General features: G+C 69.3%; 55 protein-coding genes and 1 pseudogene (1 of these 56 only partly in view). 30 read left to right on the forward strand and 26 right to left on the reverse strand.

Annotated elements, in window-relative coordinates; all coding sequences use genetic code 11:
- From acs to ASG60_RS12260, 3 genes are all read right to left on the reverse strand, one after another.
- Positions 1-174: the 5' end (the start) of an acetate--CoA ligase gene (gene acs / locus ASG60_RS12250; RefSeq protein ID WP_056173597.1), read on the reverse strand. 1,776 nt of this gene lie to the left of the window's left edge; 174 of the gene's 1,950 nt are visible here — the first part of the coding sequence; its start codon is at positions 172-174; the stop codon falls past the left edge of the window.
- Between the two features lie 152 nt (positions 175-326).
- The gene (locus ASG60_RS12255; protein ID WP_082531735.1) at positions 327-596 is read right to left on the reverse strand and encodes a hypothetical protein; all 270 of its coding nucleotides are present in this window, start codon (positions 594-596) and stop codon (positions 327-329) included.
- A gap of 47 nt (positions 597-643) precedes the next feature.
- Positions 644-3,376, reverse strand: coding sequence for a HAMP domain-containing sensor histidine kinase (locus ASG60_RS12260; RefSeq protein WP_056385798.1), 2,733 nt, complete (start codon positions 3,374-3,376; stop codon positions 644-646).
- Positions 3,377-3,582: 206 nt separating this feature from the next.
- Here ASG60_RS12260 and ASG60_RS12265 point away from each other — a divergent pair, with 206 nt between their 5' ends.
- Both ASG60_RS12265 and ASG60_RS12270 read left to right on the forward strand, forming a co-directional pair.
- Positions 3,583-4,074: a phasin gene (locus tag ASG60_RS12265; protein WP_056174137.1), complete on the forward strand. Its 492-nt coding sequence runs from the start codon at positions 3,583-3,585 to the stop codon at positions 4,072-4,074.
- Between the two features lie 247 nt (positions 4,075-4,321).
- On the forward strand, positions 4,322-4,651 hold the full coding sequence (locus ASG60_RS12270; RefSeq protein WP_244473075.1) for a hypothetical protein: 330 nt from the start codon (positions 4,322-4,324) through the stop codon (positions 4,649-4,651).
- Positions 4,652-4,768: 117 nt separating this feature from the next.
- Here the strand turns inward: ASG60_RS12270 and ASG60_RS12275 are convergent, their stop codons facing one another.
- The 7 genes from ASG60_RS12275 to ASG60_RS12305 form a co-directional block, all read right to left on the reverse strand.
- Complete coding sequence (locus ASG60_RS12275; protein WP_056385800.1) at positions 4,769-5,422, reverse strand: L,D-transpeptidase; 654 nt, start codon at positions 5,420-5,422, stop codon at positions 4,769-4,771.
- A 105-nt stretch (positions 5,423-5,527) separates the two neighbouring features.
- Positions 5,528-6,334, reverse strand: a complete 807-nt coding sequence (locus ASG60_RS12280) for a transglutaminase family protein (protein WP_056385802.1) — start codon at positions 6,332-6,334, stop codon at positions 5,528-5,530.
- Between the two features lie 74 nt (positions 6,335-6,408).
- Positions 6,409-7,329 carry a transglutaminase family protein gene (locus ASG60_RS12285; protein WP_056262094.1) on the reverse strand — a complete coding sequence of 307 codons (921 nt, stop codon included), beginning with the start codon at positions 7,327-7,329 and terminating at the stop codon, positions 6,409-6,411.
- Positions 7,330-7,427: 98 nt separating this feature from the next.
- Positions 7,428-7,967: a response regulator gene (locus tag ASG60_RS12290; RefSeq protein ID WP_056386083.1), complete on the reverse strand. Its 540-nt coding sequence runs from the start codon at positions 7,965-7,967 to the stop codon at positions 7,428-7,430.
- 213 nt (positions 7,968-8,180) lie between these two features.
- A complete protein-coding gene (locus ASG60_RS12295) occupies positions 8,181-9,353 on the reverse strand; it encodes a transglycosylase SLT domain-containing protein (RefSeq protein ID WP_056173621.1) in 1,173 nt (390 codons plus the stop codon).
- 107 nt (positions 9,354-9,460) lie between these two features.
- On the reverse strand, positions 9,461-10,567 hold the full coding sequence (gene leuB, locus ASG60_RS12300) for a 3-isopropylmalate dehydrogenase (RefSeq protein ID WP_056173624.1): 1,107 nt from the start codon (positions 10,565-10,567) through the stop codon (positions 9,461-9,463).
- Positions 10,568-10,652: 85 nt separating this feature from the next.
- A complete protein-coding gene (locus ASG60_RS12305; RefSeq protein ID WP_056173627.1) occupies positions 10,653-11,615 on the reverse strand; it encodes a polyprenyl synthetase family protein in 963 nt (320 codons plus the stop codon).
- A gap of 85 nt (positions 11,616-11,700) precedes the next feature.
- Between ASG60_RS12305 and mtgA the strand changes: the two genes are divergently transcribed.
- The 3 genes from mtgA (at position 11,701) to ASG60_RS12320 (ending at position 14,205) form a co-directional block, all read left to right on the forward strand.
- Positions 11,701-12,414, forward strand: coding sequence for a monofunctional biosynthetic peptidoglycan transglycosylase (mtgA, locus tag ASG60_RS12310; protein WP_244473074.1), 714 nt, complete (start codon positions 11,701-11,703; stop codon positions 12,412-12,414).
- 151 nt (positions 12,415-12,565) lie between these two features.
- Positions 12,566-13,606: a DUF4424 family protein gene (locus tag ASG60_RS12315; protein ID WP_244476650.1), complete on the forward strand. Its 1,041-nt coding sequence runs from the start codon at positions 12,566-12,568 to the stop codon at positions 13,604-13,606.
- A 32-nt stretch (positions 13,607-13,638) separates the two neighbouring features.
- Complete coding sequence (locus ASG60_RS12320; RefSeq protein WP_056173633.1) at positions 13,639-14,205, forward strand: hypothetical protein; 567 nt, start codon at positions 13,639-13,641, stop codon at positions 14,203-14,205.
- A 48-nt stretch (positions 14,206-14,253) separates the two neighbouring features.
- Here the strand turns inward: ASG60_RS12320 and ASG60_RS12325 are convergent, their stop codons facing one another.
- On the reverse strand, positions 14,254-15,495 hold the full coding sequence (locus ASG60_RS12325) for an argininosuccinate synthase (protein WP_056174143.1): 1,242 nt from the start codon (positions 15,493-15,495) through the stop codon (positions 14,254-14,256).
- 178 nt (positions 15,496-15,673) lie between these two features.
- On the opposite strand from ASG60_RS12325, the gene ASG60_RS12330 reads away from it, so the two are divergent.
- From ASG60_RS12330 to atpC, 8 genes are all read left to right on the forward strand, one after another.
- Positions 15,674-16,303: a 2-hydroxychromene-2-carboxylate isomerase gene (locus ASG60_RS12330; RefSeq protein ID WP_056262085.1), complete on the forward strand. Its 630-nt coding sequence runs from the start codon at positions 15,674-15,676 to the stop codon at positions 16,301-16,303.
- A gap of 66 nt (positions 16,304-16,369) precedes the next feature.
- Positions 16,370-17,059 carry a DsbA family protein gene (locus ASG60_RS12335; protein ID WP_056385804.1) on the forward strand — a complete coding sequence of 230 codons (690 nt, stop codon included), beginning with the start codon at positions 16,370-16,372 and terminating at the stop codon, positions 17,057-17,059.
- Between the two features lie 301 nt (positions 17,060-17,360).
- Positions 17,361-17,933, forward strand: coding sequence for a F0F1 ATP synthase subunit delta (locus ASG60_RS12340; RefSeq protein WP_056385806.1), 573 nt, complete (start codon positions 17,361-17,363; stop codon positions 17,931-17,933).
- A gap of 69 nt (positions 17,934-18,002) precedes the next feature.
- Entirely contained in the window at positions 18,003-19,532 is a 1,530-nt protein-coding gene (gene atpA / locus ASG60_RS12345; protein ID WP_056173645.1) for a F0F1 ATP synthase subunit alpha, read from the forward strand.
- Positions 19,533-19,643: 111 nt separating this feature from the next.
- Positions 19,644-20,519, forward strand: coding sequence for a F0F1 ATP synthase subunit gamma (locus ASG60_RS12350; protein ID WP_056173650.1), 876 nt, complete (start codon positions 19,644-19,646; stop codon positions 20,517-20,519).
- Between the two features lie 45 nt (positions 20,520-20,564).
- Positions 20,565-22,025 (forward strand): F0F1 ATP synthase subunit beta, encoded by a 1,461-nt coding sequence (atpD, locus tag ASG60_RS12355; protein WP_056173653.1) that lies wholly within the window; start codon positions 20,565-20,567, stop codon positions 22,023-22,025.
- Positions 22,026-22,027: 2 nt separating this feature from the next.
- Positions 22,028-22,276 carry a hypothetical protein gene (locus ASG60_RS12360; protein ID WP_056305893.1) on the forward strand — a complete coding sequence of 83 codons (249 nt, stop codon included), beginning with the start codon at positions 22,028-22,030 and terminating at the stop codon, positions 22,274-22,276.
- Between the two features lie 77 nt (positions 22,277-22,353).
- Complete coding sequence (gene atpC, locus ASG60_RS12365) at positions 22,354-22,755, forward strand: ATP synthase F1 subunit epsilon (protein WP_056173659.1); 402 nt, start codon at positions 22,354-22,356, stop codon at positions 22,753-22,755.
- A gap of 19 nt (positions 22,756-22,774) precedes the next feature.
- Here the strand turns inward: atpC and ASG60_RS12370 are convergent, their stop codons facing one another.
- Genes ASG60_RS12370 through ASG60_RS12385 form a run of 4 tightly spaced genes read right to left on the reverse strand, consistent with a single transcriptional unit; the run spans position 22,775 to position 25,486 of the window.
- Positions 22,775-24,004: a CCA tRNA nucleotidyltransferase gene (locus ASG60_RS12370; protein ID WP_056385808.1), complete on the reverse strand. Its 1,230-nt coding sequence runs from the start codon at positions 24,002-24,004 to the stop codon at positions 22,775-22,777.
- Positions 24,001-24,258: a DUF6111 family protein gene (locus ASG60_RS12375; RefSeq protein ID WP_056173665.1), complete on the reverse strand. Its 258-nt coding sequence runs from the start codon at positions 24,256-24,258 to the stop codon at positions 24,001-24,003. The genes ASG60_RS12370 and ASG60_RS12375 overlap by 4 nt, the downstream gene beginning before the upstream one ends.
- The gene (locus ASG60_RS12380) at positions 24,255-24,920 is read right to left on the reverse strand and encodes a CoA pyrophosphatase (RefSeq protein ID WP_056385810.1); all 666 of its coding nucleotides are present in this window, start codon (positions 24,918-24,920) and stop codon (positions 24,255-24,257) included. The genes ASG60_RS12375 and ASG60_RS12380 overlap by 4 nt, the downstream gene beginning before the upstream one ends.
- On the reverse strand, positions 24,917-25,486 hold the full coding sequence (locus tag ASG60_RS12385) for a DUF1285 domain-containing protein (protein ID WP_056173671.1): 570 nt from the start codon (positions 25,484-25,486) through the stop codon (positions 24,917-24,919). The genes ASG60_RS12380 and ASG60_RS12385 overlap by 4 nt, the downstream gene beginning before the upstream one ends.
- Before the next feature lie 250 nt (positions 25,487-25,736).
- Between ASG60_RS12385 and ASG60_RS12390 the strand changes: the two genes are divergently transcribed.
- Genes ASG60_RS12390 through ASG60_RS12405 form a run of 4 tightly spaced genes read left to right on the forward strand, consistent with a single transcriptional unit; the run spans position 25,737 to position 32,621 of the window.
- Positions 25,737-26,741, forward strand: a complete 1,005-nt coding sequence (locus tag ASG60_RS12390; protein ID WP_056385812.1) for a MoxR family ATPase — start codon at positions 25,737-25,739, stop codon at positions 26,739-26,741.
- A 3-nt stretch (positions 26,742-26,744) separates the two neighbouring features.
- Complete coding sequence (locus tag ASG60_RS12395; protein WP_056385815.1) at positions 26,745-27,680, forward strand: DUF58 domain-containing protein; 936 nt, start codon at positions 26,745-26,747, stop codon at positions 27,678-27,680.
- An 11-nt stretch (positions 27,681-27,691) separates the two neighbouring features.
- Complete coding sequence (locus ASG60_RS12400) at positions 27,692-30,502, forward strand: DUF4159 domain-containing protein (protein WP_056385817.1); 2,811 nt, start codon at positions 27,692-27,694, stop codon at positions 30,500-30,502.
- A 37-nt stretch (positions 30,503-30,539) separates the two neighbouring features.
- Positions 30,540-32,621 (forward strand): hypothetical protein, encoded by a 2,082-nt coding sequence (locus tag ASG60_RS12405; RefSeq protein ID WP_056385819.1) that lies wholly within the window; start codon positions 30,540-30,542, stop codon positions 32,619-32,621.
- Between the two features lie 7 nt (positions 32,622-32,628).
- On the opposite strand, the gene ASG60_RS12410 is transcribed toward ASG60_RS12405, so the two are convergent.
- The 6 genes from ASG60_RS12410 to ASG60_RS12435 form a co-directional block, all read right to left on the reverse strand.
- On the reverse strand, positions 32,629-33,513 hold the full coding sequence (locus ASG60_RS12410; protein ID WP_056385821.1) for an alpha/beta hydrolase: 885 nt from the start codon (positions 33,511-33,513) through the stop codon (positions 32,629-32,631).
- Between the two features lie 32 nt (positions 33,514-33,545).
- On the reverse strand, positions 33,546-34,049 hold the full coding sequence (locus ASG60_RS12415; protein WP_056385822.1) for an N-acetyltransferase: 504 nt from the start codon (positions 34,047-34,049) through the stop codon (positions 33,546-33,548).
- Positions 34,046-35,152: a microcin C ABC transporter permease YejB gene (locus ASG60_RS12420; protein ID WP_056262237.1), complete on the reverse strand. Its 1,107-nt coding sequence runs from the start codon at positions 35,150-35,152 to the stop codon at positions 34,046-34,048. Before ASG60_RS12420 ends, ASG60_RS12415 begins: the two co-directional genes overlap by 4 nt.
- 10 nt (positions 35,153-35,162) lie before the next feature.
- Positions 35,163-37,019, reverse strand: coding sequence for an extracellular solute-binding protein (locus ASG60_RS12425; RefSeq protein WP_056385825.1), 1,857 nt, complete (start codon positions 37,017-37,019; stop codon positions 35,163-35,165).
- Positions 37,016-38,929, reverse strand: a complete 1,914-nt coding sequence (locus ASG60_RS12430) for an extracellular solute-binding protein (protein WP_056385827.1) — start codon at positions 38,927-38,929, stop codon at positions 37,016-37,018. The genes ASG60_RS12425 and ASG60_RS12430 overlap by 4 nt, the downstream gene beginning before the upstream one ends.
- Positions 38,930-39,171: 242 nt before the next feature.
- Complete coding sequence (locus ASG60_RS12435) at positions 39,172-39,972, reverse strand: cytochrome c family protein (RefSeq protein WP_056385829.1); 801 nt, start codon at positions 39,970-39,972, stop codon at positions 39,172-39,174.
- A gap of 301 nt (positions 39,973-40,273) precedes the next feature.
- Between ASG60_RS12435 and ASG60_RS12440 the strand changes: the two genes are divergently transcribed.
- Genes ASG60_RS12440 through ASG60_RS12450 form a run of 3 tightly spaced genes read left to right on the forward strand, consistent with a single transcriptional unit; the run spans position 40,274 to position 42,290 of the window.
- Positions 40,274-41,017, forward strand: coding sequence for a 3-deoxy-manno-octulosonate cytidylyltransferase (locus ASG60_RS12440; RefSeq protein WP_056173705.1), 744 nt, complete (start codon positions 40,274-40,276; stop codon positions 41,015-41,017).
- 24 nt (positions 41,018-41,041) lie between these two features.
- On the forward strand, positions 41,042-41,899 hold the full coding sequence (locus tag ASG60_RS12445; protein ID WP_056385831.1) for a prephenate dehydratase: 858 nt from the start codon (positions 41,042-41,044) through the stop codon (positions 41,897-41,899).
- 4 nt (positions 41,900-41,903) lie between these two features.
- Positions 41,904-42,290: a hypothetical protein gene (locus ASG60_RS12450; RefSeq protein WP_156398887.1), complete on the forward strand. Its 387-nt coding sequence runs from the start codon at positions 41,904-41,906 to the stop codon at positions 42,288-42,290.
- A gap of 27 nt (positions 42,291-42,317) precedes the next feature.
- Here ASG60_RS12450 and ASG60_RS12455 read toward each other — a convergent pair whose 3' ends face one another.
- From ASG60_RS12455 to ASG60_RS12465, 3 genes are all read right to left on the reverse strand, one after another.
- A complete protein-coding gene (locus ASG60_RS12455) occupies positions 42,318-43,028 on the reverse strand; it encodes a cell wall hydrolase (protein WP_056386086.1) in 711 nt (236 codons plus the stop codon).
- Between the two features lie 106 nt (positions 43,029-43,134).
- Complete coding sequence (locus ASG60_RS23480; RefSeq protein ID WP_244476651.1) at positions 43,135-43,623, reverse strand: hypothetical protein; 489 nt, start codon at positions 43,621-43,623, stop codon at positions 43,135-43,137.
- A 73-nt stretch (positions 43,624-43,696) separates the two neighbouring features.
- Positions 43,697-44,422, reverse strand: a complete 726-nt coding sequence (locus ASG60_RS12465; RefSeq protein WP_056385834.1) for a tyrosine-protein phosphatase — start codon at positions 44,420-44,422, stop codon at positions 43,697-43,699.
- 194 nt (positions 44,423-44,616) lie between these two features.
- On the opposite strand from ASG60_RS12465, the gene ASG60_RS12470 reads away from it, so the two are divergent.
- From ASG60_RS12470 to ppa, 3 genes are all read left to right on the forward strand, one after another.
- Positions 44,617-45,123, forward strand: coding sequence for a GNAT family N-acetyltransferase (locus ASG60_RS12470; protein WP_056361967.1), 507 nt, complete (start codon positions 44,617-44,619; stop codon positions 45,121-45,123).
- A 69-nt stretch (positions 45,124-45,192) separates the two neighbouring features.
- Positions 45,193-45,516 carry a DUF2892 domain-containing protein gene (locus tag ASG60_RS12475; RefSeq protein ID WP_056173718.1) on the forward strand — a complete coding sequence of 108 codons (324 nt, stop codon included), beginning with the start codon at positions 45,193-45,195 and terminating at the stop codon, positions 45,514-45,516.
- Positions 45,517-45,658: 142 nt separating this feature from the next.
- Positions 45,659-46,198 (forward strand): inorganic diphosphatase, encoded by a 540-nt coding sequence (gene ppa, locus ASG60_RS12480; protein WP_056173721.1) that lies wholly within the window; start codon positions 45,659-45,661, stop codon positions 46,196-46,198.
- Between the two features lie 19 nt (positions 46,199-46,217).
- Here ppa and ASG60_RS12485 read toward each other — a convergent pair whose 3' ends face one another.
- Entirely contained in the window at positions 46,218-47,477 is a 1,260-nt protein-coding gene (locus ASG60_RS12485; RefSeq protein WP_056385836.1) for an FAD-dependent monooxygenase, read from the reverse strand.
- Between the two features lie 160 nt (positions 47,478-47,637).
- Here ASG60_RS12485 and tesB point away from each other — a divergent pair, with 160 nt between their 5' ends.
- From tesB to ASG60_RS12520, 7 genes and pseudogenes are all read left to right on the forward strand, one after another.
- Entirely contained in the window at positions 47,638-48,516 is an 879-nt protein-coding gene (tesB, locus tag ASG60_RS12490) for an acyl-CoA thioesterase II (protein ID WP_056262031.1), read from the forward strand.
- Positions 48,517-48,831: 315 nt separating this feature from the next.
- A complete protein-coding gene (locus tag ASG60_RS12495) occupies positions 48,832-49,170 on the forward strand; it encodes a P-II family nitrogen regulator (protein WP_056094106.1) in 339 nt (112 codons plus the stop codon).
- 132 nt (positions 49,171-49,302) lie between these two features.
- Entirely contained in the window at positions 49,303-50,808 is a 1,506-nt protein-coding gene (locus ASG60_RS12500) for an ammonium transporter (RefSeq protein WP_056173726.1), read from the forward strand.
- A 160-nt stretch (positions 50,809-50,968) separates the two neighbouring features.
- Complete coding sequence (locus ASG60_RS12505; RefSeq protein ID WP_056385838.1) at positions 50,969-51,247, forward strand: hypothetical protein; 279 nt, start codon at positions 50,969-50,971, stop codon at positions 51,245-51,247.
- Positions 51,247-51,609: a type II toxin-antitoxin system PemK/MazF family toxin gene (locus ASG60_RS12510; protein WP_056385840.1), complete on the forward strand. Its 363-nt coding sequence runs from the start codon at positions 51,247-51,249 to the stop codon at positions 51,607-51,609. The genes ASG60_RS12505 and ASG60_RS12510 overlap by 1 nt, the downstream gene beginning before the upstream one ends.
- Before the next feature lie 77 nt (positions 51,610-51,686).
- Positions 51,687-53,465 (forward strand): DNA translocase FtsK 4TM domain-containing protein (locus ASG60_RS12515; protein ID WP_056386088.1); only part of this gene is annotated, 1,779 nt, incomplete at its 3' end.
- A 1-nt stretch (position 53,466) separates the two neighbouring features.
- Positions 53,467-54,412 (forward strand): annotated as a pseudogene (locus tag ASG60_RS12520) (FtsK/SpoIIIE domain-containing protein); the annotation flags it as partial.
- A 131-nt stretch (positions 54,413-54,543) separates the two neighbouring features.
- On the opposite strand, the gene ASG60_RS12525 reads toward ASG60_RS12520, so the two are convergent.
- Entirely contained in the window at positions 54,544-55,833 is a 1,290-nt protein-coding gene (locus ASG60_RS12525) for an alpha-hydroxy acid oxidase (protein WP_056361973.1), read from the reverse strand.
- Positions 55,834-55,841 lie beyond the last annotated feature (8 nt).

Here is a 55,841-nt window from a genome sequence, read left to right on the forward strand (position 1 = left end):
GCTGGTCTGCTTCACCTTGGTGAACGGTGTGGACCAGTCGATCCGCTTGCCGTGCTCGCCCCAGAATGCGGCAGGGTCGTCGACGGAGGCCCTGTACATGGCCTGATACTTCGCATCGTCCACATGGGCACCTTCGACCCACTCGGTGCGGACTGCCACCACCTTCTCGTCCATGACGTTTTCCCTGAGCGGTGCCCGATCGTATCGCGATGATCCGCGCAGCCGGGGCTTCCCAAAACCTTCTTATGCTTAGGGGGATAGTCGCTGCAAGCACCTTACCGGCGAGACTTCTGGACAGGTTGCCCGAAGATCGGGCGGTGGCGCAGTCAGTTGCAGCCGGTGCAGATTCCCGACCCGATCTTGCGGTCGAGGGTGCGCTCCCGTCGGGTCGGCTCGGCGGATTCCCGGGGGCCCGCGCCGTCGAGGGCCCGGCCCGGCGGCTTGGTCACCCCGGTGGAGGTGATGTTGCGAAATTCGCCGGCGGATTCGAGGTTCTTCAGGGGCGCCGCGTCCGTCCCCTGCGCCGGGGCGGGGGTGGCGGCCAAGGCCATCAGACCTGCGACCAGGAACACACGGCTCCATACGATCCTGAGCATGGGAACCTCCAGCTTTTTCAGACAACGCACCGAGCCTGCGCGAGGTTCTAGCCTTCCGCGCGCCGGCTCGCCTGGGCTGCGGGGAACAGCATCTCCACCAGGGTGCCCTCTTCCTTGCGGCTGGTGATCCGGAACTCGCCGCGGTTGGCCTCCACCAGGGCCTTGGTGATCGGCAAGCCGAGGCCGGTGTCTCCACCCGGGCGCGGGCCCTGCACCGGCGCGGCGCGGTAAGGCTCCAGCAGGGTCTCGATCTCGTCGGGCGTGAGGCCGATGCCAGTGTCGCGGACCCTGAGGGCGATCTCGCCCCGGTCGGCCATGGTGGTGGAGACGATGACCTGACCGCCGGCCTCGGTGAAGCGGATCGCATTGGCGATGACCGTCAAGGCCGCCTGACGCAGGGAGCGTTCGTCGGCGAGCAGCGGCGCGAGATCGGCGGAGAAACTCGTCCGCACCACGATGCGCTCGCGCGCGGCCTCCGGCTGCATCTGGGCGACGCAGCGCGAGACGAGATCGTTCAGGGGAATCTCGGTGAAGTCGAGATCGAGATGCCCGGCCTCGATCCGGGCGAGGTCGTTGAGATCGTCGACGAGGCCCAAAACCTCCGAACCGGATTTGCGAATGTCGTCGAGGTAGTTGCGGTAGCGCTCGTTGCCCAGGGGACCGAAGGGCTCGGTGAGCATCAGATCCGTGAACCCGAGGATGCCGCTCATCGGCGTCCGGATGGCGTGGCTGACGCGCGCCAGGAACGCCGATTTCCGAACGTTCGCCGTCTCGGCGAGACGCAGGGCCTCCGAGGAGGAGGACGCTGCATCCTGGGTGAGCCGCACATCCGGCCCGCGCTGCGGACGAAGGATGGCGCAGAGCCGGGTCTCGGCGTCGCGCGGGACCGTGCGGATGGTCAGCCGAAGGGGGAGGGGGCCGTCCGGCCCGCGGGCGATCACTTCGCAGGCCGCTTCGCCGGGGGACGATCCCGGTTCGGGAACGCCATGCGTGGCGGCCAGCACGTCGACGGCGCTTTCAGGCGCGAACAGACTGAGAAAACTCTCACCCACGACCTCGCGGGGATCGGCACCGAACAGAGCGGCGGCCGCACGGTTGAGGGCGAGGATGCGGGCGCTGTCGTCCAGGGTGACGACCCCCTCGTCGAGGGCGTCGAGTATGCCGAGGGCGTCCTGGGCACGGCGCGCGGCGAAATCCTGCGCGATCCGCTCGGCCGTTCGTGCGCGGGCCGGTTCGTCCTTCACAGCGTCGCGCGCGAGAAGAATTTCGGCCGGGCGGCCGCACCAATCGATGGCCGAGCGCTGGAGTTCGACGCCGCGATGGGCGCCGTCGCGCGCCGTCAGGATCGCGGGCGCGTCGCTCGTCGGGCGTTCGTGCGGGGGCAGGCCGCGGAACAGGTGAGCGATGCCGCCGGCCGCCACGAGGGCCGGGAAATCGGGAAACCCGGCGAGATCGAGGAGCGTGCGGTTGGCGAACAGGACGTCGTCGCCCCGATAGACGAGTACGCCCGTGGGCAGGCGTTCGAGCGTGGCGACCACGGCCGCGTCCGGCGCCGGCTCCTCCGGCTCAGGCGCCCGGGGCGGCGGTCCGGGAAAAACCATCACGGCGCCGCTCGGGTTGGCACGTCCCTCGTCGCGCGAAGCCTCCGCCAGATCGTCGCCGGCGAAACGCGCACCCAGGGCGCGGGCGATCTCGCGGAACGCCGCATGCTCGTGAGTCGTCAGGGACTCGTGGGTCACCGGTGTTTCTTGGGTCACCGGTGTTTCCTGGGTCGTCGGGGATAGATCGACGTCCGGGGCCGGCGTGCCGGATGCGGCTTCCGACGGCGAGGGTTCCGAGATCAGCTCGTCCGGAGCGGTCTCGAGTCGTTGCGTCGGGTCCTCCTGTGGTGCGGCCTCGGAGAGTGGTACCGGGGTGGGGGGGGTCGGGACGACCGCTTCGGGTTCGGATACAGCAGCGGCCTCGACGCCGCGCACGATGCCGAAGCCCGCGAACCCGCGTGGCGGCTGTCCGGTGCGGGCCAGCGGCGCCCCGGACAGGTCGAGTTCGACGACACGGCTCGGGCCGGCGAGGTGGATGCCCAAGGGGATCGCCCGGAACGTGCGGTTGGCGGCGAGGACGGCGAGCAGACCTTCGGCATCCCGGGCGATGCCGCCTTGCGACAACGCGGTCCAGGATCGCCCGACGATCGCGCCGCGCAGGAGTGCGCCGGCCGGACCGTCCACACGCACGAGGGTGCCGGCCGCATCGGTCGTCCAGGTGAAGCGCGGAACGGCGCTCGGCTCGGCTGGCACATCCGCGGGCACATCCGCCTCCGCCGCAGGGAGGGAGGACGCGGCGGGCGGGACCGTCTCGGGATGCCCGCTCGGAGCAGCCGGCACGACGGGGCGCAGTCGGGGAACGGCCTCCGTCAGGACGAGAACCCGCACGACGCGACCGTCGGACACCGTCCCCAGAACCACGAGACAGGTCGTCGGCGGGGCAAGGCCGCGCCGGTCGAACCGGATTCGGGTCAGGGCGGGCCGGGGCGTCGCCTGGATCTGCGCAGCGAGACGAAGGCTCGGCAGGACGACCCCGTTCGCGTCCGCGATGGCATGCGCCAAAGGACGTGCCGCACTGGATGCGTGGACGAGGCGGGTACCCGCCTCGTCGAAGATCAGCAGGGCGCAGCCGGGCACGTTCAGGAGCGGCCCGAGGCGCGGTTCGCCCCCGAGACTCCGCACCAGGGCTCCCAGCGCCGCATCGTCCGGGACAAGCCCTTCGACCCCGTTATCGAACATTCGCACCCGTTTCACGTGGCGAGCTTATGGAGAGGATGTTTTCTCTTAACCCCAGCCGGGCCGGAGAGTGGACATCAATCGGTGGCGCCACACGTTTACCTGTTGTCAATCTTAATGCAGCCGCACAGGGTGGCATAGGGCGGACGGTGTGTTATTGTGCAGCGCACAACGAACGAATCAACAAGCAGTCCAAGAAGGAGAGGATGATGACCAGCACCCCGAATTATGAAGTCCCCGCCGAGATGCGCGACTTCGCCGAGAAGAGTGTCGATCAGGCCCGCAAGGCGTTCGATTCATTCATCAGCGCCGCCCGTCGCACAGCCGATACGGTCCAGGGTTCGGCCGAGACCGCCCGCACCAGCGCGCACGACGTGTCCGCCCGCGGCTTCGAGTTCGCCGAGCAGAACGTGACGGCGGCCTTCGACCTCGCCCAGAAGCTGGTCCGCTCGCGCGACCTCCAGGAGGCCATGCAGCATCAGGCGGAGTTCGTCCGCAGCCAGTTCGCGGCGATCCAGGCGCAGGCCAAGGAGTTCGGCGGTCTCGCTCAGACGGCGATGCAGCAGAGCGCAGAGAAGGCCAAGGGCGTCATGCAGGAATCGGCCGAGCAGGCCCGCAAGGCCATGGAGCAGGGTGCCGAAGCCGCGCGTAAGGCCGGCGCCGACACCGAGCAGGCCCTGCGCAACGCCACCAACAACTGAGATCCGGCTCGTCCGAGATCCCGGTTCGGTCAAGCCACCGATCGACGCCCGACGGCTCGTCCCGCATCCCAGCGGGGCGGGCCGTTTTCGTAGTCGCCATATTCCTAGGCGCCATGCTTGAAAACCCGATTCCCCTCCGCGCCGCGATGCCTTAACGGTTGCGCCCCGCCGGGCGTCCCGCCACGAGCGGACCGGATCAATCGAGGAGCTGCGTATCCCGATGCGACCTGCCTACCGAATCAGCGTGATGGTCGCGGCCCTGACCGCCGTGCTCGGGTCCCAAGGCGCCAGCGCACAATATTACGACGACGGTTACGACCGTCCGCCGCCGCGCCGCTACTATGACGACCGTGGGCCGCCGCCGCGCCGCGCCTATGACGATCCCTACGGGCGTCCGCCGCCGCGCCGGGTCGCGACGGGCCTGAATTGCGATGCCGTGCAGTCCGGTCTCACGGGCTTCAAGCCCTATTCCTGTCCCTTGCCGGGGCCGCGCCCCCTCGGTGTGCGCTGCTTCTGCGACATGCCCATCGCCTCGTTCAGCGCGCCGCAGACCGCCGTCGGCCGGGTGGTCCCGTAACGGACCGGCCTGGCCCCCATCTCCTGCTCCCCGTCTACGGACACGAAATCGCCGCCCCCTCGAACGAAGGGGCGGCGCTTTCGATTTACGTCGGTTTCCGGTCGGCGCCCGAAAGGATCAGTTCAGAACGACGACCTTGGCACCGACCCGGACACGCTCGTAGAGGTCGGTGACGTCCTCGTTGGTCATCCGGATACAGCCCGAGGAGACCGCCTGCCCGATGGTGTCCGGCTCGTTGGAGCCATGGATGCGGTACTCGGTGTTGCCGATGTACATGGCCCGTGCACCGAGGGGGTTCTCGACTCCGCCGGCCATGTAGCGCGGCAGATCGGGACGGCGGGCAATCATGGCGGCTGGCGGAGTCCACGACGGCCATTCCTTCTTGGCCGTCACGGTCTTCGTTCCAGACCACGTGAAGCCCGGGCGACCGACGCCGACGCCGTAGCGGATCGCCTCGCCACCCGGCAGGACGAAGTACAGCCGGCGCTCGGAGGTCGAGACCACGACGGTCCCGGGCTTGTAGTCGCCCCGGAAGGCGACGAGTTCACGCGGGATCGGAGCCACCTGCGCCTGGGGAGCGGCCTGGACACCCTGGCCGACCGTGCCCTGGTATCCATAGGGGCTCGCGCCGGTCTGCCCGTAAGCGGGGTCGGCGTAATAGTCTTCGCCGGCATCGCCGCCGAAGGGATCGTAGGGGTTCGCCAGCACCGGGCTGCTGGACATGACACAGACGCTGAGAATGCCCGCGAGGGCGGAGGCCAAGGTCTTCATCGTTGATGCCTTACCTGAAGCGTAACCTTTGCTATACAAGCGTAAGCGTAGGGTGCCGGTTCCACGAGGCCCTGAAGATTTCGTTTCTCCGCCGATCGCGCGCGATCAGAACACCTCGTCGGTGTGCACGTCGAAGCGGGCGAGGTGCGCGTAGCCGAAGTTGGTGGTGATCGCCACGTCCGTGGCATCCCGGCCCCGGGCCATGACGATGCGGCCAATGCGCGGCGTGTTGTGGCGGGCGTCGAAGGTGTACCAGCCTCCGTCGAGATAGACCTCGAACCAAGCCGAGAAATCCATCGGATCGGGCACGGGCGGAATCCCGATGTCGCCGAGATAGCCGGTGCAGTAGCGTGCCGGGATGTTCATGCAGCGACAGAAGGCGACCGCGAGGTGCGCGAAGTCCCGGCACACGCCCTGGCGCTGCATGAACCCGTCCCAGGCCGTGCGGGTGGCGTCCGCACACATGTAGTCGAAGCGGATTCGCTCGTGGACGTAGTCGACGATGGCCTGAACCCGGCCCCAGCCCATGGGCGTGCCGCCGAACAGGGACCAGGCCGTCTCGGACAGCTTGTCCGTGTCGCAGTAGCGGCTGCCGAGGAGGTAGACGAGCACGTCCGACGGGAGGTTCTGGACCTCGATCTGCTGTGCCCAGGGGGCGTACACGTCGGGCTGCCCGGAATCCTGCACGATGAAATCGGCCGAGATGGTCAGCCGCCCCATCGGCGTGACGATGCGCGTGAGGATGTTGTCGAAGCCGTCACGGTATTCCTGCGACGGGATCGGCGGATCGAAGGTGATCATATGCGGCGTGAGCAGGTCGGGCATCCGAGAGGGATGGACGCTCAGCGCCAGGATCATGGGGGTCGGCTGAGCCGATTCGAAGGCGATGTCGAACCCAGTCCTGATCTTCATGACGCTTACCCAATCTCTCGAATTTGAAATGTCGTGTCCCGCGGGAAGATCCGGGCAATGCAGTAATTGGACCGTCAACGCGCGATCATAGGGTCCGGAACCCGTGCATCGCCAGCACCCGGCTCGACTTCATCCACGGCGACGCTCACGGTCATGCCGAGGTCGTCCGCGGGAAACCCGAAGAAGGAGCCGTGCAGAGGCACGGCTTGGCGCGGATCGCGGGCAACGGCGACGCGGATCAGGTCGCGGTTGCCCACGATCCCGTTGGTCGGATCGAATTCGATCCAGCCGGCACCCGGCAGGTAGACCTGCACCCAGGCATGGGTGGAGCCGCCGCCGACATGGCGTTCACGGTCGCCACGCGGGTTGTAGAGGTAGCCGGAGACGAACCGTGCGGCCATGCCGAGCGCCCGCACGGCCTCGATCATCAGCACGGCGAAGTCGCGACAGCTCCCGCGCTTCAAGCGCAGGGTGGTGACCGGGTCCTGGACGCCCTTCTCCGAGCGAGCGAGGTAGGCGAAGTTGCGCCGAACGCTGCGGGTCATCTCGGCGAGGAGATCCTGGGTCGCGATCCGGCCGTTGGGCGGGACGAAGCCGCGGGCCCAGGCGTCGACCTCGTTGCGCGGATCGGGATGCTGCCGCTCCATCGAGCGGCTGAGGTCGGGGATGTCATCGGCGCCGTAGCCGAACGGGTAGAAGGCCGCGTGCGGGGCGAGCGGGAAGATCGGCGCGAGTTCGGGCGTGTGATCGAGGGTGATGGTGCAGTCGAAGGTCAGGGTAGAGGCCCGCCCCTGGAAGGACGCCACGGCGACGCAATTGCCGAACACGTCGTGCAGCCAGCGCAACGACACCGGCTCGGGCGTGATCTTCAGGGCGGCGGAGAGGAGCCGCTGATCGTAACTGTCGCGCGGCCGGAACATGATCCGGTGCTCGCCGAACGCCACCGGCTGACGATAGCGATACGTGGTGATGTGGCGGACGGACAGAATCGGCACGAATCGGCTCCACCGCCCCGGGCGGCGCGGTCTCGTCCTCGATTAATGCAAGAGGTGCGCCCAAGCGAGATGGTGCGATGCAAAAGGCGGGGTTGCCCTCAGGGCAGGATCGGCTGCGGCTCGGCGCAGGCCCGCTCCGCCTCGCCAAGAAGGTCCATCGGACGCCACGGCTTCGGGATGAACACAGCCTGAGGGGCGAGGCTGCCCGGTCGCTGCGTGCGCTGGCCCGAGGTGACGACGAGCCGGGTCATCGGCCACAGCAGGGCGATGGCGGACGCGAGCTGAACCCCATCCATGACGCCCGACAGATGCACGTCGGCAAACACCAGGGACACGTCGCCGCCACGCGTGCGCATGATCTCGATGGCCGCCTCGGCGCTGTCGCACCCCACGACACCGAGCTCGGTCTCCTCGAGCAAGGCCTCCGCCAGGGCCCGGGTGGTCGCGTCATCCTCGACCACGAGGGCGAGTTTGCCCGATTTGGAGGTGGACTTGCCGGCGATGGGGTTAGGGACGACAGGGGCGGGCTCGGGTTGGCGAACCTGGCGCACGAGGGCGGCCAAGTGCTCGGGCACCCCTTCGGCGATGAGATCGTCGTAGAACGAGGCCAGGGCCTGACCGATTCGGTCGAGGGACAGGCTCGGGCTCAGGGTGTCGGCGGGACCGAACACACCTCCCTCTGGCACGCGACGGTGCGGCGTGCCGTTCGTATCGGCCTCGAAATCGGCCAAGCGGAGCCTCCAGCGTTACGGTCTCGTGGTGGGCCGAGTGTCGGACACACCTACATTAAAGCCGGGAGGGCACGCTGGGTTGCCGAAAATCCGATCGTGCTTTCGCGATGCGGTCGCGGATCAGTCCGCAGAGGCGTCCGCATAGGCCATGACGCCGGCCACGGAGCGGACATCCCGGTAGCGGGCGCCGCGCGCGCTCATCATCGCCTCGAACTTCTCGTGAACCTGGGCCACGGACAGGCTCGTCGCCTTGCGGCGTCCGCGCTGAGCCGCGAAGAAGATCGTCTTGTTGGCGCGCGCGGGCCCCGGCAGCATCTGGGCGGCGGCGGCCTTGGGCTTGTCGGCAACGGTGGCGAGGAACTCCTCGGCGTCGTCCGGTCCGAGGAAGTGAGCGAGATAGACCTCCCCCAGCGACAGGTCGCGGCCGATGCGCAGGGCGATGCGGGCGGCGTCGCGCTTGAGCATCTCACCGGCCATGAGGGCGGAGAGGTAGGGGTCGCGGCGCAGTTCGAGAATGCGGGTGCGCTCGGCCGGATCGGCGACGGCGGGGCGGCCGTTGTCGCCCGTCGTCACGAGGGCGGCGTCCTGCGTCAGCCCGTGCTTGGGTCCGAAATCACGCACCACGCCGAGCCAGGTCCGCTCGATGAACTGGAACAGGCCGGTGGCCGAGGAGGTCTGGGCCTGCACCTCGGTCTTGAAGCTCGATTCCTTATCGGCCACCGCCATGAGCAGCACCGGGTCGGTCTGCACGGCCTGGGCCGCGCGGACGATCTTCTGCACGAGGTGGCGGCGGATCTTCATCGGGCCGAACTCGAGGACGTCGTTGGGATCGCCCACCGCGCTTTCGGTGATGAGGAAGTCGTACGAGACCCGGTCGACGGCGTTGGAGCCGAGTTCGGTATCGAGGTCGTGGATCGGCGCGAAGGCGGCCGACGCGGAGAGGACGCTCGCAGGAGTCCCGAGAATGGCGGGCGGGGCGATCTGAACGCGCGGGCGGGGCATCGCCACGGTGGTCATGGCCTGAGCCGACTGAACCACGCCACCGAGGCCGGACCCGGCCGGACCGACCCCGTTGAGGAGGGCCACGCTGAGCCCACCGACGAGAAGCGTCACCAGGAGGACGGAGCGCGTCAGCGCCGCCCGGCTGCCGTGTTCGCGGCCGACGCGGCCGCCGAGGGTCAGGGCGTCGGAAGTGGGGGACGAAACGATCGCGGCGGAACGACCGCGGAGGGGACCCTTGACGGGACCGTTGGCGAGGGCAGTCCGTGACGATCCGACCGTGCGACCCTGCATGTGCTCTCTTCGTCCCCGCGGCTGGTAACTACGGGGAGAGATTAACTTGACAGATGTGGCGACAACACGGCTCCGCTCGTGGCGAAGCCGTGACGGCCGAGTTTTCCTCAGCCGATGCGCGCCTTGAGGGCGGCCACGACGGCATCGCCCATCCCGGCGGTGCCGAGCGCCTGTGCGCCCTCGGCGGCGATGTCCCGGGTGCGGGCGCCACTGGCGAGGGCGTCAGTGATCGCGCCGTCGAGGAGATCCGCCGCCTCGCCGAGGCCGAACGAGTAGCGCAGTGCCATGGCCAGCGACCCGATCATCGCGAGGGGGTTGGCGATGTCGCGCCCGGCGATGTCCGGTGCCGAGCCGTGCACGGGCTCGTAGAGGGCTTTTCGCGAGCCCTTATCATCGACGGCGCCCAGCGACGCCGAGGGCAGCATGCCCAGGGACCCGGTGAGCATGGCGGCCACGTCGGAGAGCACGTCGCCGAACAGGTTGTCGGTCACGAGCACGTCGTACTGCTTCGGGCGGCGCACGAGCTGCATGGCGCAATTGTCGGCGAGCACGTGCTCTAGGGCCACGTCCGTGTACTCGGCATGGACCCGGGTGACGACCTCCTTCCACAGGACGCCGGACTTCATCACGTTGTGCTTCTCGGCCGAGGCGACCCGGCCCGAACGCTTGCGCGCCAGATCGAAGGCGACGTGGGCGATGCGCTCGATCTCGCCCGTGGTGTAGACCTGGGTGTCGACGGCGCGCTTCGACCCGTCGGGCAGGGTGGTGATCTCCTTCGGCTCCCCGAAGTACACGCCGCCGGTGAGCTCGCGTACGATCATGATGTCGAGGCCCTCGACGAGCTCGCGCTTGAGAGCGGAGGCGTCGGCGAGCGCCGGGTAGCAGATCGCCGGACGCAGATTCGCGAACAAGCCCAGATCCTTGCGCAGGCGGAGAAGGCCCGATTCGGGGCGGATCTCGTAGGCGACGTCGGCCCATTTCGGACCGCCGACGGCGCCGAGCAGCACCGCATCGGCCGCATCCGCCCGGGCGAGGGCCGCGTCGGTGAGCGCCACGCCGTGGGCGTCGATGGCGCTGCCGCCGACGAGGTCGTGCTCGGTCTCGAACGCCGCGATGCCGGCCTGCCCCAGGAAGCCGATCACCGTCTCGACCTGTGCCATCACCTCGGGGCCGATGCCGTCGCCGGGCAGGAGGAGGAGCTTGTAGGTGGTCATGGGATCAACTCGCCTGGGTTCATCGTCCCGTCGGACGCTGTACGATGGGCTGCGGCGGAGCCGCAGCATTTGGGGTTGCGGGTGTTCAGACCTTCCGCGCCACGGTGAACCGCGCCGCGTCCCGCAGGATCTGGGCCCTGTCGCCCCAGGCCGAGACCGCATCCTCGCAGACGCCCACGAGACGATCGCACTCCGCACGTGCGCCGTCGAGGCCGAGGCGGTCGACGAGGGTGGCCTTGCCGGCGTCCTTGTCCTTGCCGGTCGCCTTGCCCATGGCTTCCGCCGAGGCTTCGCGGTCGAGGATGTCGTCGGCGATCTGGAAAGCCTGACCCAGGGCGTGGCCGTAGCGCAGGAGCGCGCGACGCTGGTCCGGCGTCGCGCCGCCCACGATGGCGCCGGCCTCCACCGAGAAGGCCAGGATCGCGCCGGTCTTCATGGCCTGGAGCTGCAAGGTATCGTCGACGGTGAGCGAGACGGCTCCGAAGCGCCCTTCCGCCCCGAGATCGAGGAGCTGGCCGCCGACCATGCCGCCGAGGCCCGAGGCCTTGGCGAGGCCGAGCACGAGATCGGCCCGGATGGCAGGATCGGGCTGCCAGGCCGAATCGGCCAGGACTTCGAAGGCCAGAGTTTGAAGCGCGTCGCCGACCAGGATCGCGGTGGCCTCGTCATAGGCCTTATGCACGGTCGGCTTGCCGCGTCGCAGGTCGTCGTCGTCCATGGCCGGCATGTCGTCGTGGACGAGGGAGTAGCAATGCACGAGTTCGATGGCCGAGCCGGCGGCGAGCGCCCCGGCCTCGGGGCCGCCGAGCATGCGGGCGGTCTCGACGGCGAGGAACGGGCGCAGGCGCTTGCCGCCGCCGAGCACGGCGTGGCGCATGGCCTCCATCAGGCGCACGGGGCGGGTGATCTCGCCGGCTTGCGTCTCGGCGGTCAGGCGGTCGGCGAGCCAGGCCTCGACGGTGTCGGCCACCGTGGCGAGCCTGTGGGAAAACGCGTCGACCGGGGCATCCGCCTTGACCGAAGCGTGAGATCCTTGCGTTGACGTCATGGTCGGGCGGGCCTTCGGAAGTGTGAGCGTGGCGCGAGCGGAGGAGGTTCGAATTCAGGACGAGGCCGAGAGTGCCGAGCGGCCCCTGCGGCGCAGGCCTCCCCAGGCAGCCGCACGCCCGGCCCGTGGCCGCGGCCTGCGCAGGCTCGTCGGCCTCGTGCTGCTGGTGCCCGCCCTCGCGGTGGGTTTCCTGCTCGTCATGGCGCTCGTCTATAGCGCGGTGACCCCGCCCTCAACCCTGATGCTCGGGCGATGGGCGGCCCTCAAGGCCGTCGACCGGCAGGCCGTGGCCCTGTCGGCGATCTCGCCCCACCTCGTCCAGGCGGTGATCGCCTCGGAGGACCAGCGGTTCTGCCTGCATGGCGGCGTCGATTGGAACGCCCTTCGGGACGTGGTCGACGACGAGGAAGGCCCGAGCCGCGGCGCCTCGACGATCTCGATGCAGACCGTGAAGAACGTGTTCCTGTGGCCGGGGCGGTCGGTCCTGCGCAAGGGCCTCGAGATTCCCTTGGCCCTGGCGACGGATGCCCTGTGGGGCAAGCGCCGGATGCTCGAGGTCTACCTCAACGTCGCCGAGTGGGGCGAGGGGGTGTTCGGAGCCGAAGCCGCGGCGCAGCGCTGGTTCGGCAAACCCGCGCGCGACCTGACGCGCGCGGAGGCGGCCCTGCTCGCGGCGGTGCTGCCCAATCCGATCCTGCGCAACCCGGCCCTGCCGTCGCGCGGCGTTCGCGCGGCGGCCGCTCGCATCCAGGCCCGAATGAACGGGGTGGGCGGGCTGATGGGCTGCCTCAAACGATAGCCCCACCTCGACACCCGGGGCGCGGAGGCGGCGGCGGGAAACGCCGTCGCGGTTCGTGACCCGCGTTTGAGGATTTCTCGATGCGGCCGACGTGATATCGCGATCCGCCCGGTGATTCGGCGCCGGCCTCGATTCCGGACGATCGCACGCCATGCTCCGCATGCTCCCACGCCCATCCCTCCGCGTTGCGGCCGTCCTCCTGTCGGCGAACCTGTTCACATCGGTCCCGGTCTCGCCCGCCCGGGCGAACGACAGCGCGGCGGAACTCGACGCCGGCGGTCTCGTCCTGGTGAAGGACCGAGACATCGGTCTCGTTCGCGAGGATCTGCGCATCGGCCTCGAACGAATCACCGTGCGCTACGTCTTCCGCAATCGCTCGGCGAGCCCCCGCACCGTGCGGGTGGCCTTCCCGCTGCCCCCCATCGATGGCGCCGAACTCTCTTTTTCGGCCCAGGATCTGCCCGATGAATCGAGCGCCAACTTCGTCGGCTTCACGGTGGCGGTGGACGGCATACCCCTGACCCCGCAACTCGAGGAGCGCGCCTTCCTCGGGGACCGCGAGGTCGGCGATCTCCTGCGCAAGCACGCCATTCCCCTCAACCCCATGCGGCGCGACGACCTCGCCAAGGCGCTGGCCAAGTTGTCGCGGCCCGCACGGGCCGAACTCGTCGCCGCCAAGCTGATTCCGGAGGCAGCCGAGATGGGCGAGGGCCTCTGGCGCAGCGAAGCGAAATTCCATTGGGACCAGACGTTTCCGCCCGGGCGCGACCTTGTCGTCGAGCACGTCTACCGGCCGGTCAACGGCAGTCTGCTGATCGGCGAGAGCGACCTCAAGGACCAGGCTTTCCGCGCCCGCTACTGCCTCGACGATGCGGGGGCGGCGGGGCTGCGCCGGATCATCGCCGCCGCGGGGGCGAAGCCGGTCGATGCGGGCGGAGGCCCGAACGCCGTCGTCCGCGCCGTGGTGGTCCCCTACATCGTCACCACGGCACGCAACTGGGCCGGCACCATCGGGACTTTCGCGCTCACCGTCGACAAGGGGCATCCCAAGACTCTGGTGAGCCTGTGCCGAAACGGCCTCGTCAAGACCGGCCCCACGACCTTCGCCTTCACCGCCACCGACTTCGTACCCGATGCCGATCTGAGGGTGCTCTACGTCTCGCCGGATGCGGAGGCGCTCGGCATCCGTTAGAGGAGGCCGGAACGCTTCCAGAGAGACACGCGATGACCGAGCCGACCTTCGAACTCACCCTGGAGCGCATCGCGCTGATCCGCCGGATGGTGGTGGCCTGGAACCGGGAGGGGAGCGGCGCCCCCATCGTCCATCCGGACGCGCCCTACGGCAGCACGGATCGGGACGGCGACATCTTCAACGTCACCGGCGACGACGACGGCGCGGACGAGGAGCACCGGACCCTCGGCGACGGGCTGGCGGTGTTCTGCGCGAACGCGGTCCTCAAACCGGGGCGCTACGCCTATCACAACACCCTGGCCAAGCTCGATTCGGCCGATGTCGGCGACGTGTTCCGCGACGAGACCACCGGCGAGACGCCGGAGCACGTCACCTTCGACATCACAGCCGAGCATATCGCCCTGGTGCAGGCCCTGAACGTGGTGTGGGACACGGCCCGTGACGTGCCGGCCATCGACGTGGCCCGGCCCTACGGCACCGCCTCGGAGCCACCGACCCTGCACCACGAGATGCAGCCGGCCCTGCAGATCTTCCTGCGCTACGCCGATCTCGGCCCGGGAATGTTCCGGAGAGGCGTGGCCGGCTGGATCCCGGCCTGACCACCGCTCGGACAAGCTCTCCCCCGTTGCGGGGGAGGGCCGCGCGGCTCAGGCGCCGAGCTTCTTCTTGCGCTGGGCGAGGGTGCGCAGGCGCAGGGCATTGAGCTTGATGAAGCCCGCCGCGTCGCGGTGATCGTAGGCCACGGCCCCTTCCTCGAAGGTGACGAGGTCCTGATCGTAGAGGGAGTTCGGGCTGGTGCGGCCGATCACGTGGATGCCGCCCTTGTAGAGCTTCAGCCGGACCTCGCCGGTGACCATCTCCTGGCTCTTGTCGATGAGGGCCTGGAGCATTTCCCGCTCCGGTGAGAACCAGAAGCCGTTGTAGATCAGCTCCGCATATTGCGGCATGATCTGGTCCTTGAGGTGCGCCGCACCCCGGTCGAGGGTGATCGACTCGATGGCGCGGTGGGCCGGCAGCAGGATGGTGCCGCCCGGCGTCTCGTACATGCCGCGGCTCTTCATGCCGACGAAGCGGTTCTCCACGAGATCGAGGCGGCCGATACCGTTGTCGTGGCCGAGCTGGTTGAGCTTGGCGAGCAGCGAGGCTGGCGACAGCGCCTCGCCGTCGATGGAGACGGCGTCGCCCTTCTCGAAGCCGATGGTGACGATGGTGGGGGTATCGGGCGCCTCTTCCGGCGACAGCGTGCGGGAATAGACGTAGTCCGGCACCTCGTCGGCGGGATCCTCGAGCACCTTGCCCTCGGAGGAGGCGTGCAGGAGGTTGGCGTCCACCGAGAACGGGCTCTCGCCGCGCTTGTCCTTCGAGATCGGGATCTGGTGCTGTTCGGCGAAGGCGATGAGCTGCTCGCGGCTCTTCAGGTCCCACTCACGCCACGGGGCGATGACGGTCACGTCGGGCTTGAGCGCATAATAGCCGAGCTCGAACCGCACCTGATCGTTGCCCTTGCCGGTGGCGCCGTGACAGACGGCATCCGCGCCGAGGCGCTCGGCGATCTCGATCTGCTTCTTCGCGATCAGCGGCCGGGCGATGGAGGTGCCGAGGAGATAGACCCCCTCGTAGACCGCGTTGGCGCGAAACATCGGGAAGACGTAGTCCCGCACGAACTCCTCGCGCAGATCCTCGATGAAGATGTTCTCGGGCTTGATGCCGAGGAGCTCGGCCTTCTTGCGCGCCGGCTCCAGTTCCTCGCCCTGGCCGAGATCGGCCGTGAAGGTGATGACCTCGCAGCCATAGGTGGTCTGCAGCCACTTCAGGATGATCGAGGTGTCGAGACCGCCCGAATAGGCTAGCACGACCTTGTTGACGGGCTTCGGGTTCGCGTCTGGCATCGGACTCGCTTCGGGTTCGGACATCGGGCGTCTGGCGCGGCTTATCAGCGGAGCGATGGACGGTGCAACCGCCGTGCCGCCGACGCGTTCGTCAGCGTGACAGTGGCCCTGGCGACCTTGCCCCCGTCGCTCCCAGGGGCCAATCTGGCCGCTTCCAGAGAATCCGGAGATTCGACGTATGCCGCGCCGGCCGACCCTCGAATTCTGGTACGAGTTCGCATCCACCTATTCCTATCTCTCGGCCATGCGGATCGACGCCCTCGCGGACGCGGCCGGTGTCGAGGTGCGCTGGCGGCCCTTCCTCGTCGGGCCGATCTTCGCCGCCCAGGGCTGGAACTCATCACCGTTCAACCTCTACCCGGCCAAGGGTCGCAACATGTGGCGCGACGTGGAGCGCGAGGCCGCCCGGATCGGCCTGCCGCCGGTGACGCGTCCCGATCCGTTCCCGCAGAACAGCCTCAGCGCCACGCGGGCCGCCACCTACGGCATGGACCACGACTGGCTCGTGCCGTTCTCGAAGGCGGTCTACGAGGCCGAATTCGCGCGCGGACAGTCCATCGCCGAACCGCCCGCCGTGGTCGCCCTGCTCAACGGCCTCGGCCTCGACGGGACGATCATCCTCAAGCAGGCGGCATCGGAAACGAACAAGGGGCGCCTGCGCGTCAACGGCGAGGAGGCGCGCTCACGCGGGATCTTCGGCGCACCGACCTTCCTCACCGGCGACGGCGAATTGTTCTGGGGCAACGACCGCCTCGAGCAGGCGCTCGCCTGGGCGGCGGGCGACCGGCCCGGGGCCATGCGGGAGTAGGCGTTTCGCCCCGAGCCGATCGGGATTAGAACCCGGCCCGACCTCTCCTCGATCCCGGGCCGCCCCATGCGCTTCGACCGTCGGCATTTTCTCGCCTCCACCGCCGCCATCGGCCTCGCGGGCGCCGGCCGGGCGTTCGCCCAGGGCTACGGCCAGACCTACAAGGTCGACAGCGACGAGGGCCGCCCCGTCGCCAACATGCGCCTGCCCGGCGAGATCGTCGGCGAGATTCCGGGCCTGAAGGGGGTGACCTATATCGGGCCCGCCGAGGCCGAGACGACCCTGTACGAGTTCTTCGACTACAATTGCCCGTACTGCCGAAAGGCCGCCTCCGACATGGTTTCGCTGGCGGAGAGCGATCCCACTCTGCGCATCGGCCTCGTCAACAATCCGATCCTCGCGCCCCAATCGGCCCAGGCCGCCAAGGTGGTGCTGGCCGTGCAACGCCGGCTCGGCTCGGCCGCCGCATGGAGCCTGTACCGAATCCTTCTCGCCGGACGCGGCACCATCGACGGTACCGGCGCCCTCAAGGCCGCGGCCAAGCTCGGCGTGCCGTCCGCCGAGCTGGAGACCATCGGCGACAGCGAGGAAGTCCGCCTCGCCCTGAAGGCCCAGATGCGGATGGCGGCCGATCTCGGGCTTGCCGCCACACCGTCCTACGTGCTCGGCAACACGGGCCTCCTCGGGCATCCCGGCGCCAAGTCCCTGGCCCGGATGATCGCGGCCACGCGGCGTTGCGACCGGATCGCCTGCTGACGCCCGCCTCACCTTCGCCACCGTTCGGCGCGACCGCGTGTTCGAGACGCTGCTGCGTCGCACGAGCGGCCGTGCCCCGATCGGGCGCGCAACCCCCTCGACGGGCTGTCCCGTGTCGGCGTGGCCGATCGTCTTGCGCCCCTAGAACCCGCATGCTAGGCCCTCGCCGCGCCGGAAGGGCGGGTTTTTCCATGACCCGCGCAGACCGGCACGTTCCCAATCCTGACGGTTTCGCAAACCTGCGCCGGACACGGCACGCGGTGGCCGAAACCCTAGGGCCGGATTGAAGAGAGAGCGGCGCGTGGCGCAGAACGGTTCCGAGGCGGCTTCCCCGGTTGCAGGCGTGGCGGCGCGCTATGCGTCGGCCCTGTTCGAGCTGGCGCGCGACGAGCGCAATGTCGATGGCGTGGCGGAGAGCCTGGAGCGCTTCGGCGGCCTGCTCAACGAGAGCGCGGATCTGCGCCGTCTCGTGCGCAGCCCGGTTTTCTCCGGAGCCGAGCAGGAGGCCGCCATCGGCGCCGTACTCGACAAGGCGGGCATCACCGGTCTCGGTGCGAACTTCATCCGCCTCGCCGCCGCCAACCGCCGCCTGTTCGCCCTGCCGGACATGATCCGCGCGTTCCGTGTGCTGGTCCGTGAATCCAAGGGCATCGTCCGCGCCGAGGTCACCGTCGCCGAGCGGCCCTCCGACGCCGTCGTCGAGGAGATCAAGGCCAGCTTGCGCGATGTCGCCCGCGCCGAGATCGACCTCGACCTCAGGATCGACCCCAGCCTGATCGGCGGTCTAGTGGTCAAGATCGGCAGCCGCATGGTGGACGCCTCCCTGCGGACCAAGCTCAACGGTATTCGCCTCGCGATGCGGGAAGCCCGGTAAGAACCCGTCAGGGTTCCCCCGCTCCCGTTCTCCACCCCATTCAATCAATCAACGACAAGAGGCCCGACGATGGATATCCGCGCCGCCGAGATCTCCGCGATCCTGAAGGATCAGATCAAGAATTTCGGCCAGGAAGCCGAAGTTTCCGAGGTGGGTCAGGTCCTGTCCGTGGGTGACGGCATCGCCCGCGCCTATGGCCTCGACAGCGTCCAGGCCGGCGAGATGGTCGAGTTCGAGTCGGGCGTGCGCGGCATGGCCCTCAACCTCGAGCAGGACAACGTCGGCATCGTGATCTTCGGGTCCGATCGCGACATCAAGGAAGGCCAGACCGTCAAGCGCACGGGCGCCATCGTGGACGTGCCCGTCGGCAAGGCGCTGCTCGGCCGCGTCGTCGACGCGCTGGGCAACCCCATCGACGGCAAAGGCCCCATCGCCACCACCGAGCGTCGCCGCGTCGACGTGAAGGCCCCGGGCATCATCCCGCGGAAATCCGTGCACGAGCCGATGGCCACCGGCCTCAAGGCCATCGACGCGCTGATCCCCGTCGGCCGCGGCCAGCGCGAGCTGATCATCGGCGATCGCCAGACCGGCAAGACCGCCATCGCCCTCGACACCATCCTGAACCAGAAGCCGGCCCACGCGGGCACCGACGAGAACGCCAAGCTCTACTGCGTCTACGTCGCCATTGGCCAGAAGCGCTCCACCGTCGCCCAGTTCGTGAAGTCCCTCGAGGACAACGGCGCGCTCGAATACTCCATCGTCATCGCCGCAACTGCGTCGGACGCGGCACCGATGCAGTTCATCGCGCCCTTCGCCGGCTGCGCCATGGGCGAGTACTTCCGCGACAACGGCATGCACGCCGTGATCGTGTACGACGATCTCTCCAAGCAGGCCGTGGCCTACCGTCAGATGTCCCTTCTGCTGCGCCGCCCGCCGGGCCGCGAGGCCTATCCCGGCGACGTGTTCTACCTGCATTCGCGGCTTCTCGAGCGCGCAGCCAAGATGGGTGATGCCGCCGGCAACGGCTCGCTCACCGCGCTTCCGGTCATCGAGACCCAGGCCAACGACGTCTCGGCCTACATCCCCACCAACGTCATCTCGATCACCGACGGCCAGATCTTCCTCGAGACCGACCTGTTCTACCAGGGCATCCGCCCGGCGGTGAACGTCGGCCTCTCGGTCTCGCGCGTGGGCTCCTCGGCCCAGACGAAGGCGATGAAGAAGGTCGCCGGCAAGATCAAGGGCGAGCTCGCGCAGTACCGCGAGATGGCCGCCTTCGCGCAGTTCGGCTCGGATCTGGACGCCTCGACCCAGAAGCTCCTGAATCGCGGCTCGCGCCTCACCGAGCTCCTGAAGCAGCCGCAGTTCTCGCCGCTGAAGATGGAAGAGCAGGTCGCTGTGATCTATGCCGGCGTCAACGGCTACCTCGACGCCCTGCCGGTCTCGAAGGTCCGTCCGTTCGAGGACGCCTTGCTCTCGACCCTGCGCACCAAGCACGCCGATCTGCTCGCCAAGATCCGCGACTCGAAGGATCTGTCCGACGACAGCGCCAAGACGCTGAAGGGCGTCGTCGAGGCCGTGGCCAAGTCGTTAGCCTGAAGGACCCTCGGCCGATCCGCAGATGATCGGCCGAACGTCAGTGTAAGCGAGGTATCCGGAAGGCCGGATACCTCGCCTTGAGCCGCAGCGGATGGATCTGGAAGTCACCCCATGGCGAGTTTGAAGGATCTGCGTAACCGCATCGCTTCGGTGAAGGGCACGCAGAAGATCACCAAGGCCATGCAGATGGTCGCCGCCGCCAAGCTGCGGCGCGCCCAAATGGCCGCCGAGAGCGCGCGTCCCTACGCAGAGAAGATGTCCCAGGTGCTCGGCAACTTGGCCGCCAACCTCGTCGGCGGCGTCCAGGGTCCGAAGCTGCTCTCGGGCACCGGCTCGGAGAAGACCCACCTCCTCATCGTCTGCACGGCCGATCGCGGCCTGTGCGGCGGCTTCAACTCGTCGATCGTGCGTCTGGCCCGCGAGCACATCCGCCGGCTCACCGCCGAGGGCAAGACGGTGAAGATCGTCACCGTCGGCAAGAAGGGCTACGACCTCCTGCGCCGCCAGTACCGCGACCAGATCATCGAGAACCGCGATCTGCGCGGCAACAAGCCGGTGGATTACGAATTCGCCGCCGAGATCGCCGACAGCGTCATCGCCCGTTTCGAGGCCGGCGAGTTCGATGTCGCGACGCTGTTCTACTCGCGCTTCCGCTCGGTGATCGCCCAGGTTCCGACCGCCCAGAAGCTGATCCCGGCGGAACTGCCTGAGACCGGTGCCACGGCCCCGGACGCCGCCCTGCAGTTCGAGCCGAGCGAGGAGGCCATCCTGGACACCCTGCTGCCGCGCAACCTCACGGTGCAGGTGTTCCGGGCGCTCCTCGAGAACGCCGCCTCCGAGCAGGGAGCCCGCACGGGTGCCATGGATTCGGCCACGCGCAACGCCGGCGAGATGATCAAGAAGCAGACGCAGATCTACAACCGTACGCGTCAGGCCATGATCACCAAGGAACTCATCGAAATCATCTCGGGCGCCGAGGCCCTCTAGGCCGCTCCGGCACCCTGACCGCAACATCGTCGAAGGACCCGTATCATGGCGAACACCGCTACCCCCGGCGCCGGCTCCAACAAGGTCGGCAAGATCACCCAGGTCATCGGCCCCGTGGTCGACGTGCATTTCGACGGCCACCTGCCCGAGATCCTGAACGCCCTCGAGACCAAGAACAACGGCAACCGTCTCGTCCTCGAAGTCGCCATGCAGCTCGGTGAGAGCACCGTGCGCTGCGTCGCCATGGACACGTCGGAAGGCCTTGTGCGCGGTCAGGAAGTCACCGACACCGGCGAGGCCATCAAAGTGCCCGTGGGCTTCAACACCCTCGGCCGCATCATGAACGTCATCGGCGAGCCCATCGACGAGGCCGGCCCGATCGTCTCCGAGACCCTGCGCGCCATACACCAGCCCGCGCCGTCCTACGCCGAGCAGTCCACCGAGTCGCAGATCCTCGTCACCGGCATCAAGGTGGTCGATCTTCTTGCTCCCTACGCCAAGGGCGGCAAGATCGGCCTGTTCGGCGGCGCCGGCGTCGGCAAGACCGTGCTGATCATGGAGCTGATCAACAACATCGCCAAGGTGCACTCGGGCTATTCGGTGTTCGCCGGCGTCGGCGAGCGCACCCGCGAGGGCAACGATCTCTACCACGAGATGATCGAGTCCAAGGTCAACATGGACCCGAAGGAGAACAACGGCTCGGCCGAAGGCTCCAAATGCGCCCTCGTGTACGGCCAGATGAACGAGTCCCCCGGCGCCCGCTCGCGCGTCGCTCTCACGGGTCTGACCATCGCAGAGGATTTCCGCGACCAGGGCCAGGACGTGCTGTTCTTCGTGGACAACATCTTCCGCTTCACCCAGGCCGGCTCGGAAGTGTCGGCGCTGCTCGGCCGCATCCCGTCCGCCGTGGGCTACCAGCCGACGCTCGCCACCGATATGGGCGCCCTGCAGGAGCGCATCACCACCACCACCAAGGGCTCGATCACCTCGGTGCAGGCCATCTACGTGCCGGCCGACGATCTGACCGATCCGGCGCCTGCCGCCTCGTTCGCCCACCTAGACGCGACGACCGTGCTGTCCCGCTCGATCGCCGAGAAGGGCATCTACCCGGCCGTGGATCCGCTCGACTCGACCTCGCGCATGCTCAACCCCGCCGTTCTCGGCGAGGAGCATTACGCGGTAGCGCGTCAGGTCCAGCAGACCCTGCAGCGCTACAAGGCCCTGCAGGACATCATCGCGATCCTGGGCATGGACGAGCTCTCGGAAGAGGACAAGCTCACCGTCGCCCGCGCCCGCAAGATCGAGCGCTTCTTCTCCCAGCCCTTCTCGGTGGCCGAAATCTTCACCGGCTCGCCCGGCATCCAGGTCCCGCTGGCCGACACCATCAAGGGCTTCAAGGGCCTCGTGAACGGTGACTACGACGATCTGCCGGAGGCGGCGTTCTACATGGTCGGCACCATCGAGGACGCCAAGGAGAAGGCCAAGAAGATCGCGGCGGCGGCCTGATCTTGAACAGCAAGATCGGTCTTCTCCTCGTCGGTCTCGTCGTCGGCGCCCTGGCCGGGTACCTCACCCGGCCCCAGGCCGCCGAAATCAAGATCGGGGATTTCAGCCTCGAAGTTCAGGGTGACAAGCCGGCGGGTACGTCCGGCGGCACCCTGACCACCGGCCAGATGCAGCATATCGGCATCTTCGCGGTGATCGGCGCGGCCCTCGGCCTCGGGGTCGGCTTCGTCGCCGGCCGCGGCCGGGCCTGACACCCTCTGCGGCGCACGGCCCCGGGCCGCGCGCCGTACCGCACGACAGACACACCCGAACCGGGATTCGCGACGTCATGGCCACCTTCCAGTTCGATTTCGTCGGTCCCGAGCGGACGGTGTATTCCGGCCCGATCGAGGCCGTGCAGCTTCCCGGCATCGAGGGGGAGATGACCGTTCTGCCGGGCCATGCTCCGGTGCTCACCGCCCTGAAGGTCGGCGTCATCGTGATCAATGAGGCCGGCCACGCCGGCAAGCGCGTCCTCGTACGCGGCGGTTTCGCCGATATCGGGCCGACCTCCGTCACCGTCATCGCCGAACGGGCCAATCCCTTCGAGGAGATCACACCGGAATCCCTCGACCGCGATATCGCCGCCGTCGAACTCCTGCGCGACGCGACCACGGATTTCGCCAAGAAGGACGAGCTCAACGGCCAGATCGTCCAGCTTCAGGATGCAAAGGTCGCCCTCGCGCTCTGAGGTCGAACCGGCCCGAAATCTACGAAGCCGCGCGCTCGAGCAAGGCCGCGCGCGCGGCTTCGTCAGCCGGGCAGCCGGCCGCGAGCCACTGCGTCCGCGCCCGTCCGAGGCGGCGCCCGATCTCCGGTCCAGCCGGGATACCCCGTGCGACGAGGTCGGACCCGGTCAAGGGGAAGACTGGAACCGACACTTCGCCCCGTACCATCAGCCCGAGTAGATCACCGGCCTCCGCCGTGATTTGTAACGGACACGCCCCAAGGGCGTCGCTGGCCAGGGCGATGGGCTCGGCACCATGAGCGGCCGCCAGCCTGCGCATCTCCATCACGTCGATCACGGTTCTGCTCCGCAGAGCCACCAGCGCACGGGCATAGCGCCCGAGCCGATTCTGTTCCGCCTTCGACAGCCTCAGGCGAGCGGTCAGGCGTTCGGCATCGTCCGCCGAGAACACCGAAAGGGCCGCCAGCCGCGCCGGCGCGTCCCAGGGGTGCCGGGTCGTCCGTCCGAACCGTCGCAGGTCACCGATCCCGCCGACGAGCCGGCCGAGGAGGCCGGTCTCGCTCAGAACGGTCACGGCCGGAACCGCCCCAGTGGCGAGGAGCAGTTTCAGCAGTTCACCGCGCACGCGCTCCCGCGACAGGCCGTCGAGGGCGGCCCGGGCGCCGATGCAGGCCACAAGCCCTTCCGCATCGGGTGCTTCGGCGCCGTAGCGGGCGTGAAAGCGGAAGAATCGGAGGATCCGCAACGCATCCTCGCGGATGCGGGTCGCGGCTTCGCCGATGAAGCGCACACGGCCGGCACGAAGATCGGCGAGGCCGCCGGTCGTGTCGTGGAGGTGACCCTCGGCATCCACCGAGAGGGCGTTGATGGTGAAATCCCGCCGCTGCGCATCGAGGCCGAAGTCGCGGCCGAACCGGACCACGGCGTGACGTCCGTCCGTCTCGATGTCCTCGCGCAACGTCGTGACCTCGAACGTCGCAGTCCCGGCCATCAGCGTCACGGTTCCGTGCTCGATACCCGTGGGGATGCTGCGCAGGCCCGCCGGCCTGGCGCACGCCACGACGGCTTCCGGCAGGAGCGTGGTGGCGAGATCGATGTCGTTGGACGGATGCCCGAGGAGCGCGTCGCGGACGCAGCCTCCGACGAGGCGGGTGTGTTCCCCCGGAACGCGCAGCGCGGCCAGGACGCGTGCGAGGCCGGGAGTCGCCAGCAGGGTGCCCAGCCCATCCGGGTCGAGGCGGTGCGCCGTCACTGGAAACGACCCGGCACGACCGCGCCGTTCTCCAGGCGCGGCGGTACGTAGCCGCCGCGATGGCGCTCACCGAACAGTCCGGTGGCGACGAGGGAGAGGATCACCAGGACGATTCCCGCCATGGTCAGGCGAAAGACCTTGCCCTCCCAATGGGCATGATGGCGCGGATGCCGGCCGCTGAGGGCGAGATAGCCCGCGAACAGCAGGAACGGCAGGAGGAAGATCAGCACTTCCTCGACGAGCTTGCGGATCATGACACTCTCATTCGCGGCGACGTGCCGGATGGGGGATACAGGCGTTCGTGGAGGTTGTTCACGATGCCGGCGGTCACGCCCCAGATCCGATGATCACCGTAGGCGATCACGTAGTAGCGCCGGGTGCGCCCTTGCCAAGTCGCGGTCTCGATTCGGCGTCGACCCCGATCGAGCAGGTAGGATAGGGGCGCCTCGAACGTGTCGGCGACCTCGTCGGGGTTGAGGCGCAGGGTGGCGGCCGGATCGACGAGTCCGAGCACCGGCATCACCAAGAAGCCCGTGGCCGAGAGGTAGGGGTCGAGGTAGCCGAGGGTCCGGATGGCGCCGGCCTCGAGGCCGATCTCCTCGCGGGCCTCGCGCAGGGCCGCGTCGGCGGGCGTCGCGTCGGTGGGATCGATCTTGCCGCCCGGAAAGGCGATCTGGCCGGAATGATCGCGCAGGTGCGCGGAGCGCACGGTGAACACCACGCCGAGGCCGTCGGGACGCGGCACCACCGGTACCAGCACCGCCGCATTCCGGTGTGGCCCGGGCGGCACGACGTCGATGCCGTCGAGATCGTGGTCGCCCCGCGGATTGGCCGTCGGGTCACCCGGCCCGGGTGGTTCCGCGTCGAGATACCGGGCGGCGCGGTCGATGAGCTCGGCGACGGCGTCGAGTCTCATGCGGTGGCGGTGGGTGCGATCCGGTGGAACGTGCCGCCGGCGGCGATGCCGAGCCAGCCGTCGCGTTCCTCGGCCAAAGCCACGAGATCGTAGGTCAGCGCCCGGGTCACAAGCGCCCACAGGCCGCGCCGGACGTGCACGTAGGGGCGCAGGCCGCCGGCCTCGTCCTCCTCGAACCGCAGGGCATGGTCGGAACCCACCGCCACGAGGTCGTCGACGTTGGTGCGCAGCGCGATGCGGCGACCGTCGCCGTCGCCCTCCACCGCCATCTCGACGGCGACGAAGGCGGCATCCTCGACGGTGATTCCAACGCTTTCGACCGGCGTCACCAGCACGATGCTGCCGTCCGGCTCGCACCGGAGGATGGAAGCGAACAGCTTCACCAGGGCCGGGCGCCGGATCGGTGCACCATCGTGGAACCACGTCCCGTCGGCGGCGATGCGCATGTCGATGGCGCCGCAATAGGGCGGGTTCCACTGGTCGACGGGCGGGGGACCGCGTCGGGGCAGATCACCGAGGGCGGCGCTCAAGCGGTCGATGGTCGGGTCGGATTCGTTTGGTGCCATGACGGAAAGATAGCGCTCGAAGCCGCCTTTGGAACGCCTGGAGGCAGGCCTGTTTCGTTGCCCGCATGCGTCCGATTCGCGACCGGAAAGGCACTGTCGAACCGAAGGCGAACGCCTGCGGCGTCGCGCCGACCTTGCCAGGGCGGCGCAAACGGCGCCACACTCGACCTGCACGGCCACCCCATGGCCGTTCCCTGACTGCTGCCATCGACCCCCAGAAGTCGAGGCGGAACGCGAGGACCGACACCGCATGACGCAAGGCTCCCAGCCGGCCACCTCCCTCGACGACGGCATCGTCGCCACGGCGGAAGCGTGTCTCGGAGCCGTCGGCGCGGCGCGTGAAGCGGTTCACAAGGTCATTTTCGGCCAGGAGCAGGTGGTCGATCTCACGCTCATCACCATCCTGGCGGGCGGCCATGGGCTGTTGGTCGGTCTTCCCGGCCTCGCCAAGACCAAGCTGGTCGAGACCCTCGGCACCGTCCTCGGCCTCGACGGCCGCCGGGTCCAGTTCACCCCGGACCTGATGCCCTCGGACATCCTCGGCACGGAAATCCTCGACGAGGATGCCAACCGGCACCGCTCGTTCCGGTTCGTGAAGGGGCCGGTCTTCACCCAGTTGCTGATGGCCGACGAGATCAACCGCGCCAGCCCGCGCACCCAGTCGGCCCTGCTGCAGGCGATGCAGGAGCATTTCGTTTCCGTGGCGGGCGAACGACACGATCTGCCGCGGCCCTTCCACGTGCTGGCGACCCAGAATCCCATCGAGCAGGAGGGCACCTACCCGTTGCCCGAGGCCCAGCTCGACCGTTTCCTGCTCGAGATCGACGTCGGCTATCCGGATCGGGCCGCCGAGCGCCGCATCCTCATTGAGACCACGGGCGTCGACGACCACAAGCCTCAGGCGGTGATGTCCACCGAGCAGCTCCTCACGGCCCAGCGCCTGGTGCGCCGCCTGCCCGTGGGCGATGCCGTGGTCGACGCGATCCTCGACCTCGTGCGTTCGGCCCGGCCCGAGGGGGGCGACCCGTCCCTCAAGGGCAAGCTCCTGTGGGGGCCCGGCCCCCGCGCCAGCCAGGCCCTGACCCTGGCAGTCCGCGCCCGTGCCCTCATCGAAGGCCGCGTCGCGCCCTCCATCGCCGACGTGAAGGCCCTCGCCGAACCGGTGCTCAAGCACCGCATGGCCCTGAGCTTCGCCGCGCGTGCGGACGGGGAGACCGTCCCGGGTCTCATCGCCCAGCTCGCGGCCAAGCTCTAGCGCATGGCCATAGCCCCCACGCGGACGGCCCCCACGCGGGTCCTCCCCGCCGAGGCCCGCATTCCCGGGCGGCGCGAGACCGAGAGCGCCCTCGGCCTCGCCGAGCGGATGCCGCGCCTGATCCTCGAAGCGCGACGCGTCTCGACCACCCTGGCCCACGGCCTGCACGGCCGCCGCCGGGCGGGACCGGGGGAGAGCTTCTGGCAGTTCCGGCCCTTCGTCGCCGGAGAGGCCGCCGCACGGATCGACTGGCGCCGCTCCGCCCGCGACGACCGGCTCTACGTCCGCGAGCGTGAGTGGGAGGCCGCGCACAACATCTGGTTCTGGATCGACCGATCGGCCTCCATGGGCTTCGCCTCGCACCTCGCCCAGGCGCCGAAGGTCGAGCGCGCCCTGGTCCTGGCCTTCGCGCTGGCCGACACCCTGGTGGACGGGGGTGAGCGTACGGGACTTCTGGGACTGACCCGCGCCGTCACTTCGCGTCGCATCGTCGAGACCCTGGCGCAGGCGCTCGTCGGCGACCACGCCGGTCTCACACGCGACATGCCGCCCCGCGCTTCGCCGGGTCGCTTCGACGAGGCGATCCTGATCAGCGATTTCCTGTCGCCGCTCGCCGAGGTGCGCCAAGCCGTGGAGGCCATCGCGGCGCACGGCACCCACGGCCACCTCGTGATGATCGTCGATCCCGTCGAAGAGACTTTCCCGTTCTCGGGCCAAGCCGTCCTGCACGATCCGGAAACGGACCGGACTCTGGCCATCGGCGACGCCGGAGCCTGGGGTGAGGCCTACCGTGCCCGCATCGCCGAGCATCGGGCCGGCCTCTCCGAGATCGCCCGCGCTCAGGGCTGGACCCTGACCATCCACCGCACCGACCGACCGGCCAGCGAAGCCGCCCTTCGCCTGCTCACCCTCGTCGCCGCCGCGCGCGGGACCGGCTGAGGATCGTTACCGTGCTCGGATTGCCCCTGATCTTTGCCGCCCCTCTGGCGCTCGCCGCGCTCGTTGCGCTGCCGGCCCTGTGGTTCCTCCTGCGGGTGACGCCGCCGCGTCCGCGCCGCATCGACTTTCCGCCGCTGCGGATCATGGCCGACCTGCTGCCCAGGCGCGAGACGCCGGCCCGCACGCCGCCATGGCTCCTGATCCTGCGCCTGCTCGTGGCGGCCTTTCTGATCCTGGCGGTGTCCGGGCCGGTCTGGAACCCGTCGGGCCTCGGCGGGGAGGCGGGACGCACGCCCCTCGTGGTGATGATCGACAACGGATTTTCCGCCGCCCACGATTGGCGCGAGCGCCAGCGGGTCGCCACCGATGCCGTGGAGACCGCCGCCCGCGACGGGCGTCCCGTGGCCCTGATGGCGTTGGCCGAGCCGGCCGCGCCCATCGAGGCCCGCGTGCCCGCCGATGCCCTGGAGCGCCTGCGCGCCATCGCGCCCCGGCCGCACCTCGCGGAGCGGGCGACACATCTGTCCGTCCTGGCCGCCTTCTTCGAGCGGACACCGGGCGCCGCTGCGCTGTGGATCAGCGACGGCGTCGCGGGACCGGGCGAGGACACGTTCGCCAAGGGCCTCGCAGACCTCGTCGGCAAGCACGGCACCGGTCTCACCATCCTGCGCGCCGATCGGCCGCCGGCCCTCGCGCTCTCGGCCGCGGAATCCGGCGGCCGGCTCACGGCCCGTGCCCTGCGCGCCTCGCCCAACGGTCGCGACGGCGGCATCGTGCGTGCCCTCGACGCGAAGGGCCTGCCGCTGGCCGAGCACGACTTCACCTTCCCGGACGGTGCAACCGAAGCGGCGGTCGCCTTCGATCTGCCGGTGGAACTGCGCAACGGCATCAGCCGCCTCGAGATCCTTGGCGAACGCTCGGCCGGCGCCGTGACCCTGGTGGACGAGCGCGGCAAACGCCGCCGCGTCGGGCTCGTCTTCGGCGGAACCAGCGATCAAGCCCAGCCGCTGTTGGCCCCGACTCACTACCTTTCCCGCGCCCTGGTGCCTTTCGCCGACGTGCAGGAGCCGCGCGGCGCCAAGGGCGTCGCCGAATCCGTTGCGCAGATGCTCGATGCGCAGGTTTCTGTGCTCGTGCTGGCCGATGTCGGTGCCCTCGACGCCGCCACCCTGGAGCGGGTCGAAGCCTTCGTCGATGCCGGCGGCCTACTCCTGCGCTTCGCCGGGCCGCGCCTGGCGGCGGGCAACGACCCCCTCGTGCCCGTGCGCCTGCGCCGGGGCGGTCGGACCCTCGGCGGGACGCTATCGTGGGACAGCCCGAAGACCTTCGCGACCTTCGCGCCGGAGAGCCCGTTCGCCGGACTCGTTCCACCGGCGGATATCGGCGTGCGCCGGCAGATCCTCGCCGAGCCCGACGGCGAGCTCCCGGGACGGACCTGGGCGTCGCTCCAGGACGGCACCCCCATCGTGACTGCGCAGAAGCGGGGCCAAGGGCTGGTGGTGCTCTTCCACGTCACCGCCGACACCACATGGTCGAACCTGCCCCTGTCGGGCTTGTTCATCGACATGCTGCGCCGGGTTGTGGCCCTGGCCGGCACCGGAGCGGCGCCTGCCGGCGACGTCGCACGTCCCCCGGCGGCGGTGCTCGCCCCACGCCTGACCCTCGATGGGTTCGGGGCCCTCGGCGCGCCGCCGGCCGGCGCCACCGCCGTGCCGGCGGATTACGCCGAGCGCGGCTCGTTCGAGCATCCGCCCGGCTTCTACGGTCCCGCCGATGGCGGCGTCGCCGTCAATGCGCTGACGGTGGCCGACCGTCTCAAGCCCATCGACTTCGCGCCCCTCGCCAGCGCCCGCACGGGATCGCTCGCCGGTGCCGAGACCCTCGATCTGCGCGCCACGCTCTTCACCCTGGCCCTCATGCTCCTCCTCCTCGACACCCTTGCGGGGCTCTGGCTCGGTGGCTTCCTTCGCCGGACGGGCGGACGGGCCGCAGCGGCCGCGTTCGTGCTCCTCTGCCTCGCGACCCCCGACTTCGCCCCGGCGCCGGCTTGGGCCCAGGCCCAAGCGACCGGTCGGCCGAACGGCATCGACTCGGCGCTCGCGACCCGTCTCGCCTTCGTCGTCACCGGCGACGAAGCGGCCGATACGGCGAGCCGCGCGGGCCTTGCCGGCCTGACGCAGGTACTGTCCAACCGCACCGCCCTTGAGCCCGGCGATCCCATCGGCATCGATCCGGCAAAGGACGAACTCGCGTTCTATCCCCTAATCTACTGGCCCATCGTCGCCGGCCGACCCCAGCCGAGCGCCGTCGCGATCCGGCGCATCGACGCGTTCATGCGCAACGGCGGCACCGTCCTGTTCGACACCCGCGATGCGCTGACGGCCCGCCCGGGTGGACCGCCGACGCCGGAAGCCCTCTACCTGCGCACCATGCTGTCCACTCTCGAAGTCCCCGAACTCGAACCGATCCCAGCCGACCACGTGCTGACCAAGGCGTTCTACCTCGTCGACACGTTCCCCGGCCGGTACGCCACGGGCCAGACCTGGGTCGAAGCCCTGCCGCCGGCGGCGGACGGCACCGAGCGCCGCCCGGCGCGGGCCGGGGACGGGGTGTCGCCCATCGTCATCACGGGCAACGATCTGGCCGCCGCCTGGGCCGTGGGCAAGCGCGGCGAGCCGCTCTACCCCGTGGTCGGCGGTGAGGAGCGCCAGCGCGAAATGGCATTCCGTGGCGGGGTGAACTTCGTGATCTACACCCTGACCGGCAACTACAAGGCGGATCAGGTCCACGTGCCCGCCCTGCTCGAACGGTTGGGCCAGTGAGCGGAGCCGGATCCGGAATGCGGGAGGCCATGCGCCGATGCTGAGCCTCAGCTTCACCCCCCTCGTCCCATGGCCGGTGCTGGCCGGTTTCGGGATCCTGGTCGCGCTGTTCGCCGTGCTGGCGATCCTGGCGCGCGGCGGCACGGCCATCCTGCGCGCCGTGGCCCTCGCCCTGGTGCTGCTCGCCCTCGCCAACCCCGCCCTGGTCCGGGAGGACCGGGAGCCCGTCAAGGATATCGTCGCCGTGGTGGTGGACCGATCGGGGTCCCAGGGTCTCGGCGACCGTCCGGCCATGACCGACGCCGCGCGGGCCGAACTGCAGCGCCGCTTCGGGGCCCTGACGGGGATCGAGCCGCGCTTCGTCGACGTGCCCGACGCCAAGGAGAGCGACGACGGCACGAAGCTGTTCACCGCGCTGTCTCAGGCTTTGGCCGATGTGCCGCCCGAGCGGCTGGCCGGCGTCGTGATGCTCACCGACGGCGTGGTGCACGACATCCCGGCCTCGGCGTCGGCGCTCGGCATCAAGGGGCCGCTGCACGTCCTCGTCACGGGGCATCCGGACGAGCGCGACCGGCAGATCAAGCTCATCGAAGCGCCGCGTTTCGGCATCGTCGGGCGGGACCTCACGATCCGCGCCGAGGTGATGGAACGCGGCGGCACCGGCAACGCCGTCGTCACCGTGCGGCGGGACGGCGAGGAGGTGGGCCGGCGTGCCTTCCCAACGGGACGGCCCTTCTCCCTCACCATGCGGATCGAGCACGGCGGCCCCAACGTGGTCGAGATCGAGGTCGAGCCGCTGCCGGGCGAGCTCACCGTCGTGAACAACCGCGCGGTGCTCCCCATCGAGGGCATCCGCGAAAAGCTCCGGGTGCTGCTGGTCTCGGGCGAGCCGCACCAGGGCGAGCGCACGTGGCGAAACCTGCTCAAGTCCGACGCCAACGTCGATCTCGTGCACTTCACCATCCTGCGGCCGCCGGAGAAGCAGGACGGCACGCCGATCTCGGAGCTGTCGCTCATCGCCTTCCCGACGCGTGAGCTGTTCGTCCAGAAGATCAAGGATTTCGACCTGATCATCTTCGACCGCTACGCCAACCAGAGCGTGCTGCCCTCGGCGTATTTCGACAACATCGTCCGCTACGTCCGCGAGGGCGGAGCGCTCCTCGTGGCGGCGGGACCGGAATTCGCCGGCCAGGCGAGCCTGTCGCGCACCCGGCTCTCGGCGATCCTGCCGGGCGAGCCCAACGGCCGCGTGGTCGAGCAGCCCTACAAGGCCGGGCTCACCGGCATCGGCACGCGCCATCCCGTCACCCGGGCCCTGCCCGGATCGGAGGCCTCTCCGCCGGCCTGGGGCGACTGGCTGCGCATCGTCTCGGCCCAGGTGAAGCCCGGCATCCAGCCGATCCTCCAGGGGCCGAACGCCCTGCCGCTGCTGGCCCTGTCGCGCGAGGACAAGGGTCGCGTGGCGCTCCTGCTCTCGGACCACGCCTGGCTGTGGGCGCGTGGCTATCAGGAGGGCGGCCCCTACCTCGACCTGCTGCGCCGCCTCGGTCACTGGCTGATGAAGGAACCCGCCCTCGAGGAAGAAGCCCTGCGCGCCCAGACCACGGGGCGCGGACGTGAAGTCCGCGTCGAGCGCCAGACCATGGCGGACACCGTCGAGCCCGTGACCGTCACGGGTCCCACGGGCGTCGAGCGCACCCTGACCCTGGCGCAGGCCGAGCCCGGCCTGTTCTCATCCACCTTCGAGGCGGAGCAGCTCGGGCTGCATACCCTGCGCTCGGGGAGCCTGGTCGCCTTCGTCAGCGTCGGCCCGCCGAACCCGCGTGAGCTCGCCGACGTGTTCAGCGACACCGAGCGTCTCAAGGCCCTCGCAGAAGCCACGGGCGGCTCGATCCGCCGGGTCGCCGAAGCCGGCGGCACCGTGGTGCCGCGCCTGCAGGCGGTGCGCGGCGGGCGCTTGGCCGGGGCCGACTGGATCGGGTTCCGACCGAGCGACAGCGCCAACATCCGCGGCGTCGCGGTCTATCCCCTGGCACTCGGCCTGTGGGCGCTCGCGGCGCTGGCGGCGGCCGTATTGGCCATGTGGCTGGTGGAAGGGCGGCGCGGCCGGACGGCGTGAGCCGTTCTCATGCCCCACGCCCCTCGAAAAACCGTGCGATCTCCGTCGCCGCCCGGTCCGGCGCCTCGCGGTGTGGAAAGTGCCCGACGCCCTCCAACGGCGCGAGGTCCAGGTCCGAAAACGTCTCGCCGAGGCGGTCGGTCCAGGCGTAGGGGAACAGCGGGTCGGCGGTGCCCCAGCGCACGCAGGTCGGCACCGCGATGGGATCCTGCGGCGGGGCCGTGCCCGCGATCATGGCGAGGCGGCCGGCCTGCGCGCTGAGGTACCAGTTGAAGCCGCCCTGCAGGTTGCCCGGTGCCATGAAGTTGTCGGTGAAGGCGTCGAGCACCGCGTCGAAGGCGGCCGGGTTGCCACCGGCCCAGTGGCGCAGGAAATGGCCGATGTAGAGCCGGCAGGCCTCGCGCGACGAGCCCACGAGGTCCGCGGCGAACGGCTTGACGTGAAACGACTGGTACCAGAACTCGGCCAGCATCTCGGGGGCGGCCAGACGCGGGCCGATGCCCGGATAGGGGCAGTCGAAGAAGAACAGGCCGGTGAGGCGGTCGGGCGCAGCGCGGCCCAATGCCTGCCCCACATAGGCGCCGACATCGTGCCCCACCACGCCGGCGCGTTCGATCCCGAGGGTATCGAGGAGCCCCAGAATGTCGGCGGCGTGGACCTCGGCCCCGGCCCTGTCGGAGGGGCCGGGATCGGGCTTCTCGCTCATGCCGAAGCCGCGCAGGTCGGGGACGATGAGGTCGAAGCGGTCGGCGAGCCGGGCCATCACCGGCTCCCAGGTCAGCCAGAATTCCGGCCACCCGTGGAGCAGGACCAGGGGCTTACCGCGCCCGGCGCGGGCGACGTGGAGAGCGGTGCCGTTGGCCTGCACGGTCTCGTGGTGGATGGGTGTCATCGTTCACTCCCGCGCGGTTGCCGCGCGGGGGATCAACGCCGGCGCACCGCGCTCACGTTCCCCGACACCGTCCCGGCGGCACCGGACACGAGTTCGCACCACAGGAAGCGGGTGGGATCGACGGGGCCGGGCGGAATCAGCCGGCCGGGCGGCACCGGGCTGAAGCCGAAGCGGCGGTAATAGGGGGCGTCGCCCACCAGCACGACGAGGCCGTGGCCGGCGCCGCGGGCCGCATCCAGGCTCGCCCGCATCAGGGCGCCGCCGATGCCGCGCCCCTCGAAGCTCGGATCGACGGTCAGCGGCCCCAGCACCAGGAGCGGTGCTTGCGCCTCCGCCGGCCCGAGGCGCACGGAGCCGACGAGGTCCGTGCCGACCAGGGCCGTGAAGCACAGGTCGGCCAGCGGCGCGGTGCCCTCGCGCAGGCGATAGGCGGTGCGGGCGAAGCGTCCCGGCCCGAAGGCGCGGGCGTGCAGGCGCTCGATGGCCGCGGCGTCCCCGGGATGCTCCATCCGCAGGACCAGGGGCAGGGAGGTCACGTCGCCCGGGCCGAGAAGTCGATGCGTGGGTCGATCCAGGTGTAGATCAGGTCCGACAGGAGGTTCACCGCGAGCCCCACGAGGGAAAAGATGTACAGGGTCGCGAACACCACCGGATAATCGCGCCCGACGATGGAGGTGAAGGACAGGAGCCCGAGACCGTCGAGGGAAAAGATCGTCTCGATGAGAAGCGAGCCGGTGAAGAAGGCGGAGATGAACGCCGCCGGGAAACCCGCGATGACGATCAGCATGGCGTTGCGAAACACGTGCCCGTACAGCACCCGGCGCTCGGACAGGCCCTTCATCCGCGCCGTGAGCACGTACTGCTTGCGGATCTCGTCGAGGAACGAGTTCTTCGTCAGCAGGGTCGAGGTGGCGAAGGCTCCGAGCACCAGGGCGGCCAGCGGCAGGGCCATGTGCCAGGCGTAATCCACCGCCTTGCCCCACAGGCTCAACGAGTCGAAGTTCTCGCTCGTGAGGCCCCGCAAGGGGAAGATCTGGAAGAACGAGCCGCCGGCGAACAGGATGATGAGGGCGATACCGAACAGGAAGCTCGGGATGGCGTAGCCGACGATGACCACGCCCGAAGTCCAGAGATCGAAGCGCGAGCCGTCCCGCACGGCCTTGCGAATCCCCAACGGAATCGAGATCGCGTAGGAAATCAGCGTCATCCACAGGCCGAGCGAGATCGACACCGGCAGCCGCTCGCGGATCAATTGCAGCACCGACACATCGCGAAAATAGCTGTTTCCGAAATCGAACCGGGCGTAGTCCCAGATCATCTTCAGGAAGCGTTCGGGTGCCGGCTTGTCGAAGCCGAATTGCTGTTCGAGCTTCTTGATGAAGGCCGGGTCGAGCCCTTGCGCCCCGCGATAGCGGGCGTTGGCTTCGCCCCCGCCCCCACTCGACCGAGCGGCCCCTCCGAGATCGCCGGCCCCACCGGTGACCCGCGACAGGCTGCCCTCGCCCTGGCCCTGGAGCTGGGCCAGTACCCGTTCGACGGGTCCACCGGGGGCGAACTGCACGATGACGAAGGTGATGAGCATGATGCCGAGGATGGTCGGCACCATGAGGGCGAGGCGGCGCAGGATGTAGCCGAGCAAGGAAGCGTCCTCAATTCCGGCCGATGCGCCGGGCTTGTGCCGCATCGTACCACCATAGGGCGGGTGCGCCGAGGTCGTAGGCCGGGCCCTTGGCCGGGCGGCCGTAGACGTCCCACAGGGCGAGGCGGTGGTCGGCCTTGTACCACATCGGCACCCAGTAGCGTCCGGCGCGCAGGGTCCGGTCGAGGGTGCGGCAGGCGGTGACGAGTTCGGCCCGGGTTGCCGCATTGGCCACCCGGTCGATGAGTCGGTCTACGGCCGGGCTGGCGATCCCCGCGAGGTTGTTGGAACCCGGCGTGGCCGCACTCCCCGATCCGTAGGCCTCCCGCAGCTCGGCGCCGGGCGTCATGCCGCTGGCGTAGCGCCGGGAGGTCACGTCGAAATCGAAATCCTTGAGACGGGACTGGTACTGCGAGGCATCGACCACCCGCATGCGCGCCTTGATGCCGATGAGGCCGAGATTGCGGATGAACGGGTGCGTCACCGGCTCGAACACCGGATCGCTGTCGAGGAACTCGAGTTCCAGGGGCCTGCCGCCGGGCAGGCGCACGACACCGCCGTCGCGGGTGCAGCCGGCCTCGCGCAGCAGGGCCACGGCGCGGCTGAGATTGGCCCGGTCCTGGCCCGATCCGTCGGATTCTGGTGGGCTCCAGGCTTCGCCGAACACCTCCGCCGGAAGATCGGCGCGCAGGGGATCGAGCAGGGCGAGTTCGGCCGCATCGGGGGTGCCGGTGGCCTTCAGGTCGGAATTCTCGAAGAACGAGGCCGTGCGGATGTAGGCCCCATAGAACAGGTTCTTGTTCGACCAGGCGAAGTCGAAGCACAGGCCGACGGCCTCCCGCACGCGGGGGTCGCGAAACGCCTCCCGGCGGGTGTTGAGGAACCAGCCCTGCGTCCCGGAGGGACGCGCATCGGGCACGATCTCCTTGCGCACCCGGCCCTCCGTCACGGCGGGGAAGTCGTAGAGCGTCGCCCAGACCCGGGACGTGAACTCCTCACGGAAGGTGAAAGCGCCGCTCTTGAATGCCTCGAACGCCACCTGCCGATCGCGGAAATACTCGTACCGGATGGCGTCGAAATTGTTCTGGCCGACATTCACCGGCAGATCGACGGCCCAGTAATCGGCCACGCGCTGCAACTCGATGAATCGGCCCGGCTCCAGGCGCCCGACCTGATACGGACCGGAGCCCAGCGGCGTCTCCAGGGTCGAGGCCTCGAAGTCGCGGTGCTGGTAATACGCCGCCGAGAACACCGGCAGGCCCGCCACGAACAGGGGCAGGTCGCGGCTGCGGCCGGGCACGAAGCGCACCACCACGGTATCGTCGCCGTCGGCCGTCGCCTCGCTCATGTCCCGGAGCATCTGGGCGATACCGGGATGACCCTTGGCCTTGAGGATCATCAGGGAGAAGGCGACGTCGCGGGCTGTGAGCCGGGTGCCGTCGTGGAACCGCGCCTGGGGCCGCAGGGCGAAACGGTAGGTCAGCCCGTCCTCGGAGACCTCGACGGACCGGGCCAGCAATCCATAGAGGGCGTCGGGCTCGTCGAGCGCCCGCACCATGAGGGAATCGAAAGTGAGATTCATGCCGGCGGCGCCATCGCCGCGCAGGACGTAGATGTTGAGGGTGTTGAAGGTGTCGCTCGCTTGGTTGCCCAGGGTCGAGGCGAGCTGGGCCGAGAAGCGGCCGCCGCGCGGCGCCTCCGGGTTCACGTAATCGAAATTCTTGAACGCGGCCGGGTATTTCAGTTCGCCGAAGCTCGACAGACCGTGGCGCGCCGCCCCTTGCGCCCGGCCGAATCCGGGCAGGACGCAAGCACCCGCGACCGCCCCGGCACCAAGGACGAGGGTGCGCCGGCTCGGGCCCCTCAACGCGGCCCCCCGGTCTTGGCGGCCAGGGCCTCGTCGTACCACCAAGTGGTCGGAAAACCCGAGCTGCCGTAGGCCGGCAGGACCTTGGGCCGGGCGAAGCGGTTCCAGCGGATCGTCCGTGAGACGTTGGAGGCCCATTGCGGCACCACGTAATCGTGGGCGAGCAGCACCCGGTCGAGGGCGTGGGTGGCGGCCAGCACGCCCGGCCGGTCCTTTGCGTAGATCACCCGGTCGATGAGGGCGTCGATGCCCGCATCCTTGATGCCGATGAGGTTGCGCGAGCCTTCCTTGCCGGCGGCGGCCGAACCCCAGTACTCGCGTTGCTCGTTGCCGGGCGAAAGGGATTCCGGCCACGACGACGTGGTGATGTCGAAGTCGAAGGCGCGCAGTCGGTTCTGGTACTGCGCCTGGTCGATGACCCGCAGGTTGCTCTGGATCCCGATGAGCTTGAGCTGGGCCGCAAAGGGCAGCACCACGCGCTCGAACACGCTCTGGAACTCGAGGAACTCGACGGTCAGCGGCTCGCCCGTCTTGGCGTCGACCATCTGGCCGCCGCGCAGTTCGTAGCCGGCCTCCTTGAGGAGGCGCACGGCCTCGCGAAGGTTGGCGCGCACGGAATCCGGCGTGCCGGCCACGGGGTTGGTGTAGGGGGTGGTGAAGACGGAGGCCGGGACCTTGTCGCGCACGCTCTCCAGGATCGCCAGTTCCTCGCCCTGCGGCAGGCCGGAGGACGCCAGTTCCGAGCCGTAGAAATACGAGTCGATGCGCTTGTAGAGGCCGAAGAACAGCGACCGGTTCATCTCCTCGAAGTTCATGGCGAGGTTGAAGGCCCGGCGCACCCGCGGATCGGCGAACTTGGCGCGCCGCGTGTTGAAGGCGAAAGCCTGCATGTTGCCGTTGCCGCGATCCGGGAACTCCTCCTTGACGAGGCGGCCGTCCTTCACGGCCGGGAAATCGTCGTAGGCGGTGGCCCAGTTGCGGGCGATGTTCTCGGCGCGGAAGTCGTAGAGGTCGCCCTTCAGGGCTTCGATCTGCACGGTGGCATCGCGAAAGTACTCGAACCGCATGGTGCCGAAATTGTTGCGCCCGGCGTTCACGGGCAGATCCTTGCCCCAGTAATCGGCCACGCGCTCGTAGGTGGCGCTGCGGCCCGGCTCGAACTTCGCGAGCCGATAAGGGCCGGACCCCAGCGGTATCTCCAGGGTCGTCTGCGTCACGTCGCGGGCTCTGCCCTGCGTGTCCGTTCCCGTCCACCAGTGCTTCGGCAGGACGCGCAGCTGCCCGATCACCTGGGGCAGTTCGCGGTTGCCGGCCTCGGCGAAGCTGAACGTCACCTCGCGCGGTCCCGTGATCTCGGCCTTGGTGACGTTGTGGTAGTAGGCCGCGAGCGAGGGGCTGTTCTCCTTCTGCACGGTGAAGGACCACACCACGTCCTCGGGGGTGATCGGCCGGCCGTCGTGCCAGCGCGCGCCCTCGCGCAGGCGATAGGTCACGGCGGAGAGGTCGTCGGCCAGCCTGAGCCCCTCGGCGAGGAGTCCGTAGGACGAGAACGGCTCGTCGGCCGATTCCGTCGTCAGGGTATCGTAGAGCTGGGCGATGCCGTTCTCGAGGTCGCCCTTGCGGCCCGCCACGACGATGTTGAAGTTGTCGAAGCCGCCCTGCGCACCAAGGCGCACGAGGCCGCCCTTGGGCGCGGCCGGGTCGGCGTAGTCGAAATGCTTGAAGTCGGCCGGGTACTTCGGCTCGCCCATGAGGGTGACGGCGTGGCGCCAGTCGCCCGACGGCGCATTGGCGACCGGCATGCCGGCGACGGGATCGGGTGCGGCAGAGGCCGAAGTGATGGCGCAGAGGGTCATGGCGCAGACCGACACGGCGGCGGCGAAACAACGTCCGATCAGGGCTTGTCGCATCACGATGGGGCGCTCTTTCCGATTTCGACGGCATCCTCGCGGGCCGTCCGCACGACGACCGCAAGGGCCGTTCTAGGACGGACGGAGGGGACACGCCAAGCGGCCCCATTCGCGCAGGACGAAGGGTCCGCATGCGCGCGGGACGCCCGACGCGTCCTGGCGCGGGCGTCGTCGAGGGCCTTCAAACGAAAAAAGGCCGGGACTGAGCCCGGCCTTCACGATCGTGACGATGCTGGCGCGACCTACTCGGCCGGCTTCTCGGCGGGAGCCGGAGGCGCGGGCGGAGTGGGCGGCTTCTCGGGCGCCGCCGGGGAGGCAGGCGGCGCTTCGGCCGGGGGAGCAGGAGGGGCGGGCGGCTTCTCTGCCGGAGCGGCGGCCGGGGCCGGCTTGGCCTCCGCCGGCTTATCTGCCGGCTTGGCAGCGTCAGGCTTGACAGCGTCAGGCTTGGCTTCGGCGGGCTTCGCCGCATCGGGCTTGGCTTCCGCCGGCTTGGCCTCGGCCTTCTTCTCCGCCGCCGGCAGGGGCGCCGGGGTATCGGCGAGGGTACGCAGATACGCGATGACGTCGGCGCGCTCGGCGGGCGAGGTGATGCCGGCGAACGCCATCTTGGTGCCGGCGGCGTAGCCCTTCGGGCTCGTCAGGAAGTGGTCGAGGTCGTCGTAGGTCCAGGTGCCGCCCTTCTCCTTGAGGGCGGCCGAATACTCGAACCCGCTCTCATGGGCCTTCTGGCGCTCGACGACGCCCCAGAGGTGCGGGCCGACCTTGTTGGGGCCGCCCTTATCGAAGCTGTGGCACGAGGCGCACTTCTTGGCCGCCGACTGGCCCTTGTCGGGGCTGGCGCTGGCGAGCCGGATCGGCAGGGGCTCGGCCTTCGCCTCGGGGGCACCACCGGCGGCCTTCGCCTGGGGCTCCGGCAGGGCGTAACCCGCGGCCCCGGCGGGCTTGGGGTGATAGATCAGCTCGGCGACGAACCCGGACCCTACGGCGAACAGGAGTGCGCCGAGCGCAGCACCCGCGACCTTGTTCAGCTCGAAAGAGTCCATTCTCGACAACTCCGATGCGTCCGGCTGGGCGCGCTTGCGGGCGGGTCCGGACACGGGGATGTGTCGGACTTTGGAAACAGTCGAGGGTGCTTAGCCGCTGGAGCCCGATCTTGACAATGGCGCGCGGCGACGCCGCGTAGTCGCAGAGGCCGATCCGTCACCGGTGTGGCCCCCGGGGATCGCCCCCGGTGCATGACAACACCCCACCCCGCTGGTAAGCGACGGGCTTCGAACGCGCCGGGAACGGACGTTTTCGAAGTCAGAGATCCTCGGCAGCCAGCCGAAGCGATGGGCGAAAAGAATGTCCGATCCCCTCGTGCTCATCCCCGCCCGCCTCGCCGCGACCCGCCTTCCGGACAAACCGCTCCTGGATCTCTGCGGCGCACCGATGATCGTCCACGTCTGGCGCCGGGCCGTCGAGGCCGGAATCGGCCCCGTGGTGGTGGCGACCGATACCACGGCCATCCGCGACGTGATCGAGGCGGAGGGGGGCATCGCGGTGATGACCCGAGCCGACCACCCCACGGGCTCGGACCGCCTCGCCGAGGCCCTGGAGATCATCGATCCGCAGGGCAACCACACCATCGTCGTCAACGTCCAGGGCGACCTGCCGACCATCGATCCCGCCATCATCGGGGCCGCGATCCTGCCGCTCGCCGACAAGGCCGTCGACATCGCCACCCTGTGCGCCGTGATCACCGACGCGGCGGAGCGCGACGATCCCAACGTGGTCAAGCTCGTCGGCCATCCCGTCGGCGAGAACCGCCTGCGCGCGCTCTATTTCACCCGGGCGCGGGCGCCGTGGGGGGAGGGGCCGCATTACCACCACATCGGCCTCTACGCGTATCGCCGCCGGGCGCTGGCGCGGTTCATGGCTCTGCCGCCCGGCACCCTCGAAACCCGCGAGAAGCTGGAGCAGCTGCGCGCCCTGGAAGCCGGCCTGCGCATCGACGCCATGATCGTCGACGACCTGCCTCTCGGCGTCGATACCCCCGCCGACCTGGAGCGGGCGCGCGCCGTCCTCTCGGCCCGGCGCCTGAACTGAACCGTTGGACGCGAAAAGATTCCGATGCCCCACCGCACCATCTCATACCAGGGCGAGCCCGGCGCCAACTCGCACATCCTCTGCGCCCAGGCCTACCCGAACTGGACGCCGCTGCCGTGCCCGACCTTCGAGGACGCCTTCGCGGCGGTGAACGAGGGCCGGGCCGCCCGGGCGATGATCCCCATCGAGAACTCCATCGCGGGCCGGGTCGCCGACATCCACCACCTCATCCCGACGGCGCGCCTCCACATCGTCGCCGAGCACTTCCTGCCGATCCACTTCCAACTGATGGTGCTGCCGGGGACCGAGGTGGGGACGCTCAAGTCCGTCCACAGCCACGTCCATGCGCTCGGCCAGTGCCGCAAGATCATCCGGCGCCTCGGGCTCCGCGCCGTGGTGGCGGGCGACACGGCGGGCGCCGCCCGTGAGGTGGCGGAGGCGAACGACCCGAGCCGGGGGGCCCTGGCGCCGGCGCTGGCGGCCGAAGTCTACGGCCTCGAGATCGTCGCCCGCGATGTCGAGGACGAGAGCCACAACACCACCCGCTTCGTGGTGTTCGCCCCCGAGGCCGAGCCCCTCGCGGCGGAGGCCGGTCCGGCTGTGACGAGCTTCATCTTCCGGGTGCGCAACATCCCGGCCGCCCTCTACAAGGCACTCGGGGGCTTCGCCACCAACGGCGTCAACATGTCGAAGCTCGAGAGCTACATGGTCGAGGGCCAGTTCTCGGCGACCCAGTTCTACGCCGAGGTCGACGGCCACCCCGACGAGCCCGGCCTCGCCCGGGCCCTTGAAGAACTTGCCTACTTCTCGCGAGAAGTGCGGATCATCGGCACCTATCCGGCCGATCCCTATCGCGAGGTCAGCCGCCTGGCGGCGGAATAGGGCCTTGAGCGAACGCGACGCAGCGAGCCGGATCGTGAGCGGGATGCCCGAGACTGACGACACGACCCCCTGCCTGTTCGAAATCCATCATGGATCGACCGTGCTTCGGGTCGCCGACGATTGGAGCGGGCACGTTCTGATCGAGCGGATCTACAACGGCCTGCGCGAAGCGCGGCGATCCCGCGACGTCGGGCATACGGTCCCGACGGCACCGACGCCCGGCAGCGAGGCCGAGAACCTTACGGTCGAGGCCGCCCTGTTCCACGGCTTCCGGCCGATCGACGGCACCGCGGATTATCGCGCGAGCGGGCAGCAGATCGTCGCCCTGGTGCATGCGGCGCGGGAGCAGGGTCGGATGGATGTGCTGCAGACAAGGGAACCGAACGACTGATCCGACCCGACAGGGTCGGGTCAGGCCCTAGCCGCCCCGGCTCGCGCTGCTCAGCCCCGCGGTCCGACAGATGTCCTTGGCGGGTTCGTTGAGGATGGTCTGAGCCGCCGGCACATCGCGCTCGGCATCGGCCATGCGCGCCTGGATCGGCGAAGCCGCGGGGGCCGCGGGGGCCGCAGCGGCGTACGCCATGGCGGTGGTGGGCATGCTCGGGCCCGTGGGTGCCGGAGCGCCCGGCTTGCGCTTCTCGTAGAACGCGTTGCCGCCGGCCACCGCCACGTAATGCATGTTGTTGTAGGGGAAGCGCAGGCCAGCCGTGTGGAAATGCATGGCCCGGCCGACCTTGGGGTGGCGCTGCCCGGCCAGCACCGCGTCGGTCACGTCGGCGACGCGCTGGAGATCCTTGGCCTCCATCGACTTGGTGAGCACGCCCGGGGCGAATTGCCGGGGCTGACCGACCACCGAGCAGATGCCGCTGCCCTGAGGCGCCGACTGCACCCGGTTCATCACCACGGTGCCGACGGCCAGGAGGCCGTCGCGGTCGCTGCGGTTCGATTCGAAGTACATGGCGCGCCCGAGGCAGTCGCGCTCCTCGTCCGTGGCGGCGACGGGCTGGGCCATGGCGAGGCTGCCCGTGTTCTGGCCCGGGATCAGGGTGGAATTGCAGGCCGCGAGGGCGGGAATCACCAGGATCAAGCCGAGGAGAGAACCCGTTTTCGTCGCCCACGAACCCTGCATGCCGTCTCGCTCCATCGTGATTTCCGTCGCCGGGGCGCAGGCCCCTGACGATCCGCGACGGCCAGGCTTGGCCGCCATTCGGGTCTTTTTCGGGCAGGACCCGGGCTCAGGCGGCTTTCGGACGGGCCGCGTTAGCCATAGCCGGGGACTGTGCCGTATCGGCCTCACCCGCGACCAGAATAGGGGCGGGGACGGCGGGGAATTCGAGGACGCGCAGGAGTGGGGCGGGGGTCGCATCCGCCGAAACCGCGGGCTTCGACGCGATCTCGCCGGCCTCGGTCTCAGCCGCCACGATTTCGGACTGAGGCACGGGCGCCGGGCGCGATTGGGCGAACAGGGCCGCCCCCGCCTTGGGTCCGGCAGCCTTGATCAGGGTGGCCTCGCCGCAGGTGCCGGCCATGCGCTGACCGAGGTCGAGGAGGCGTTCGCGCTCGACGCAATAGGCCGCCACCCGGGCGCGGGCATATTCGGGCATGCCGGCGATGAGCGCATCGAGCTCCGCCCCACGCGCCCGATACAGGGTCGTGATGAGTTCGACGGGGATCGGGTACTTCGCCAGGGTCGGCGTGGTCGGCCGGAGGGGAGAGGCTGCCATCGCGGGTCTCGTCACTGTGCGGAAGCATCAGTTCGGCCCGGTTTGGTTAACGGGGGGTTACCGGGCCGGGCGGCTATTCCCGCTTGATCAGCCGGTCGACCACGAGATCCGACCAGAACCCCGGCCGAAACTCACGCTTCAGGGCCTCCGGGTCGTAGACCGTCTCGACCCACGTGAGGAAGTCGAGGCCGCGGGCCTCGCCCTCGCGAAGGTAGAGGTCGAAGAATGCATCGAGGATGCCGGTCTTGGCGAAGCGGAAATGGCCGTAGCGGGCCGAGAGCTGGCCCATGGCCTCCGCGACGGGCCGGCCCTCGTGCAGGATGAGGTAGAGCACCGCCCCCATGCCGGCCCGGTCGGCGCCCGACTTGCAGTGCATCATCGCCGGATATTCGACGCCGGCGAAGAAATCCTTGGCGGCCAGGATCGTCTCGCGGGACGGCGCCTCGCGCGAGCGCAGGACGAACTCCACGAGGGTCAGGCCCTGGCGGGCACAGGCCTCGCGCTGGAGCGGCCAGGACCCGTGCTCGCGCCCGCCGCGCAGGGAAATCACCGTGCGGACGCCCTGGCGCTTGAACCAGGCGAGCTGGTGCGGCGTCGGCTGGGCCGAGCGCCAAAGCTTGCCCTGTCCCACCCGGTGCCGGTTGAGGTAGGCCAACCGGAACACGCCGTGATCGACGAGGAGCATGTTGGCCCACGCCTTCGCCCGCGAGACCGGCCCGGCGATGGGCTTCTCGAACCGGGCGATGCGCGCCATGCGCCGCGCGTAGCGGGTCTCGGGCTTGAGGAAGCGCTTGAACACGGGGCGGGGAACGTCGCGGCTCTACGGGGGAGGAGCCCCGGCATCTAACAGGCGCGCCCTGGCCCGGCAAACGGCAGGCCCCTCGGGACAAACGGGGTCGGCGCGACCCGGCATCGCCCTTGCCTTGTGTTCGCCCGGATCGTCATCTCCGATACCGATGCCTGATCGATCGATTTCGAGCGCGGGGACCCGTCATGAGCACGAGCACCACCAGCATTCGCCGCGCCCGCCCCACCGACGCCGACCGTCTGTCGGACGTGTTCGACGAAACCTGGCGCGAGGCCTATCGGGGCATCATCCCGGGTGTTTCCCTCGAGCGCATGATCGCCCGGCGCAGCGCACAATGGTGGCTCGGCGCGGCCCAGCGCCGGCGTCCCCTCGTGGTGGTGGAGACCCGCGAGGGTGTGGTCGGCTACGCGGTCTACGGGCAGGCCAGGGGCCGGGGTCTCGGCACCGCGGGCGAGATCGACGAACTCTACATCCTGCCCGAGCATCAGGGGCTCGGCCTCGGCCGGCGGCTGTTTCGTGCCGTGCGCAACGACATGATGGATCACGGCCTCCACACCCTCGGGGTCTGGGCCCTCGCGGGCAACGACCGGGCGGAGGCGTTCTACCTCGGCCTCGGCGCCACGATCGTCGGGCACGCCAGCGACAGCATCGCCGGCTCGGTGCTGCCCAAGGTCGGCTACCGCTTCGCCTGAGGCCGGCTCGCCGAATCGTCACGGCCTCCCCATCTCATCACTGTAGCCGACCGGCCGAGGGGAGAGTCGATGACCGCCAGCGGACACGAGACCGTCACCGCGAAGGACTGGGACGACCGGGTCGCGCGCCTGACGGAGAAGCTGCCCACGCGCCTGGGGGAGGCCCTCGATTGGCTGCGCGAACCGTCGCGGCGCATCGTCCGGATCATCGCCGCTCTTCTGTTCATCCTCGGCGGTGTGTTCTCGATCCTGCCGGTGCTCGGCCTGTGGATGCTGCCCGTCGGCCTCGCGCTGCTCAGCGAGGACATTCCCGGACTCAAGGTTCCCCTGGAGCGCAGCGCACGCTGGATCGTGGCGACGTGGGCGCGGGTGAGGGCGTCCTTCCGGCGCTAAGCCCGCGCGCCCGGGCGGAGACGTGATAATCCCCGCCAAACGTAGCCGGGCGACCGGGCCGGAGATTTCCTTGAGGCGGCAACGGCTTTAAGAGACGCCCGGAGAGGCCTCTGCGGCCCGAAGTGCACGGGAGAAACAGCCCATGATCATCGACAATGTCTCGATCGGCAAGAACGCGCCCGATGATGTGAACGTCATCATCGAGGTTCCCATCGGCGGCGACCCGATCAAGTACGAGATGGACAAGGAATCGGGCGCCCTCGTGGTCGATCGTTTCCTCTACACGGCGATGCATTACCCGGGCAATTACGGCTTCATCCCGCACACCCTCTCGGGTGATGGCGATCCGTGCGACGTGCTCGTCGCCAACACGCGCGCCATCGCGCCGGGCGCCGTCATGAGCGTGCGCCCCGTCGGCGTGCTGGTGATGGAGGACAATGCCGGCGAGGACGAGAAGATCATCGCCGTGCCGTCGCGTCACCTCACCATGCGGTACGACCGCGTGGAAAATTACACCGACTTGCCCGACATCACGATCCATCAGATCCAGCACTTCTTCGAGCACTACAAGGATCTGGAGCCCGGCAAGTGGGTCAAGATCGTGCGCTGGGGCGACAAGGCCGAGGCCCACCGCCTCATCCACGAAGGCATCGCGCGCGCGAAGGCCAACAAGGACAAGTAGGACCCGTTGCGCGGGCGGCCTAGAGCGCCTGCCCGCGCAAAAGTCTCGGCAGGGTGCCGCGTACCGCGGCGGCTTGCCCAATGAACAGGCGCTTGAGGCCCGGCAGGCGATCGACGAGGCCGAGCCCGAGATCGCGCGCCAGGCGCACCGGCAGGGCGTCCGTGGAGAACAGGCGGTTGAGCCCGTCCGTCATCGCCCCCATGGCGAGGGTCTCGAACCGGCGTTCGCGCTCGTAGGTCTGCAGCACGTCGGGGGCGCCGGGATCGAGGCCGAGCCGCAGGGCGTCGGTGACGGCCTGCGCCAGGGAGGCCGCGCCCGCGAGCCCGAGGTTCAGCCCCTGTCCCGCGATGGGGTGGATGACGTGGGCCGCGTCGCCGAGCAGCGCCATCCTGTCGGCCCGGAACCGGCGGGCGATCCCGAAGGCGAGGGGGTGCGCGCTCGGCCCCGCCTCCAGCACGATCCGGCCGAAGCCGAGGCCGAATCGGCGTTCGATCTCCACCAAAGTCTCGTCGGGTCCGCCACCGAGAAGAGCCGGCACGTCCGCCGCCCGCTCGGTCCAGACGATGGACGAGCGGTGCCCCAATGCGCCGCCCGCGACGAGGGGCAGGATCGCGAACGGGCCGCTCGGCAGGAAATGCTCGTAGGCGCGGCCCCCATGGGGACGCTCATGCCCGATGGTCGCGACGATGCCCGATTGCGGATAGGACCAGCCGACCCAGCCGATGCCGGCCCCTTCGCGCAGGCGCGAGCGCGCTCCGTCCGCCGCCACGAGGAGGCTCGCGGTCTCGGCTCGTCCATCGGTGCGATGGAGTTCGGTGGCCTCGGGCCCCGGATCGGCGGACGCGATCCCGACGGGATCGAGGACCACCCCCGCCGCAGCGCAGGCCGCCAGCAGCGCGGCGACCAGGGGTTCGGCCTCGACCATATGGGCGAAGGGCTCGCCCGCCACCGCATCCTGGGGGGAAGGCTCCTGAGCGAAGGTGAGGAAGACCGGTCGCACCGGGTCGGTGAGGCGGCTGTCGCTCACCACCATGTCGCGGATCGGCTCGGCCGCCGCGGACACGGCCTCCCAGATCCCGAGTTGGGCGAACATCCTTCGCCCCCCCGCCGCCACGGCGAAGGCCCGGCCGCGGTGGCGCGCCGCGCCGGACGCCAGAGCCGGATCGCAGACGGTGACGGCGAGCGCCGGGCCGTGCGCCCGCTTCAACGCCAGGGCGAGGCTCAGCCCCGGGATTCCGGCCCCGGCCACCACCACCCTGCGCTGCCCCGATCCCGCCATCTCGCGTCCCCGTCCCGATCCGCCCGGAGTGCCACTCCCCGGGGTCGAGGGCAACGCGCGGGCCGCCTCCGCGGCAGCGGCATCGTCGCCGGCCGCATGGATCGCGCCCCCCAAGCTTGCTATGGCGGCGGCATCGTCCGTTCCACCACCGGGGGTCCCCATGGCCGGCATCGTCGCCGAACTCCTCGACATCCTCGATCTCGCCCCCCTGGGACAGGACCGCTTCCGGGGCGAGAGTCTGCAGACCGGCTGGTTCCGGGTGTTCGGCGGGCAGGTGGTGGCCCAGGCCCTGGTGGCGGCCTCGCGCACGGTGCCGGAGACGCGTCCGCCGCATTCCCTGCACGCGTATTTTCTGCTCGGCGGAGATCCGAAGGCGCCCATCGACTACGCCGTCGAGCGCATCCGCGACGGGCGCAGCTTCGCGACCCGCCGGGTGGTGGCGAGCCAGCACGAGCGGGCGATCTTCGCCATGTCGGTCTCCTATCACGACGCGGAGGAGGGCGCCGTCCACCAGGCGACGATGCCCGACGTGCCGCCCCCCGAAGGGGTGGCCGAGGCGCCGGCCGCCGCCGCGCAGGCAGCCCGCGAGGGCGCGGCGATTCCGGCGCCGATCCTGTCATATTTCGGGCGCCGCCGCCCCATTGAGCTGCGCCCCGTAGAGATCGAGCGCTACCTCAGACGCGCGCCGCGCGACCCGCGCTTCCACGTCTGGATGCGCGCCGTCGACCGGCTCCCCGACGATCCCGCCATCCACCGGGCGGTGCTGGCCTACGCCTCCGACATGACTCTGCTCGATGCCACCCTGATCCCGCACGGGCAGACGGTGTTCGACGGAGAGATCCAGTCGGCGAGCCTCGACCATGCCCTGTGGCTGCATCGCCCGTTCCGCGCCGACGAGTGGCTGCTCTACGCCCAGGACAGTCCGAGTGCCGGGGGAGCGCGCGGCTTCGCCCGGGGGCAGATCTTTTCGCGGGACGGCACCCTCGTGGCGTCCGTCGCCCAGGAAGGCATGATTCGGCCGCGACGCGCCGAAGGCTGACTCCACGCGGCGGCGCGGCGCCGATCTCCAGGCATCTCGCGAGGTGCCCGGACACCTCTCAATCTGCCTATCGATGCGCCATAATGCTTGCGAACAGCGCAAACTTGGCGGGAATTTCGCCCGTATCCAGGGCACGGTACGGACAGTTTCTAAGCAGATAGGGCCGAACGCGAAAAGTTCCCGTTGGCATAGTCCTTGAATAACGAAGGGCGAGCGTCTGGGTCAGTCCGATCCACGCCGAACATCCGGACCCGTCGGGTCGCGACGCGAGAGCGCGCCGGCCGGGCAACCAATCGGGACAAGGGGGCGCCGCCCATGAAGATCGTGATGGCTATCATCAAGCCGTTCAAGCTGGAGGAGGTCCGGGACGCCCTGACCGGCATCGGCGTGCACGGGCTCACCGTCACCGAGGTGAAGGGTTACGGCCGCCAGAAGGGCCACACCGAGATCTACCGCGGCGCCGAGTACGCCGTGAGCTTCCTGCCCAAGCTGAAGATCGAGGTGGCGGTGGCCTCCGACCTCACCGGCAGCGTCATCGACGCCATCGCGGCCGCCGCCCGCACGGGCCAGATCGGCGACGGCAAGATCTTCGTTCTTCCCCTCGAGAAGGCCGTCCGCATCCGCACCGGCGAGACCGACGTCGACGCCCTCTGAGGTAGCCCCTCGCAGTCCACAGCCGTACTTCGGGTCCGCGCGCCGGCCCCCGGGGAAGTCGGGCCGCCCGCCGGTCCCCGCCCCACGATCGTCCCCCTTCAGCATCGCACAGTGACCGGGAGTCCTGTTTCCATGAAACTTCGCAATGCCCTGGCGCTCGGAATGGGAGGCGCCGCCCTGGCGCTCCTGTTCATCGAGCCATCCCTCGCGCAGTCGCCGACCACGGAGGCCGCACCGGCCGCCGCAGTGGCCGCGCCCGTCCCGAACAAGGGCGACACCGCCTGGATGCTGATCTCCAGCGCCCTCGTGCTGCTGATGGTCGTGCCGGGCCTGGCCCTGTTCTACGGCGGCCTCGTGCGCACGAAGAACATGCTCTCGGTGCTGACGCAGGTCTTCGCCATCGCGTGCATTTCCTCGCTGCTGTTCGTGATCTTCGGCTACAGCCTCGCCTTCACCAACGGCGGCGGCCTGAACGACTTCGTCGGCGGGTTCTCGAAGGCCTTCCTGAAGGGCATCGACGCCAACTCCACCGTCGCAACCTTTTCGAACGGCGTCGTGATCCCCGAATACGTCTACATCTGCTTCCAGATGACGTTCGCGATGATCACCCCGGCCCTCATCGTCGGCGCCTTCGCCGAGCGGATGAAGTTCTCGGCGCTCGTCGTGTTCATGATCCTCTGGACCACCCTCATCTACTTCCCGATGGCCCACATGGTCTGGTATTGGGGCGGCCCGGACGCCGTCGGCAACGCCGCCAAGGCGCTGGCCGCCGCCACCGACGACGCCTCGAAGGCGACCGCACAGGCGGCCCTCGACGCGGTGAACGCCGATGCCGGCCTGCTGTTCAAGTGGGGCGCCCTCGACTTCGCAGGCGGCACCGTGGTGCACATCAACGCGGGCATCGCCGGCTTCGTCGGATGCCTCATGCTCGGCAAGCGCATCGGGTACGGCCGTGACCTGCTCGCTCCGCACTCCCTGACCATGACCGCCATCGGCGCCTCGCTGCTCTGGGTCGGCTGGTTCGGCTTCAACGCCGGCTCGAACCTCGAGTCCAACGGCACCGCCGCCATGGCGATGCTCAACACCTTCGTGGCCACCGCCGCCGCCGCCCTCTCCTGGCTGTTCGTGGAGTGGATGCTGAAGGGCAAGCCCTCCCTGCTGGGCATGCTGTCGGGTGCCATCGCGGGCCTCGTCGCCGTCACCCCGGCCGCCGGTTTCGCCGGTCCCATGGGTTCGATCGTGCTGGGCCTCGTCGCGGGCGCCGTATGCTTCATCATGTGCTCCACGGTGAAGAACGCGCTCGGCTACGACGATTCCCTCGACGTCTTCGGCGTGCACTGCATCGGCGGCATCCTCGGCGCCGTGGCGACCGGCATCCTGGTCAACCCGGATTTTGGCGGCGTCGGCCTGCCGGACTACGCCTCGAAGCCCGGTGAACTCGCGGTGGGCACCTACGAGACGGCGGCGGCCCTGATGAGCCAGCTCAAGGCCGTCGGATTCACCATTCTGTGGTCCGGCATCGGCTCCGCCATCCTGTACAAGCTCGTCGATCTCACCATCGGCCTGCGCGTCACCCAGGACGAGGAGCGCGAAGGCCTCGACATCGCCGATCACGGCGAGCGCGCCTACAACTACTAGGATCGCCCTCGGGGACCGGGCCGCCTTCCGGGGCGGCCCGGAGAACCCACTGAACGAAGGCTCCGGATCGCACGATTCGGGGCCTTTTTCGTGTGCGTGCCCAGTGTGACGATGACAAAGTGTGCTATCTTAGTAGCACATCATCCGAGGTCGATCGCCCATGTCATCTATCTCCAGAGTACGTAAGCAGGGTGGTGCACGCATCATCACCCTGCCTCCCACGATCCTGGCGCAAGTGGGTGCGGACACGGGAGCGGCCTTCGCCCTCTCCGTGCGGGACGGTGCGATCGTCGCGACGCCCGTTCCCGATGTCGCGGCGGCACTGCCGCGCCGTTATACGCTGGACGAGTTGCTGGTCGGGGTCGAACACCTGCCGGAAGTCTACGCCGGTGTGGCCGGAGCGCTCGATGGTGAACCAGTCGGAAACGAGGCCGGCTGATGGGCCCGAGGCCGAAGATCCCGAAGCGCGGCGAGATCTACTCCATCGACCCGAATCCGGTGGCAGGCCGGGAGATGAAGAACCGGCACTACTGGATGGTCGTCAGCCCCGAGGCGATCAACGCGCATGGGGTCTCGATCGTGGTCGTGATCAATACGGTCGCGCACGGCGCGCGCGCCGCCGGCCTTACCGTCCCGGTCAGTGGCGGAGGCGTCACGGGCGTGGCCGTCTGTAACCAGATCCGGAGCTTCGATCTTCGCGCTCGAATCGCGGACGGCAGCGCCAGCTACACGGGCAACGCACCGCTCGAAATCGCCACCGAGATCGCCGCCCGGGTTGCCAGCGTGATCGATCCGGCCTGATCCGAACGACTTAAACCCCCGTTAACCGCGTGGGCGTTAGCGTTACCGGACCGTTTCCCCATCGCGTCTGGTTCCGAATGCGCTCGCTTCGCCGTTCCGCATCGCCCTACGACACGTTCGTCGACAGCTTTCGGCCGTTCCTGGCCAAGCGGATGACGGAGTTGGGCGGTCTCATCCTGTTTGCCGGCGCGACGGCCCTGACCGTCGCCCTGGCGACGTGGTCCATCGACGACCCGAGCCTGAACCACGCCACCGACCACGCCGCCCACAACGTGCTCGGCACCAGCGGGGCGGTGATGTCCGACCTCGCCATGCAGCTCCTCGGCCTCGGCTCCCTGGCTTTCGTCCTGCCACCGGCCCTGTGGGGGGTGCAGCTCATGCGCTCCCGTGCCCTGCCGCGCGGGGGCCTGCGCATCACCCTGTGGATCATCGGCTTCTTCTCCGCGAGCGCGGTGGCCAGCGCCCTGCCGTCCACGGCGCGCTGGCCCCTGCCCACGGGGCTCGGCGGCGTCACCGGCGATGCCTTGATCCACGCGGCCCGCACCATCGTGGGCATCGTCGCCTCGCCGGCCGCGGCGTTGGTGGGCTTCCTCTTCGCCGCCATCGCCATCCTGAGCCTGACCGGTGCCTGCCGGGTGGGCGAGATCCCGGAGGAGGAGGACGAGCCGCTGCATCCCGTGCGGCCGCCCGCCCGCGCCCGCAACGACGACCGCTACGAGGACGACGAACCGAGCCTCGGAGTCGTGTCCCTCGGCGCCCTTGCGCAGATGCTCATGGGTGGCCGCGCCGCCCTGGCCTCGCGTGTCGAGACCTGGCGCGAGGGCCGCGCCGCGCAGGCGGTTCTCTCCCATGACGGCGCCTCGCCGGCCCTGGCGGCACGGCGCGCCTTCTCCGACGACGACACCCCCTGGGAGGCACCCAGTCCGCGCGATCCGCGCCGCGAACCGGTGTTCGACACCGAAGCTGCGCCCGCGCCCGTGCGACGGGCCGCTCCCGTGCTGCACGACGACGAGCCCGACGATGGCGGCGAGGAGCCGGTCTTCGCGCAAGATCCCCAGCCCGCGCCCCCGGATGCGCGCTCGCGCGTCGCCGCGCCGCCGTCGCCCCCCGTGCCCCAGCGGCGTCCGGCCCCGGCTCCTGTGCACAATCCGGGTGCCTACGCGGTTCCGGCGCTGGGTCTCCTGGCCGAGCCGCCCCTGGTCTCACCCTCAGCCCAGGTGTCCTCGGAAGCCCTCGAGCAGAACGCGACCCTGCTCGAAGCCACCCTGAGCGATTTCGGCGTGCGTGGCGACATCCTGGCCGTGCGCCCCGGCCCCGTCGTGACCCTCTACGAATTGGAGCCCGCGCCCGGCACCAAGTCGAGCCGCGTGATCTCGCTGGCCGACGACATCGCCCGGTCCATGTCCGCCGTCTCGGCCCGCGTCGCCGTAGTCCCGGGCCGGAACGCCATCGGCATCGAGCTACCCAATGCGCGGCGCGAGACCGTTTACCTTCGCGAGCTCCTGGCCTCCGTCGATTTCGCCGAGACGAAGCAGAGCCTTGCCCTGTGCCTCGGCAAGAACATCGGCGGCGAGCCGATCATCGCCGATCTCGCCCGGATGCCGCACCTGCTGGTGGCCGGCACCACCGGCTCCGGCAAGTCGGTCGCCATCAACACCATGATCCTCAGCCTGCTCTACCGGATGACCCCGGAGCAGTGCCGCCTGATCATGGTCGATCCGAAGATGCTCGAACTGTCGGTCTACGACGGCATCCCGCACCTGCTCTCGCCCGTGGTCACGGACCCGAAGAAGGCGGTCATCGCCCTCAAATGGGCCGTGCGCGAGATGGAGGAGCGCTACAAGAAGATGTCCAAGNTCCGCACCTGCTCTCGCCCGTGGTCACGGACCCGAAGAAGGCGGTCATCGCCCTCAAATGGGCCGTGCGCGAGATGGAGGAGCGCTACAAGAAGATGTCCAAGGTCGGTGTGCGCAACATCGACGGGTTCAACGCCCGACTCGCCGAGGCGCGGGGGCGCGGCGAGATCCTGACTCGGACCGTGCAGACCGGTTTCGACCGCGAGACCGGCGAGGCCGTCTACGAGAACGAGGAGATGGACCTCACCCCGCTGCCCTACATCGTCATCGTCGTCGACGAGATGGCCGACCTGATGATGGTGGCGGGGAAAGACATCGAGGGTGCGATCCAGCGCCTCGCCCAGATGGCACGCGCAGCCGGCATCCACCTCATCATGGCGACGCAGCGCCCGTCGGTCGACGTCATCACCGGCACCATCAAGGCGAACTTCCCGACCCGGATCTCCTTCCAGGTGACGAGCAAGATCGACAGCCGCACGATCCTCGGCGAGATGGGCGCCGAGCAGCTTTTGGGCCAGGGCGACATGCTGTTCATGGCCGGCGGCGGCCGCACGACGCGCGTGCACGGGCCGTTCTGCTCGGATTCGGAAGTCGAGAGCGTCGTCGCTCATCTCAAGCGCCAGGGCCGGCCGTCCTACCTCGAGGCGGTCACCGCCGACGAGGGCGAGGGGGCTAAGGGGTCGGCCTCCGACGAGGTCGAGATGGACGGTGCGGTGTTCGACCAAGGCAGCTTCGGCGAGACCGGCGGCGACCTCTACGCCCAAGCCATGCAGGTGGTGCTTCGGGACAAGAAAGCGTCCACGTCCTACATCCAGCGCCGCCTGCAGATCGGCTACAACCGCGCCGCCTCCCTCATGGAAAAGATGGAGATGGAGGGCATCGTCGGACCGGCCAACCACGCCGGAAAGCGCGAGATCCTGGTCGAGGCGGACGCTCACGTAAGCTGATCCGCAAGAGCTGATCCGAAAGCGTTCTCGATGAAAACAGAACCGCCCCGAAGGGAAACCCTCGGGGCGGTTCTGTTTCGCGTCGCGGTGTCTCGGGGGAGCGGAAACGAAATCCCGCTCTCCCGACGGGATCAGGCCCGGCTGACGCTCGCGGCGTTGATCTCGGCGATCTTCGTCGCACCGACCTGACGCATGATCGTCTCGAACTCGCGCTGCATGAGGGTGAGCACCATCTCGACGCCGGGCTGGCCGAAGGCGGCGAGCCCCCAGGCGTAGGGGCGGCCGACGCAGACGGCGGTGGCGCCGAGCGCCAGGGCCTTGATCACGTCGGTGCCGCGCCGGAACCCGCCGTCGATGAGGATCGGCACCTTGCCGTTCACGGCGCCCACGATCTCCGGCAGGACGCCGATGGTCGATTGCAGGCTCTCCTCGGCGCGGCCGCCGTGGTTCGACACGATGAGGGCGTCGACGCCGTATTCCAGGGCCTTCTTGGCGTCCTCGTGGGTGACGATGCCCTTGAGGACGAGCTTGCCCTTCACGATGCCGCGCAGGCGCTTGACGTAGTCCCAGGTCATGCCGGTGCCGTAGAGGTTCGTCACCTTCGACACGTCGAGGTCGTCGAACATTGGCTTGCGGCTCACCTCGTTCTTGAAGCCGGGCGTATGGCAATCGGTGCAGGTACGGGTATCGCTGCGGCGCTCACGGAACAGGGTCTCGGTGTTGCGACCGCCCTGCCGGTCGACGGTGAGCACGATGGCCGGGGCGCCGGCCTTCTCGGCGCGCTTCACCAGGGCCTCGGTCACGGCCCAGTCGTCGGTGGGGTACAGCATGTACCAGACCGGGGAACCGCGCTCCTTGATCACGTCCTCGATGGAGGTGCTGCCCACGGTGGACAGGATCATCTGATGGTTCTTCGCCTTGCAGGCGCGAGCAACGGCACCCTCGGCCTCGGGGTGGAACGCACCCTGGCTGGAGATGGGCGCCAGTGCGATGGGGCTGCCCCAGGTCTCGCCGAAGATCTTCACCGTGGTGTCGATCTTGCGCACGTCGATAAGGCGGCGGGCGCGGATGGCGATCTTCTCGAAGCCCTCGCGGTTGGCCTTCAGGGTCTCGTCGCCGTCGACGCCGCTGGCGAGGTAGCCGTAATGGGCCGGGGGCAGGGTCTTCTTCGCCACCGCCTCGAAATCGAAGACGTTCAGGGCCTGGGCGGGATTGGCGATGAGGTCGCCGTCCATGACGGGCGCCTGCCGGAGGACGTCGTAGCTCTGAGCCATCGCCCCGGAAGTGCCGGCAGCGAGCATTCCGGCGACCGCGCTGATGGCGCCCGGTGCGAGGATCGGGCTGGCGGACAGGAATTCCAGCAGTTTCCTGCGATTGAGCGTCGTCTCTCGACCGTTGGTCTGCTGGTTGTGGCTTGACATGTGAACTA

This window comes from Methylobacterium sp. Leaf469 (assembly GCF_001424745.1).
In the GTDB taxonomy this organism is placed as follows: domain Bacteria; phylum Pseudomonadota; class Alphaproteobacteria; order Rhizobiales; family Beijerinckiaceae; genus Methylobacterium.

What these genes read in the sequence shown, in the direction of transcription:
- ASG60_RS12380 (WP_056385810.1), bottom strand. Translation starts at nt 24,920, where the DNA reads ATGAGACTCGACGCCGTCGCCGAGCTCATCGACCGCGCCGCCCGGTAT.
- ASG60_RS12295 (WP_056173621.1), bottom strand. Translation starts at nt 9,353, where the DNA reads ATGCAGGGTCGCACGGTCGGATCGTCACGGACTGCCCTCGCCAACGGT.
- ASG60_RS12455 (WP_056386086.1), bottom strand. Translation starts at nt 43,028, where the DNA reads ATGCAGGGTTCGTGGGCGACGAAAACGGGTTCTCTCCTCGGCTTGATC.
- ASG60_RS12495 (WP_056094106.1), top strand. Translation starts at nt 48,832, where the DNA reads ATGAAGATCGTGATGGCTATCATCAAGCCGTTCAAGCTGGAGGAGGTC.
- ASG60_RS12470 (WP_056361967.1), top strand. Translation starts at nt 44,617, where the DNA reads ATGAGCACGAGCACCACCAGCATTCGCCGCGCCCGCCCCACCGACGCC.
- ASG60_RS12435 (WP_056385829.1), bottom strand. Translation starts at nt 39,972, where the DNA reads ATGGACTCTTTCGAGCTGAACAAGGTCGCGGGTGCTGCGCTCGGCGCA.
- ASG60_RS23480 (WP_244476651.1), bottom strand. Translation starts at nt 43,623, where the DNA reads ATGGCAGCCTCTCCCCTCCGGCCGACCACGCCGACCCTGGCGAAGTAC.
- ASG60_RS12485 (WP_056385836.1), bottom strand. Translation starts at nt 47,477, where the DNA reads ATGGCGGGATCGGGGCAGCGCAGGGTGGTGGTGGCCGGGGCCGGAATC.
- ASG60_RS12265 (WP_056174137.1), top strand. Translation starts at nt 3,583, where the DNA reads ATGACCAGCACCCCGAATTATGAAGTCCCCGCCGAGATGCGCGACTTC.
- ASG60_RS12375 (WP_056173665.1), bottom strand. Translation starts at nt 24,258, where the DNA reads ATGATCCGCAAGCTCGTCGAGGAAGTGCTGATCTTCCTCCTGCCGTTC.
- ppa (WP_056173721.1), top strand. Translation starts at nt 45,659, where the DNA reads ATGATCATCGACAATGTCTCGATCGGCAAGAACGCGCCCGATGATGTG.
- ASG60_RS12395 (WP_056385815.1), top strand. Translation starts at nt 26,745, where the DNA reads ATGGCCATAGCCCCCACGCGGACGGCCCCCACGCGGGTCCTCCCCGCC.
- ASG60_RS12440 (WP_056173705.1), top strand. Translation starts at nt 40,274, where the DNA reads ATGTCCGATCCCCTCGTGCTCATCCCCGCCCGCCTCGCCGCGACCCGC.
- ASG60_RS12320 (WP_056173633.1), top strand. Translation starts at nt 13,639, where the DNA reads ATGACCGAGCCGACCTTCGAACTCACCCTGGAGCGCATCGCGCTGATC.
- ASG60_RS12525 (WP_056361973.1), bottom strand. Translation starts at nt 55,833, where the DNA reads ATGTCAAGCCACAACCAGCAGACCAACGGTCGAGAGACGACGCTCAAT.
- ASG60_RS12505 (WP_056385838.1), top strand. Translation starts at nt 50,969, where the DNA reads ATGTCATCTATCTCCAGAGTACGTAAGCAGGGTGGTGCACGCATCATC.
- ASG60_RS12255 (WP_082531735.1), bottom strand. Translation starts at nt 596, where the DNA reads ATGCTCAGGATCGTATGGAGCCGTGTGTTCCTGGTCGCAGGTCTGATG.
- atpA (WP_056173645.1), top strand. Translation starts at nt 18,003, where the DNA reads ATGGATATCCGCGCCGCCGAGATCTCCGCGATCCTGAAGGATCAGATC.
- atpD (WP_056173653.1), top strand. Translation starts at nt 20,565, where the DNA reads ATGGCGAACACCGCTACCCCCGGCGCCGGCTCCAACAAGGTCGGCAAG.
- ASG60_RS12325 (WP_056174143.1), bottom strand. Translation starts at nt 15,495, where the DNA reads ATGCCAGACGCGAACCCGAAGCCCGTCAACAAGGTCGTGCTAGCCTAT.
- ASG60_RS12510 (WP_056385840.1), top strand. Translation starts at nt 51,247, where the DNA reads ATGGGCCCGAGGCCGAAGATCCCGAAGCGCGGCGAGATCTACTCCATC.
- ASG60_RS12410 (WP_056385821.1), bottom strand. Translation starts at nt 33,513, where the DNA reads ATGACACCCATCCACCACGAGACCGTGCAGGCCAACGGCACCGCTCTC.
- ASG60_RS12475 (WP_056173718.1), top strand. Translation starts at nt 45,193, where the DNA reads ATGACCGCCAGCGGACACGAGACCGTCACCGCGAAGGACTGGGACGAC.
- ASG60_RS12390 (WP_056385812.1), top strand. Translation starts at nt 25,737, where the DNA reads ATGACGCAAGGCTCCCAGCCGGCCACCTCCCTCGACGACGGCATCGTC.
- ASG60_RS12315 (WP_244476650.1), top strand. Translation starts at nt 12,566, where the DNA reads ATGCTCCGCATGCTCCCACGCCCATCCCTCCGCGTTGCGGCCGTCCTC.
- ASG60_RS12335 (WP_056385804.1), top strand. Translation starts at nt 16,370, where the DNA reads ATGCGCTTCGACCGTCGGCATTTTCTCGCCTCCACCGCCGCCATCGGC.
- ASG60_RS12430 (WP_056385827.1), bottom strand. Translation starts at nt 38,929, where the DNA reads ATGCGACAAGCCCTGATCGGACGTTGTTTCGCCGCCGCCGTGTCGGTC.
- ASG60_RS12270 (WP_244473075.1), top strand. Translation starts at nt 4,322, where the DNA reads ATGGTCGCGGCCCTGACCGCCGTGCTCGGGTCCCAAGGCGCCAGCGCA.
- tesB (WP_056262031.1), top strand. Translation starts at nt 47,638, where the DNA reads ATGGCCGGCATCGTCGCCGAACTCCTCGACATCCTCGATCTCGCCCCC.
- ASG60_RS12350 (WP_056173650.1), top strand. Translation starts at nt 19,644, where the DNA reads ATGGCGAGTTTGAAGGATCTGCGTAACCGCATCGCTTCGGTGAAGGGC.
- ASG60_RS12280 (WP_056385802.1), bottom strand. Translation starts at nt 6,334, where the DNA reads ATGAAGATCAGGACTGGGTTCGACATCGCCTTCGAATCGGCTCAGCCG.
- ASG60_RS12385 (WP_056173671.1), bottom strand. Translation starts at nt 25,486, where the DNA reads ATGGCACCAAACGAATCCGACCCGACCATCGACCGCTTGAGCGCCGCC.
- ASG60_RS12260 (WP_056385798.1), bottom strand. Translation starts at nt 3,376, where the DNA reads ATGTTCGATAACGGGGTCGAAGGGCTTGTCCCGGACGATGCGGCGCTG.
- ASG60_RS12305 (WP_056173627.1), bottom strand. Translation starts at nt 11,615, where the DNA reads ATGACGTCAACGCAAGGATCTCACGCTTCGGTCAAGGCGGATGCCCCG.
- ASG60_RS12405 (WP_056385819.1), top strand. Translation starts at nt 30,540, where the DNA reads ATGCTGAGCCTCAGCTTCACCCCCCTCGTCCCATGGCCGGTGCTGGCC.
- ASG60_RS12500 (WP_056173726.1), top strand. Translation starts at nt 49,303, where the DNA reads ATGAAACTTCGCAATGCCCTGGCGCTCGGAATGGGAGGCGCCGCCCTG.
- atpC (WP_056173659.1), top strand. Translation starts at nt 22,354, where the DNA reads ATGGCCACCTTCCAGTTCGATTTCGTCGGTCCCGAGCGGACGGTGTAT.
- ASG60_RS12275 (WP_056385800.1), bottom strand. Translation starts at nt 5,422, where the DNA reads ATGAAGACCTTGGCCTCCGCCCTCGCGGGCATTCTCAGCGTCTGTGTC.
- ASG60_RS12445 (WP_056385831.1), top strand. Translation starts at nt 41,042, where the DNA reads ATGCCCCACCGCACCATCTCATACCAGGGCGAGCCCGGCGCCAACTCG.
- ASG60_RS12330 (WP_056262085.1), top strand. Translation starts at nt 15,674, where the DNA reads ATGCCGCGCCGGCCGACCCTCGAATTCTGGTACGAGTTCGCATCCACC.
- leuB (WP_056173624.1), bottom strand. Translation starts at nt 10,567, where the DNA reads ATGACCACCTACAAGCTCCTCCTCCTGCCCGGCGACGGCATCGGCCCC.